Source organism: uncultured Aggregatibacter sp. (assembly GCF_901873365.1).
Lineage (GTDB): Bacteria > Pseudomonadota > Gammaproteobacteria > Enterobacterales > Pasteurellaceae > Aggregatibacter.
In genome coordinates this window covers 1-48039 of sequence record NZ_CABFLM010000044.1, presented here as the reverse complement: position 1 = coordinate 48039, position 48039 = coordinate 1, and the positions used below count along the sequence as shown (strand labels likewise).

41 protein-coding genes and 1 pseudogene are annotated in these 48039 nt (G+C 43.4%); 17 read left to right on the top strand and 25 right to left on the bottom strand.

Annotated features, from left to right (window positions below):
- Positions 1-33: 33 nt before the first annotated feature.
- The 17 genes and pseudogenes from QZ106_RS01960 to mraZ all read right to left on the bottom strand — a co-directional run.
- Positions 34-213: pseudogene (locus QZ106_RS01960) on the bottom strand (IS200/IS605 family transposase); the annotation flags it as partial.
- A gap of 421 nt (positions 214-634) precedes the next feature.
- Positions 635-1552, bottom strand: coding sequence for a UDP-3-O-acyl-N-acetylglucosamine deacetylase (gene lpxC, locus QZ106_RS01955; protein ID WP_295973564.1), 918 nt, complete (start codon positions 1550-1552; stop codon positions 635-637).
- 8 nt (positions 1553-1560) lie between these two features.
- The gene (gene ftsZ / locus QZ106_RS01950) at positions 1561-2832 is read right to left on the bottom strand and encodes a cell division protein FtsZ (protein ID WP_021617059.1); all 1272 of its coding nucleotides are present in this window, start codon (positions 2830-2832) and stop codon (positions 1561-1563) included.
- Positions 2833-2916: 84 nt separating this feature from the next.
- Positions 2917-4197, bottom strand: coding sequence for a cell division protein FtsA (ftsA, locus tag QZ106_RS01945; RefSeq protein ID WP_021617060.1), 1281 nt, complete (start codon positions 4195-4197; stop codon positions 2917-2919).
- A gap of 22 nt (positions 4198-4219) precedes the next feature.
- Complete coding sequence (locus QZ106_RS01940) at positions 4220-4987, bottom strand: cell division protein FtsQ/DivIB (protein WP_209362858.1); 768 nt, start codon at positions 4985-4987, stop codon at positions 4220-4222.
- A complete protein-coding gene (locus QZ106_RS01935) occupies positions 4984-5913 on the bottom strand; it encodes a D-alanine--D-alanine ligase (protein WP_295973557.1) in 930 nt (309 codons plus the stop codon). The genes QZ106_RS01940 and QZ106_RS01935 overlap by 4 nt, the downstream gene beginning before the upstream one ends.
- 12 nt (positions 5914-5925) lie before the next feature.
- Complete coding sequence (murC, locus tag QZ106_RS01930) at positions 5926-7356, bottom strand: UDP-N-acetylmuramate--L-alanine ligase (RefSeq protein ID WP_295973554.1); 1431 nt, start codon at positions 7354-7356, stop codon at positions 5926-5928.
- 59 nt (positions 7357-7415) lie between these two features.
- On the bottom strand, positions 7416-8480 hold the full coding sequence (murG, locus tag QZ106_RS01925; protein ID WP_295973552.1) for an undecaprenyldiphospho-muramoylpentapeptide beta-N-acetylglucosaminyltransferase: 1065 nt from the start codon (positions 8478-8480) through the stop codon (positions 7416-7418).
- Between the two features lie 45 nt (positions 8481-8525).
- On the bottom strand, positions 8526-9716 hold the full coding sequence (gene ftsW / locus QZ106_RS01920) for a putative lipid II flippase FtsW (RefSeq protein WP_295973548.1): 1191 nt from the start codon (positions 9714-9716) through the stop codon (positions 8526-8528).
- 18 nt (positions 9717-9734) lie between these two features.
- Positions 9735-11051 carry a UDP-N-acetylmuramoyl-L-alanine--D-glutamate ligase gene (murD, locus tag QZ106_RS01915; protein ID WP_295973543.1) on the bottom strand — a complete coding sequence of 439 codons (1317 nt, stop codon included), beginning with the start codon at positions 11049-11051 and terminating at the stop codon, positions 9735-9737.
- 39 nt (positions 11052-11090) lie between these two features.
- Positions 11091-12176, bottom strand: a complete 1086-nt coding sequence (gene mraY / locus QZ106_RS01910; RefSeq protein WP_295973541.1) for a phospho-N-acetylmuramoyl-pentapeptide-transferase — start codon at positions 12174-12176, stop codon at positions 11091-11093.
- Complete coding sequence (murF, locus tag QZ106_RS01905; protein ID WP_295973539.1) at positions 12170-13549, bottom strand: UDP-N-acetylmuramoyl-tripeptide--D-alanyl-D-alanine ligase; 1380 nt, start codon at positions 13547-13549, stop codon at positions 12170-12172. Before murF ends, mraY begins: the two co-directional genes overlap by 7 nt.
- Before the next feature lie 8 nt (positions 13550-13557).
- On the bottom strand, positions 13558-15024 hold the full coding sequence (gene murE / locus QZ106_RS01900) for a UDP-N-acetylmuramoyl-L-alanyl-D-glutamate--2,6-diaminopimelate ligase (protein WP_295973536.1): 1467 nt from the start codon (positions 15022-15024) through the stop codon (positions 13558-13560).
- A 61-nt stretch (positions 15025-15085) separates the two neighbouring features.
- Positions 15086-16909, bottom strand: a complete 1824-nt coding sequence (gene ftsI / locus QZ106_RS01895; protein ID WP_295973533.1) for a peptidoglycan glycosyltransferase FtsI — start codon at positions 16907-16909, stop codon at positions 15086-15088.
- A 17-nt stretch (positions 16910-16926) separates the two neighbouring features.
- Positions 16927-17244: a cell division protein FtsL gene (gene ftsL / locus QZ106_RS01890; RefSeq protein ID WP_295973531.1), complete on the bottom strand. Its 318-nt coding sequence runs from the start codon at positions 17242-17244 to the stop codon at positions 16927-16929.
- The gene (gene rsmH, locus QZ106_RS01885; protein ID WP_295973528.1) at positions 17244-18212 is read right to left on the bottom strand and encodes a 16S rRNA (cytosine(1402)-N(4))-methyltransferase RsmH; all 969 of its coding nucleotides are present in this window, start codon (positions 18210-18212) and stop codon (positions 17244-17246) included. The genes ftsL and rsmH overlap by 1 nt, the downstream gene beginning before the upstream one ends.
- Before the next feature lie 102 nt (positions 18213-18314).
- Complete coding sequence (gene mraZ / locus QZ106_RS01880; RefSeq protein WP_295973526.1) at positions 18315-18773, bottom strand: division/cell wall cluster transcriptional repressor MraZ; 459 nt, start codon at positions 18771-18773, stop codon at positions 18315-18317.
- Positions 18774-19114: 341 nt separating this feature from the next.
- Between mraZ and QZ106_RS01875 the strand changes: the two genes are divergently transcribed.
- Together QZ106_RS01875 and QZ106_RS01870 are read left to right on the top strand one after the other, a co-directional pair.
- Entirely contained in the window at positions 19115-19618 is a 504-nt protein-coding gene (locus QZ106_RS01875; protein WP_295973523.1) for a SprT family zinc-dependent metalloprotease, read from the top strand.
- 172 nt (positions 19619-19790) lie between these two features.
- Positions 19791-21155, top strand: coding sequence for an L-serine ammonia-lyase (locus tag QZ106_RS01870; protein WP_295973521.1), 1365 nt, complete (start codon positions 19791-19793; stop codon positions 21153-21155).
- Positions 21156-21252: 97 nt separating this feature from the next.
- Here the strand turns inward: QZ106_RS01870 and folA are convergent, their stop codons facing one another.
- Positions 21253-21735 (bottom strand): type 3 dihydrofolate reductase, encoded by a 483-nt coding sequence (gene folA / locus QZ106_RS01865; protein ID WP_295973516.1) that lies wholly within the window; start codon positions 21733-21735, stop codon positions 21253-21255.
- A gap of 190 nt (positions 21736-21925) precedes the next feature.
- On the opposite strand from folA, the gene artP reads away from it, so the two are divergent.
- The 4 genes from artP to artM are packed head-to-tail and all read left to right on the top strand — an operon-like array spanning position 21926 to position 24750.
- Positions 21926-22660, top strand: coding sequence for an arginine ABC transporter ATP-binding protein ArtP (gene artP, locus QZ106_RS01860; protein WP_295973513.1), 735 nt, complete (start codon positions 21926-21928; stop codon positions 22658-22660).
- Positions 22661-22678: 18 nt separating this feature from the next.
- Entirely contained in the window at positions 22679-23398 is a 720-nt protein-coding gene (locus tag QZ106_RS01855) for a lysine/arginine/ornithine ABC transporter substrate-binding protein (protein ID WP_295973509.1), read from the top strand.
- Between the two features lie 3 nt (positions 23399-23401).
- Entirely contained in the window at positions 23402-24073 is a 672-nt protein-coding gene (gene artQ, locus QZ106_RS01850) for an arginine ABC transporter permease ArtQ (RefSeq protein WP_295973508.1), read from the top strand.
- Entirely contained in the window at positions 24073-24750 is a 678-nt protein-coding gene (gene artM / locus QZ106_RS01845) for an arginine ABC transporter permease ArtM (RefSeq protein ID WP_295973506.1), read from the top strand. Before artQ ends, artM begins: the two co-directional genes overlap by 1 nt.
- A gap of 121 nt (positions 24751-24871) precedes the next feature.
- Here the strand turns inward: artM and secF are convergent, their stop codons facing one another.
- The 7 genes from secF to prfC form a co-directional block, all read right to left on the bottom strand.
- The gene (gene secF / locus QZ106_RS01840; RefSeq protein WP_295973504.1) at positions 24872-25837 is read right to left on the bottom strand and encodes a protein translocase subunit SecF; all 966 of its coding nucleotides are present in this window, start codon (positions 25835-25837) and stop codon (positions 24872-24874) included.
- A gap of 17 nt (positions 25838-25854) precedes the next feature.
- Positions 25855-27705, bottom strand: a complete 1851-nt coding sequence (gene secD / locus QZ106_RS01835) for a protein translocase subunit SecD (protein ID WP_295973502.1) — start codon at positions 27703-27705, stop codon at positions 25855-25857.
- Between the two features lie 27 nt (positions 27706-27732).
- Complete coding sequence (gene yajC, locus QZ106_RS01830) at positions 27733-28032, bottom strand: preprotein translocase subunit YajC (RefSeq protein WP_005701087.1); 300 nt, start codon at positions 28030-28032, stop codon at positions 27733-27735.
- A gap of 180 nt (positions 28033-28212) precedes the next feature.
- A complete protein-coding gene (locus QZ106_RS01825) occupies positions 28213-31380 on the bottom strand; it encodes an efflux RND transporter permease subunit (protein WP_295973497.1) in 3168 nt (1055 codons plus the stop codon).
- Positions 31381-31393: 13 nt separating this feature from the next.
- Positions 31394-32590, bottom strand: a complete 1197-nt coding sequence (locus tag QZ106_RS01820) for an efflux RND transporter periplasmic adaptor subunit (RefSeq protein ID WP_295973495.1) — start codon at positions 32588-32590, stop codon at positions 31394-31396.
- A gap of 32 nt (positions 32591-32622) precedes the next feature.
- Positions 32623-33189, bottom strand: coding sequence for a TetR/AcrR family transcriptional regulator (locus QZ106_RS01815; protein ID WP_295973493.1), 567 nt, complete (start codon positions 33187-33189; stop codon positions 32623-32625).
- Between the two features lie 272 nt (positions 33190-33461).
- Entirely contained in the window at positions 33462-35045 is a 1584-nt protein-coding gene (gene prfC / locus QZ106_RS01810) for a peptide chain release factor 3 (RefSeq protein ID WP_295973491.1), read from the bottom strand.
- Positions 35046-35364: 319 nt separating this feature from the next.
- On the opposite strand from prfC, the gene QZ106_RS01805 reads away from it, so the two are divergent.
- The 11 genes from QZ106_RS01805 to QZ106_RS01755 all read left to right on the top strand — a co-directional run bounded on the left by QZ106_RS01805 (position 35365) and on the right by QZ106_RS01755 (position 47765).
- Positions 35365-36225, top strand: coding sequence for a phosphoribosylaminoimidazolesuccinocarboxamide synthase (locus QZ106_RS01805; RefSeq protein WP_295973489.1), 861 nt, complete (start codon positions 35365-35367; stop codon positions 36223-36225).
- A gap of 65 nt (positions 36226-36290) precedes the next feature.
- Positions 36291-37121, top strand: coding sequence for an SDR family oxidoreductase (locus QZ106_RS01800; RefSeq protein ID WP_295973488.1), 831 nt, complete (start codon positions 36291-36293; stop codon positions 37119-37121).
- 85 nt (positions 37122-37206) lie between these two features.
- Positions 37207-38544, top strand: a complete 1338-nt coding sequence (gene argG, locus QZ106_RS01795; protein WP_006718777.1) for an argininosuccinate synthase — start codon at positions 37207-37209, stop codon at positions 38542-38544.
- 190 nt (positions 38545-38734) lie between these two features.
- Positions 38735-39679 (top strand): LysR family transcriptional regulator, encoded by a 945-nt coding sequence (locus QZ106_RS01790; protein WP_295973481.1) that lies wholly within the window; start codon positions 38735-38737, stop codon positions 39677-39679.
- Positions 39672-40403: an AzlC family ABC transporter permease gene (locus QZ106_RS01785; protein ID WP_295973478.1), complete on the top strand. Its 732-nt coding sequence runs from the start codon at positions 39672-39674 to the stop codon at positions 40401-40403. Before QZ106_RS01790 ends, QZ106_RS01785 begins: the two co-directional genes overlap by 8 nt.
- Entirely contained in the window at positions 40400-40729 is a 330-nt protein-coding gene (locus tag QZ106_RS01780) for a branched-chain amino acid transporter permease (protein ID WP_295973476.1), read from the top strand. The genes QZ106_RS01785 and QZ106_RS01780 overlap by 4 nt, the downstream gene beginning before the upstream one ends.
- Before the next feature lie 114 nt (positions 40730-40843).
- Entirely contained in the window at positions 40844-41296 is a 453-nt protein-coding gene (locus QZ106_RS01775; RefSeq protein ID WP_295973471.1) for a DUF441 domain-containing protein, read from the top strand.
- The gene (locus QZ106_RS01770; RefSeq protein ID WP_295973469.1) at positions 41296-41676 is read left to right on the top strand and encodes a DUF423 domain-containing protein; all 381 of its coding nucleotides are present in this window, start codon (positions 41296-41298) and stop codon (positions 41674-41676) included. Before QZ106_RS01775 ends, QZ106_RS01770 begins: the two co-directional genes overlap by 1 nt.
- 6 nt (positions 41677-41682) lie before the next feature.
- Entirely contained in the window at positions 41683-45693 is a 4011-nt protein-coding gene (hrpA, locus tag QZ106_RS01765; RefSeq protein ID WP_295973466.1) for an ATP-dependent RNA helicase HrpA, read from the top strand.
- 255 nt (positions 45694-45948) lie between these two features.
- The gene (locus tag QZ106_RS01760) at positions 45949-47322 is read left to right on the top strand and encodes an AAA family ATPase (protein WP_295973463.1); all 1374 of its coding nucleotides are present in this window, start codon (positions 45949-45951) and stop codon (positions 47320-47322) included.
- Positions 47322-47765, top strand: coding sequence for a PIN domain-containing protein (locus tag QZ106_RS01755; RefSeq protein WP_295973461.1), 444 nt, complete (start codon positions 47322-47324; stop codon positions 47763-47765). The genes QZ106_RS01760 and QZ106_RS01755 overlap by 1 nt, the downstream gene beginning before the upstream one ends.
- The last annotated feature ends 274 nt before the right edge of the window (positions 47766-48039 follow it).

Sequence of the window (48039 nt, the reverse complement as noted above, 5' to 3'; positions counted from 1 at the left end):
TATTTGGTCGTGCATCAAGATGCACGCTACGAACTACCCCTTAAAGGGGTCAATATGTTCTTTCATTGATAAATTATCTTGAACCATGTCTTCTTTTTCTTGATTCCTTATATAGTCCTCCACAACTTTTGTATTAAAGCCCACTGTGCTGACAAAAAATCCTTTCACTCAGAAATGTCTATTTTCATATCTCTATTTTAGTGAATTGTAGCGTGCAACTTGTTGCACGAAATCATGAATGCCCGAAAGAGTTAAATAACGTTCCGTGCGTTATTTGTTCGTGCATCAAGATGCACGCTACGCATAAAATCGTGAATTACGTGTCTAGGTTAATCATTCGTGCAACAAGTTGCACGCTACGAGGGGTCAATAATCCTCCTATAATGTTGAATTTAGGTTGTCAGCCTTATTCATTATATCGCGAGGATCTTTCTGTTCATCGCTTAAAGCTATTTGGCTCCATACTCCATATATGTTGCGTACGGTTTTTATAGCCAGACTTTGGCTGGATATAATAAACAAGGCTACTTCATGAAAAGTAGCCTTTTTTATGCCGATTAACTGATAAAACGTGATACAAAAAAAGCTATATTTCTAATGAAATATAGCTTTTTATAACCGACTATTTTAGATATTAAATTAAGATTTGAGCCGGTGCAGCATAACCTTCCGGAACTTGTTGTTTGTCTTCAAAGGTAACAAACTCCCACGCTTCTTGATTATCCAATACCGCTCTTAATAATTTATTATTCAAACCATGACCTGATTTGTAGGCTTTGAAATCACCGATGATGTTATAACCACACATATACAAATCACCGATCGCATCTAACATTTTGTGACGTACCAATTCATCTTTAAAACGTAAACCGTCTTCATTCAAAATGCGGTAATCATCAAGCACAATGGCATTATCCAAGCTACCGCCTAAAGCTAAGCCTTGGGATTGAAGGTATTCAATATCCTTCATAAAACCAAAGGTTCTGGCACGACTAATTTGTTGTACAAAAGCCTGTGCAGAAAAATCTAACACATAATTACGTACATTTTTGCTAATTGCCGGGTGATTAAAATCAATCGTAAAATCTAAACGGAAACCGTTATAAGGGGAGAACTCAGCCCATTTATCACCATCTTCTACGCGTACTTTTTGTTTAATACGAATAAACTTCTTCGGTGCATTTTGTTCTTCAATGCCTGCATCAAGTAATAAATAAATAAATGGACTTGCACTACCATCCATAATTGGAATTTCCGGTGCATCTACTTCAACAATCACATTATCAATACCTAATCCAGCCAATGCGGCATTAAGATGTTCAACCGTTGAAATACGCACACCTTGTTCATTCACTAAGCAAGTACAAAGCATTGTATCACGCACTGAATTTGCGTTAGCCGGGAATGTCACCGGCGGATTCAAATCAGTACGGCAATAGACCACCCCAGTATTCGGCATTGCCGGGCGCAAAATCAGAGTAACTTTGTTACCGCTATGCAAGCCAACACCGGTGACTTTAATGCTTTGTTTTAAGGTTCTTTGCTTAATCATAATACTCTCTATTTGTCATTATTACGCATAAAATCACGTACATTAAACAGTGAATCGACATTAGCAGGAATAGGTTTATCTTCCGGCTTTTGTTGACCACGTTCAGATACGTTATCTTGTGTTATCTGACCATAATTTGGCGCCCGAGTTCCCAAACTACCAAAGGCTGTACTAATCGGTTGAAGACCCGGTTGAGTATTTCCCTGTACTGTCTGAGGACGAGCAGGAATTTGAATTTCCGGCGTTTCAGGCTCGCCGATACCGGTCGCAACAATAGTTACACGAATTTCATCAACCATATCCGGCACTAATGTCGTACCGATAACCACGGTTGCCTCTTCCGAAGCAAATCCTCTCACGGTCTCACCTACAGCGTTGAATTCAGATAATCCCAAATCCATACCACAAGTAATATTAACTAAAACACCTTTCGCACCGGATAAATCCACACGTTCTAATAGATCGCTTTTCACGGCAATTTTTGCGGCCTCTTCAGCTCTCCCCTCTCCTTGTGGACCTTGTGCTGCACCAAAGCCAATCATTGCTTGTCCCATTTCTGACATCACGGTACGCACGTCAGCGAAGTCCACGTTAATCAACCCTGGAGAGGTGATCATATCGGAAATACCGGTCACAGAATTATTCAACACATCATTTGCAGCGGAAAATGCTTGTATCAATGTGGCATTTTTTGGCATAGCCTTCGTTAATTGCTCATTAGGGATGATAATAAGAGAATCCACATATTTTGATAACTCTTTAATTCCCATTTCAGCAAACATCATCCGTTTCTTACCTTCGAATACAAACGGCTTTGTCACCACAGCGACGGTAAGAACACCTAATTCTTTTGCAATTTGAGCCACGATCGGTGCTGCACCGGTACCTGTACCACCACCCATACCGGCAGCGATAAATACCATATCCGCACCTTCTAACATTTTACGAATGGCATCTTGATCATCTTCCGCTGCTTTACGACCGACATTTGGGTTTGCACCGGCACCTAATCCTTTCGTTGTATTCGCGCCGATTTGAACGGTTTGTTGGGCTTGACTCTTACGAAGCGCTTGAGCATCTGTATTCACAGAATAGAATTCAATCTTACCATGCTCATCGGTGTTAAATAGAGCATCGTCAGTAATCATATTACCGGCATTTTTTTGCTGCATATTTGCAACCATATGATTAATCGCGTTACCGCCGCCACCACCAACACCGACGACTTTAATCAACGCACCACTCATTTCACCAAGATCGTAATCTACCGGCTCAAACATAATTACCTATTCTCCGTTAGTGCCGACAAATTATCGGCGTATTAAACCCAAATCGTTCATATTGTAGATGAAAAATCAAAATTCTCAAAATTCCGACCGCACTTTATTAAAAATTTTTTTCATGATATTGCCACAAGCACTTAAAAATCCGCTATCGGTATGTTCCTCATTGATTGGACCTTCATCTTCATTACTATGTCCATATTGCAATAATCCAATGACTGTTGCATATTGTGGTTTATTGACGTAATCCGTAAGACCGGTAATATTTAACGGGCTACCAATACGCACTTGAGCGTGAGTACCGAATACCTCGGCGGCACATTCTTTTAAGTCTTCAATTTGTGCGCCACCACCGGTGATGACAATGCCGGCAATAAGCTCACATTTCATATTTTTAGAATCTAAGTCCGCTTTTAAATAAAGAAGTTCATTTTTAACTAAACCTAATAATTCTTTATAGCGGGCAGATGTCACCATCGAAAGTTGTTCGCGAGTCAATGTGCGCGGACCACGCCCACCAATGCTAGAGACCTCAATTTTTTTATCCGCATGATGTTTCGGTGGACAGAATGCACTACCATGATTCACTTTAATGCTTTCAGCCTCCATTCTTGAGGTCGCACAAGCATAAGCAATATCATCGGTCACACGATTACCGGCGTAAGGAATCACCTTACTAAAGCGCAATGCCCCGTTAATATACACCATAATATCCATGGTGCCGGCGCCGAAATCAATTAAGCAGACGCCCAAATCTTTTTCATCTTCAGTCAATACAGAATAACTTGAAGCCAAACCGGAAAAGACAATTTTCTCCACTTTTAATTTGCAACGTTCTACCGCTTTTTTCAGATTGTTTAGCCAATCCTGATGACAAGCAATTAAATGGGTCTGTGCTTTTAAGCGCACACCTTGCAAACCCAATGGATTTTTAATATTCATTTGCTTATCAACGGCAAATTCTTGTGGAATAATGTGCAACAAAGACAACCCTTCCGGCATTTTCACCGAACTGGCTGTGTGAATCGCAGAATCAATTTCATCTTGTGTGACTTCGCCTTCGGCAATCGGCACAAAGCCATTTTCATTTAGACTTTGAATATGTTCACCGGTAATGGCTAGCGTTACGCTCATAATACGGCAGTCAGCCACCGATTCAGCCGCTTCAATGGCGCGTTGAATTGAAGTCACTACTGCATTGAGATCCGTAATGCTTCCTTTATCAATTCCTTTAGAAGGGCAACTGCCGACACCAAGCACGTTTACCACGCCATCAGGCAATACCTCACCCACCACGGCAACCACTTTTGATGTACCGACTTCCAATCCTACAATAGTCTTTGATTCCACAATTTTAGACATTTTTTAACTTCACTATTAATATTTAATTAGCATCCACCATGCCTACCGAAGCACCGGAGGCGTAACGTAAATCAACGTAAGATAATCGCTTATTTTCAGGAATTTCAATCTGTGGATAAATCGTAACGAAACGCTCGAGTTTATTTTTCCAGTCGCCTCGCCCAAGTTTCAGTACCACATCATTATCTAATACGACTTTCCATGCACCACGCGCATCAATGGCAACCGCTTTTAAATTTAAGCCTTTTTGTTTCAAATCAGCATAAATTCTATTCCAGGCATCAAGCACTTTTTCACTTTGGAAATCCGGACCGGCTAGACGCGGGAGATGCGTATCTTTGAGTTTATTCATGGGCAGCTGGAAAACGACGCCATCATCAGAGAGAAAATCGCTTTCGTTCCAAATCGCAACAGGCTTATACTCTGTAACCCAAATGCTTAACTTATTCGGCCACATTTTTCGCACAACCGCCCCTTTTACCCAAGGCATTGTTTCAATTTGCTCACGAATAATGTCGGCATCCTGACCGAAAAAGCCTTTTAACCCACCCATTTTCAATAAAACATCACGCACATCCGCATCCGTCGTAAAGGTTGGTGTACCGACTAATGCAAATGCACTGATAGGCTTACTATCTAATTTTTCTAGAAAACTTTGCCAATTTGAATAAGAATAGAACGCGATGCCAACGCATAATAGCACAAGTAATAATTTAATTTGCACAAAAACTTTTGATTTTGGCTCACCATATCTTATATTTTGTGTGGTTTTGCGTTTTAGTAAATTCATTCCGCACTCAACTCTAAAATTTTCTCAACCAACTGTTCAAAAGAATACCCGACCGTTGCAGCTGATTTTGGGAACAAACTGTGACTCGTCATACCTGGATTCGTGTTCACCTCTACCAGACGGAACTTTCCTTCCGCATCTGCCATCACATCAATACGGCTCCAACCACGACATCCCACCACATCATAGGCCTGTTTTACTAAATGGCGAAGCTCCTGCTCACGTTCATCGCTTAACCCTGCCGGACAAAAATATTGCGTATTATCAGAAATGTATTTCGCATCATAATCATAGAACTCCCCCTCCGGCACGATTTTAATGGAAGGTAACACTTCGTTATTCAGTACCGGCACAGTAAATTCATCACCGGCAAGCCATTCTTCAATCAGTACAGTGCGATCAAATTTAAGCGCAAAATCCACCGCACTTTCCAATTCTTCCATCGTTTTCACTTTGGTTAACCCCACACTAGACCCTTCTAAAGAGGGTTTCACCATCAACGGCAAGCCGAGTTTTTTGACCACTGACTCAGGGTTTAAGGTTGCTCGATTTTCCATAGTAACGATTTCCATCTCAGCGACAGGCAGACCAAAGGCTTTCCATAACATTTTCGTGCGCATTTTATCCATGGTCAGTGCAGACGCCATCACACCGCAACCGGTGTAAGGAATACCGATTTGCTCCAACAACCCTTGCATCGTGCCGTCCTCACCACCGCGACCATGTAAAATATTAAACACACGATCAAAGCCTTGTTCTTTTAGTGTTGCCACCGGAAAAGTTTTCGGATCAATCGGGTGAGCATCATACCCCTGTTTACGCAACGCGTTTAATACGGCAGTTCCTGAATTTAAAGACACCTCACGTTCGGCTGAGGTGCCGCCCAATAATACGGCGATTTTTTCTTGTTTTAATGTTTTACTCATCTTGCTATCCACTTATTCTTTTGTCCAACGTTCGACTAACTGGCGTGAAAGCTTACTCACGCTGCCGGCGCCTTGCGCCAAAATTAAATCGCCATCTTGAATAATTTGATCAAGCACATCTCCTAATTGTGTCGTATCAGACACCAAAATCGGATCCACTTTGCCAAGATTGCGAATAGAACGACATAATGCTTTACTATCAGCGCCCACAATCGGTGCCTCGCCGGCGGGATACACATCCAACATAATCAAGGCATCGACCTGAGATAAGACTTGCACAAAGTCATCAAATAAATCGCGGGTGCGGGAATAACGGTGCGGTTGGAAAATCATCACAATCCGTTTATTTTCCCAACCTTGACGCGCCGCTTGAATGGTGACCCCAACTTCCGTCGGATGGTGTCCATAATCATCCACCAGCATCACTTTACCGTTCGGACGAATAAATTGGCCCAACTGATCGAAACGACGACCAGCCCCTTGGAAATCAGCTAATGCGGCTAAAATCGCTTCGTTTTTGATGCCTTCCTCTTTAGCTACCGCCAACGCAGCCGTCGCATTTAAGGCATTATGACGCCCCGGCACATTCAGCAAGACATCAATCCGTTCACCGCTCGGACAAATCACGGTGTAATGTCCTTGGAAACCGGTTTGTTGATAATCTTCAATACGATAATCCGCATTCTCACTGAAACCGTAAGTGATCACCTGACGCCCAACTTGTGGCACCAAGCTCATTAAATCGGTATCATCGGCACATAACACAGCTAACCCATAAAACGGCAAATTATGTAAGAAATTCACATAGGTTTGCTTCATTTCATCAAAATCACCGTGGTAGGTATCCATATGATCCGGCTCAATATTGGTCACGATAGAAATCATCGGCTGCAAATGCAAGAAAGAGGCATCACTTTCATCGGCCTCGGCAATCAAATAACGGCTACGCCCTAAATGCGCATTCGTCCCGGCAGATTTCACCAAACCGCCATTCACAAAAGTCGGATCCAAACCTGCTTCTGCATAAATCATAGAAACCATCGCGGTGGTCGTCGTTTTACCGTGCGTACCTGCAACCGCAATACCATGACGAAAACGCATTAATTCCGCCAACATTTGCGCACGTTGAATCACCGGAATGCGTGCTTCTTTTGCCGCCACCACTTCAGGGTTATCATCACGAATCGCAGAAGAAATCACCACCACACTGGCACAGGTAATATTTTCTGCTTTATGCCCAATAAACACTTTGGCGCCGGCACAAGCTAAACGCTGAGTCACCGCACTTTCCGCAATATCCGAACCGGAAATATGATATCCCTCATTCAATAAAATTTCGGCAATACCACACATCCCCGCGCCACCGATACCGATAAAATGAATTTGCTTCACTCGGCGCATTTCCGGAATGATGTCTCTAATCTGTTGATGATAGTTATCCATGAATCTGTCCTTCTTACTCGGTCGCGCAAAATAATTGAAACAACGACCGCACTTTTAATTTAATTTGCCACGTCTTCAATCACCTCAGCGACCCGCTTAGCCGCTAATGGTGTTGCCTTGCTTTTTGCCTTTAACGCCATGGCTAATAATGTTTCACGATCTGCCAACAATGGGGTTAACGCATTCAACAGACGCACTTCGGTAAATTCCGGTTGCTCAATGATCAGTGCAGCCCCTGCATCCGCTAAATATTTGGCATTCAAAAATTGCTGACGGTCTTTATGTTGGAAAGGCACGAAAATAGCCGGCACGCCTACCGCCGCCAATTCGCATACAGTCAGCGCGCCCGAACGGCAAATCACAATGTCCGCCCAGGCATAAGCTTCTGCCATATCATCGATAAATTCAGTCGCCACGCCATTTTGATTTGCCTGATAGATTTCCTCAATGCCTGCTAAATTGCCCTTGCCTACTTGGTGACGCACATAAATCTCCAAACCTTGGGCGCTGAGTTTCTCTGCGACTTTTGGCACAGTTTGATTTAACACGCGCGCCCCTTGGCTACCACCGACGACTAAAATACGCAAGATTTTATCACGCGCAGCAAAACGTGTTTCTGGGGCTTCGGTTTGGAATAAATCACGACGTACCGGATTTCCCACCACTTCAGCATGAGGAAAGGCATTTGGGAAGGCTTGCAACACTCGCGCAGCAATTTTGGATAACCAATTATTGGTTAATCCCACAATGGCATTTTGTTCATGCAATACCACCGGTACGCCGCAAAGTTTTGCCGCGATACCGCCCGGGCCAGAAACATAGCCACCCATGCCTAATACCGCATTGGGTTGGTATTGTTGAATAATTTTACGCGCCTGACACACCGCGCGCAAAATAGCAAAAGGCGCCAATAATAAACTCTTGATGCCCTTGCCGCGTAAACCTGAAATTTGGATAAATTCAATGGGAATGCCATGTTTTGGTACGAGTTGGGCTTCCATACGATCTTTGGTGCCCAGCCAGCGAATTTCCCAACCTTGCTGTTGTAATTCTTGTGCAACGGCAATGGCAGGAAAAACATGTCCGCCTGTTCCACCTGCCATCACTAATAATTTCTTACCCATCTCTTTTCTCTAAAAATATTTAAAAAACCGACCGCACTTAGGTTCTTAGTCATCCCGCAATCTTGCTTGACCACCACGCATGAGGCGATTTTCGTGATCAATGCGCAGGAGCATACCAATAGTCACCGACATAATGATAATACTGGAGCCCCCGTAACTGACGAGTGGAAAGGTAAGCCCTTTGGTCGGTAACATCCCCAGCGCCATCCCTAAATTCACAAAGCCTTGGAAGAAAATCCAAAAACTGATCCCGAAAGCCAAAAAGCCTTTAAAACGCTGTTCCAGAATTAAGGACTCACGCCCAATTTTCATGGCGCGAAAAACCAATAAGCCAAGTAGCGCAATAATAATAAAAATCCCAAAAAAGCCGAACTCTTCGCCCACAATCGCCATGACGAAGTCAGTGTGTGCTTCCGGCAAATATTCCAATTTCAATACGGAATTGCCTAACCCTTCGCCAAAAAAGCCACCACGACCGAATGCCATTAACGAGTTAGATAATTGAAAACCGGTACCGTAAGGGTCTTTGAAAGGATCCATAAAGCCGGTAATCCGTTTTAGACGGTATGCGGATGTCAGCACCAACCACACAAACAGCAACAAGCCCACGCCAATTAACCCGATAAACTGCCAAAAGTTGGCACCTACGATAAATAATAGGCCAAAGGTGATAATAAATAAGACAACGGCACTGCCCAAGTCTGGTTGTACTAAAAGGAAACAGCCCATCACGCCCATCACGATAAAAGGCTTGAACGCACTTAATTTGCGACTCCGCACTTCATCATAACGTCGGGTAAAATAACTGGCGAGGAAACAGGTTAAGGCTAACTTAGCAAATTCCGCCGGTTGGAAATTAAATAAAACCATCGGGATCCAACGGCGTGCGCCATTCACTTCCCGTCCGATCCCAGGAATCATCACAAGAAAAAGCAACACCAAAGCCACGCCAAAGAGTTTAACATGCCATTTTTCCCACTTTTCCATGGGAATTTGTAGCGCAAAATAACAGGTCACACAGGAAAGGATAATGTAAAGCACATCGCGCTTGGCAAAATAGAACGCATCACTATACAAACGCGTCCCCACCGGAATAGAGGCTGAGGATACTGCTAATAACCCAATTAATAGCAAGATTAAATACAACCAAAGCAACGTGCGGTCGTACAACGAACTGCTTGGCGTTACGGTGGTTGCTTGCACGCTACGCGCTTTAAACTGATCCCAAAATCCCATGTATTTTCCTCATCTGTCCTAACTTAGTGATGAGCTTAACTGTGCCAATCGCGTGAACTCTTCACCGCGTGCTTCAAAACACGGAAATTGATCCAAACTGGCACACGCCGGTGATAACAACACCATGTCGCCTGCTTGTAATTGCGGACGGATTGCCGCGATGGCTTGTTCCATGGTGTCGAATAAGCGACTTTGTGAGGTAAGATCCGCTAACGCTTTGCCATCACGGCCAAAGCAATAACAAAAAATATGCGGTTGATTAATTAATGTCGCCAATTCAGAAAAATCTGCGCCTTTGCCATCACCACCGAGTAATAAATAGAGTTTCCCGGCGACCTGTAAACCGGTTAATGCAGCAACCGTACTACCGACATTGGTTGCTTTGGAATCATTGATCCAACGCACGCCGTTCGCCATATGCGCCACTTGGAAACGATGTTCCAAGCCACCGAACTCGCGAAGTGCGGTCTGAATTCCCAGCAAATTAATACCGGCTGCTTGTGCCAAGGCAATCGCGGCCAAGGCATTCATGTAATTATGGCGACCGGTTAATTTCATTTCATCACAAGCTAAAATTACCTCACCACGCGCCATTAAATAGGTTTTCTGATTTTCGTTTTTTAACCAATAATCCGCATGATGTTCCGCAAAACTCACTTGTTTTTCCGGGTGTTGAGTAGTTGGCAGGGTAAGCGGGTCTTCTCCGTTAACCACTGCCGTTTGGCAATTATCGTAGATTTTTAATTTCGCCTGGCGATAATCCTGTAAATCCACGTAACGATTCATATGATCTTCGGTGACGTTCAACACTGTTGCCGCCACGGTTTTTAGCGAATAGGTGGTTTCTAACTGGAAGCTGGAAAGCTCCAAAACGTAAATATCATGCGATTGATTTAAGAGAGAAAGCGCAGGAATGCCAATATTTCCGCCCATGCCAACGCTTAATCCGGCGGCTTTTGCCATTTCTGCAACCAATGTGGTCACGGTGCTTTTGCCGTTGGAACCGGTAATCGCCACAATCGGTTTATCCGCTTCTCGACAGAACAGCTCAATATCGCCGACGACTTCGACACCCGCTTGAAGTGCGGCCTGAATTTCTGGCGTTTTTACCGCAAGCCCCGGGCTAATCACGATCAAATCGCTTTCTAAGAGCCATTGCTGGTTTAAACTGCCGGTATGCAGAGGAATGGCTTTATCAAGTTGATCTGCCCCTGCCGGTGCATTACGCGTATCAATGACACGCACATCAGCATGTTTAGCGCGCAGAAAATCAACACAGGATAACCCTGTTTTGCCCAGTCCGATAACAGTGACTTTTTTATCTTGATATTGCATGAAATTCTCTCTCAAAAATGACCGCTCTTTTGGGGGTGATTAACGTAGTTTTAAGGTCACTAAACCAATTAATACCAGCATTAAGGAAATGATCCAGAAGCGTACAATAACACGTGGCTCCGGCCAGCCTTTTTTCTCGAAATGATGATGAATCGGTGCCATCAGGAAAATGCGTTGTTTATTACGCAATTTGTAGGAACCCACTTGTAAAATCACGGACAGCGTTTCCATGACGAACACGCCGCCCATGATCAGTAATAGAAATTCTTGGCGAACTAAGACGGCAATCACACCTAACGCGCCGCCCAACGCTAATGAGCCGACATCGCCCATAAACACTTGCGCAGGGTAAGTGTTAAACCATAAGAAACCAAGACCCGCGCCCACAATGGCAGTACAGAATACCACTAACTCAGCACTAAATTTAATGTACGGAATGTGTAAATATTCAGCGAAGTTAATGTTCCCGGTTGCCCATGCCACCAATGCAAATGCACCGGCGACCATGATGGTCGGCACAATCGCCAAACCATCTAACCCATCCGTTAAGTTCACGGCATTACTGGAACCGACAATCACAAAATAAGCTAATACAATATAGAAAATGCCTAGCTGAGGCATCACCGTTTTAAAGAACGGCACGACAAGGCGCGTCGCATCGGTATCTTGCCCCATGGCATACATACCAAACACAGCCACCAATGCCACCACAGACAGCCAAAAATATTTCCAACGCGCCACTAAGCCGTCTGTGCTTTTACGGGTAATTTTACGGTAATCGTCCACAAAACCGACAGCACCGTAGCCGAATAAAACAAACAAGCTAAACCAAACATAGGGGTTTCTTAAATCCGCCCATAATAATGTACTCACACCGATGGCGAAAAGAATCATGACACCGCCCATGGTCGGCGTACCTTTTTTGGCGAAGTGACTTTCAGGGCCGTCATTGCGTACGACCTGGCCAAACTTCAATAGTTGTAAACGACGAATGACTTTCGGTCCAATCCATAAGGACAATAAAAGTGCCGTAAGCAACGCTAAGATAGCACGCACGGTAATATAGGAAATCACATGGAAATCAGAATTGTATTTGGTGAGAAACTCAGCAATCCAAACTAACATAAAAAATTACCCTTTAATAAATCGATCACGTCTTCCATTTTCATACTGCGTGACCCCTTCACCAAAACAACGACTTTTTGTTGTGTTAATTGTTGTTTAATAATTGGCGTTAAATAAGCGACAAGTTCTGTTTTATCAGTAAAATGGCGTCCAAAATTGACCGCACTTATCACGGAGCTGGAACGTCCAAAAGAAATCACCAAATCCAATTTTGCCGCCTGAGCAAACTCGCCCACTTCTTGATGACAAAGCGGTGTATTATCGCCTAATTCGCCCATATCACCAACAACAAAGACGCGAAAAGCCGGATATTTTTGCAACACGGAAATCGCCGATTTCATGGAGCCTACATTGGCGTTATAAGTGTCGTCTAATAATAAAAGATTGTCGCAAGGGTGAATCGGGAATAAACGCCCTTTCACCAAGGATGGCGTTTCCAACCCTTTTTTTACCTGCGCTAACGTTGCGCCCACATTCATTACCAACGCTGTCGCGGCTAAGGCATTTGATACGTTATGCTCACCTAAATAGGGTGAATCAATCTGCACATTGCCTTGTGGCGTGTGTAAGACGAAAGCCGCCCCTTGTTCGGAAAATACGATGTTTTCGGCATGATAATCAGCTTTCGGATCATCGTAAGCAAAATATTGCACCGAATGATCACCAATCTCTGCCTGCCATTTTTGTGAATAGTTATGTGCCTTATTAATAATAGCAACGCCATGATGAGTTAATCCGCGGAAAATTTCGCCTTTCGCTGTTGCAACGCCGTCAAGAGAACCAAAACCTTCTAAATGTGCTGCCATGACATTATTGACTAACGCCACATCAGGCTGCGCCAAGGCGGTGGTATAGGCAATTTCACCAATATGATTGGCGCCAAGTTCAATCACTGCAAATTTATGTTTTTCAGTTAAACGTAATAATGTTAGCGGAACACCGATGTCGTTATTAAAATTGCCTTGGGTAAATAAAACTTCGTCAAAATCCACCGCACTTTGTTGCAAGATAGAGGCCGTCATTTCTTTTACCGTGGTTTTGCCCGAAGACCCTGTCATTGCCACCACTTTCGGATTGATTTTTTCACGCAACCATTTGGCAAGCTGCCCTAGGGCAAGACGGCTGTCTTTCACAATTAATTGGGCAATATCGCCCTCTGTTGGATGTTCAACCACGGCGGCGACACAACCTTGCTCAGCCGCTTTAACAACGTAGTCATGTGCATCAAAATTTTCGCCTTTCAACGCAAAAAACAACCCATTGTTGACGGCTTTACGGCTGTCCGTACTCACGTTTTCGACAGTCACGTTGCCATCACCGATAAGCTGTGCCTCTAAAATGGAGGCGATTTGAGAGAGAGATAATCTAATCATATTTTTTGTTACTGAGATAAATAATGACGGGCAACTTCCTGATCGGAAAAATGATGCTTCGTTTTACCAATAATTTGATAGTCTTCATGTCCTTTGCCGGCAATTAAAATAACGTCATTTTCCACCGCACTTTGAATCACAGTGGCAATGGCCTCTTCACGTTGGTGTATCACTTGCACGGCTTGCGGATGAATAAACCCTTTTAAAATATCCGCCATAATTTGCGTATGATCTTCTGTACGAGGATTATCATCCGTAGCAATGACCTTATCCGCCAACTGTTCGGCAATTTTCGCCATAAGTGGACGTTTGCCACTATCGCGATCACCACCGCAGCCGAAAATACACCAAAGATTACCCTGACAATGTAACCGTGCTGCCTGTAACGCTTTTTCTAACGCGTCTGGTGTATGGGCGTAATCCACAATAACGGTCGGTTTATGCGGAGCATGCAGCACTTCCATCCGACCACAGACACCGGTTAATTTATGTGCGCTACGAACAAGTTCGGCTAAGTCATAACCAAGCGCCAACAAGGTTGCCATGACCAACAATAAATTACTGACGTTAAATGCGCCAATAAGCGCGCTTTGTAACTCGCCATTGCCCCAAGAAGATTCAAATTGAATGCTAGCACCTTTGTGGTTAAAGGAGACGTTTACCGCTTTCAACCATTTGGCTTGTCGTGGAGCAAAATCTGCGTTGGTACTTACTGCAACTGCTTCCGGCATCTCGGCTAACCATGCGGCTCCAACAGGATCATCCGCATCAATGATGTGATGGCGGCTATCCAATTCGCTGAATAAACGTTTTTTTGCTGCAGCATAATTTTCCATCGTGTGATGGTAATCCAGATGATCGCGGCTTAAATTTGTGAACACCGCAGCACTGAAATGCACGGCCTCGACACGATGTTGAACCAAACCGTGAGAAGACACTTCAATCGCCGCAAAATCTGCGCCTTGTGCGACAAACTCTGCCAATGATGCTTGGATTTCCACAGCAGAGCCCGTGGTATTTGTCGCTTCTTTGACTCGGCCGAATAAGCCGTTACCAATGGTGCCCATTACGGCGCTGGTATGCCCTAAAATCTGTGTCCACTGTGCCAATAATTGCGCGGTTGTCGTTTTTCCGTTAGTACCGGTAACCCCAACCAAAGTTAAACGCTTGGAAGGCTGCCCATAAAACACATCCGCAAGATGGGATAAATGTTCGCTTAAACGGTAAAAAGCAATGAGCGGAACCTGTTGTTCGTAGCGCACCTGAAGATGTTGCGCCTCAGAATCAGCCTCAAAAATGACCGCACTTGCGCCATTTTGCAACGCTTGCGGAATATATTGACGACCGTCGGTTTGATGTCCTTTAATTGCAACAAAAAGACAGCCGGCCTTTGCAGTTCGACTGTCTAATGTCATTTCGGTGAAATTCACATTTTCTGCTATGTGAATCCCGAGAAGATGAGTTAATCGATACATAATGTTTTCTCAATGAATGAGTGAAAAACGCTTTATTTACGCACCGCACTTTATGTCTAATTTAGTTGACTTCACTTGACTTTTTGCTACTCAAACGAACAGTGCGTTTTGTTGTTTTATCCGTTTCAACGCCATCCGGCGGTACATTGTTGCTACGCAACGCATAGCTCATGATGCTGGAAAATACCGGTGCGGAAATTGCACCACCATAGTACTGCCCTGCTTTCGGATCATTAATTAGTACCACCAAAGCATAACGTGGGTCGGTAATTGGTGCGATACCTGCGGTATAAGCCACGTATTTATCTACATAGCGGCCATTTTCCAATTTCTTCGCCGTACCGGTTTTAATCCCGACACGATAGCCTTCGACCATCGCACGGCCATTTTTAATCGCGACTTTTTCCATCATGTTGACAACTTCACGTGTAATTTTTTCAGAGAACACACGTTGTCCCACGACAGGTGGATCCACTTTAGTAATAGAAAGCGGGCGATAAATACCAAAGCTACCTAAAGTGACATAAGCACGAGCAATTTGTAATGGCGTTGCATTCAAACCATAACCATAGGCTACGTTAGCACGCTCAATATCAGACCAACGAGCCCGATTGGCATTCAATAAACCGGATTGTTCGCCAATCAATCCTAAATCTGTCGGTTTGCCCAAACCGGCATTTTGATAGGTTTCCATCAAAGCACTCGGCGGCATACGTAACGCTAAACGGCTCACACCGCGGTTACTGGAGTTTTCTAAAATGCCATCTAAACTTAATTGATCACGTGGTGCTACGTCTTTGACTTCATGGCCGTTCAAGATTAACGGGCCGGTATTAATAATTTCATCACGACGTACTACGCCACGTTGAAGTGCGGTTAAAACCACGAACGGTTTTACAGTAGAACCCGGCTCAAAGGTATCGGTAATCGCGCGATTACGCATTAACTCGGATTTTACTCCCACACGATTATTCGGGTTATAAGAAGGAGCATTTGCCATTGCTAAAACTTCACCGGTGCGCACGTCCACCAACACCGCCGTACCGGATTCCGCTTTATTCTCGGCAACCGCTTTCTTAATTTCACGGTAAACCATGGATTGTAATTTTTCATCAATGCTCAAGGTCACGTCTTGCGCATCATATTTCTTCACATCGGAAATATTTTCAACAATGTTACCGAATCTATCTTTACGATATGTCATGGAACCGGATTTACCCACCAACATGGAATCGAAGCTTTTTTCAATGCCTTCAATACCTGTGCCATCAATATTGGTATAACCAATCAAATGGGCAGTTTCTTCCACACGAGGATAAAAACGTCGCGCTTCCGATTTCAAAACGATGCCGGTAATTTTTAACTCTTTTACATATTGTGCAAGGGTCGGTGAAATTTGACGAGATAAATACACAAAGCGAGATTTCGGATCTTTTTCTATCCGTTTAACCAAATTGCTATAAGAAATCCCCAAGGCTTCTGCCAATTTTTGCCAGCGTTCTTTATCTTTCAGCGCATTTTCATCAAAGATAAATTTCGGATCGGCAACGACAGAATACATCGGCACGCTAACAGACAACAGTTGACCGTTACGATCTAAAATAGAACCACGTACAAACTGAATTTCTTGTTTGCGCAAAGAACGTTTATCCGCTTCATCGATTAATGAATCGGCATTGACGATTTGAACATAGGCAGCTTGGCTAACCAGTGCGATTAATCCCAAAAGAATTAGGCTTAACACCGAAATATAACGGGCTTGTAAAAAGCTTTTTTCATAAACAACCTTCGGTTTATTCGGCTTAACCGCAGAACTGCTATGAGATGTCCCTTTTGTGGCTTTTTTGGGCTTAGGTAACTTAGAGGATTTATTAAACTTCACCATATCTCTCACATTCCATACTATTCAAGAATAACGACTTCTTGCTCTGATGTGGCACGTTGCATACCTAATTGTTTGGCAATGGCTTCTATTCTCGTGTTATCGCTGAGTGTCGCTTCTTCTAATTTTAAATTTAAAAACTCATTTTCAAGCGCTTGATGCTGCAAAACCAATTCCCCTTTTTCCGCCACCAAACCACGGGTTTGATGTGTAATCCAAACCGTTCCAAGGGCGCTGGCGGTAATGGCGAATAACAAGATCAGCACGAGTTTATTAGACGTAAACAAGTCTTCGATGATGATCTCTTGCAACGGGTATCTGTCATTATTTTCTAACATCAGCTCAATCTCTCTGCAACACGTAACACCGCACTTCTCGCGCGTGGATTTTGGGCAATCTCGTCATCGCTAGGCATAATCGCTTTGCCAATCACTTTTAAGGTTTGATTACGTTGAATTTGGTCTTCGCGCAGTGGCAAACCTTTCGGAATATCTTCGCCTTGGCTTTGTTTACGCATAAAATGCTTCACCATGCGATCTTCCAATGAATGAAAACTGATAATCGATAAACGCCCCCCCGGCGCCAACACGGCTAATGCGGAGGCTAACACTTTTTCCAATTCATCTAACTCGGCATTGATAAAAATACGGATCGCTTGAAAACTGCGGGTTGCCGGATGTTTATGTTTATCTTTAAATGGCACGGTTTGCGCAATTAATTCAGCAAGCTGCAAGGTACGCGTTAAACATTCACCGCCATTTTGCACCGCACTTTTATTGTAATCGACAATGGCTTTGGCGATTTTCTTTGCAAAACGCTCTTCACCAAAGGTTTTTAACACCCATGCCAAATCCTGTTCTGAAACCTGCTGTAACCACTCAGCCGCAGACAATCCTTGACTGTTATCCATACGCATATCTAACGGCCCGTCTTTCATAAAACTGAAGCCACGCTCGGCATCGTCTAATTGCGGAGAAGACACGCCAAGATCAAGCAAAATCCCGTCAATTTTGCCAACTAAACCTAATTTTTCACAAATCGGTAAAATTTCAGAAAAGGTATTGTGTTCAATGTGAAAACGTGGATCTTGAATTTTTTTGGCTTCTGCGACAGCTTTAGGATCGCGATCAATGGCAATTAATTTGCCATTGTCAGCTAACTTGGAGAGGATTAAGCGGGAATGTCCGCCTCGACCGAATGTCCCATCAATGTAAATGCCATTTTCTTTCAATGCCAATCCTTCAACGGTTTCATATAACAAAACGGTTGAATGTTCAGCTGACGAAAATGTATTTAAAAGGGCCATACATGACTACCAAGGGTACATAAAGTTACAATCTAAAAAGAAGATAGAGCGGCATAATCGCCGCTTATCTTTGCTAGTGCCGCTGTTCCTTGAGTTTGACTCTTATAATGACAGCGTTTTTAATTTTTCCGATAGCGCAAAGGTTTCTGTTGCACCCAGCGCCATATCTTGTTCCACTTGGGCTTGCCATTCAGCTTCGCTCCAAATTTCAAATTTATTCAACTGCCCGACCAACATAATGGACTTTTCCAATTTAGCGTGTTGGCGCAACGGACCGCTGATCAAAATTCGACCGGCACTGTCTAATTCACACTCCGTTGCGTATCCCAACATCACTCGCTGTAGGCTGCGTTGTACGGGGTCAAAGTTGGAAAGTTCAAGCAGTTTTTGTTCAATTATCTCCCATTCTTGGAGAGGATAAAGTAATAAACAAGGTTGACGAATATCCACGGTGCAAACCATTTGCCCTTGATTTTGTTCCAAAAGCTCGGCGCGATAGCGGGTCGGGATAGCAAGCCTACCCTTCGCATCTAAATTGACTGCCGACGCTCCACGAAACATGAAATTCACCTTTTATTTTCTTTATCGGTGTTCGGTTTATTTGCTTAGAATTTGGGATTTTGATCCAAAATTCACCACAAAAAAACACTTTTCACCACTTTGAGCTAAGTTTATTATTTGTTTAATTAAGTTGCAAGCGGTTTCATGGCTTCTGTGACCTCTCTCTTCAAATTTTTATACGCTCGTTCGTCTATCTCCGTTCTTACCCGATTTTATCCATCGGAACGCATGACAGCATGGCGTTAAAGGTATATTGTTATGAGGTATTCAACGTAGCCACAAACGCCCTTTTGCGTTTAACACAGATCAGCGGATAAAAACCACCATCAACACTTTATGTTATGCAAACAGAACATCATTTTCGCATGATAAAAATGCAAATTCTCCGCCGCCTGCATTATGGTATGCAGTTGGCGGAAGACTACTTCAAACACCCTTTTCATTTTCCGCAAATTCATTATGAGTTAAGAGGAATAAAAGCCGGTGTCGCTTATTTACAAAAAAACGCCATCAGTTTTAACCGCACTTTGATGTTAGAAAATCCGAAAGAATTCATTCAGCAGGTCTCCTTACATGAACTCGCTCATCTCGTTGTTTATCAATATTTCGGTCATGTTCAGCCGCACGGCAAAGAATGGCGATTTGTCATGAATGAGATTTTTCATTTACCGGCCGATACCTGCCATCAGTTTGATCTCTCTTCCGTCCAAGGCAAAACCTTCACTTACCGCTGCGCCTGTCAAACGCACCAATTAACCATTCGACGACACAATAAGATCCAACGTGAAAGTGCGGTCTATTTTTGCCGCAAATGTAAAACACAGCTGAATTTTGTCGATGATTAACATAAAACCTGAGCGCACATTGTTCATTTTAGGTTGCGATACGCACCGTTGTGATCCCTCGTGTTGCGCTATGGATTATTTTAAAAATAAGCGTAGAATGCGCATCCTTTAACCTGATTCAAACAAACACGCCCGACGATTTCACCTCGTCAGCGAGGGTAATAAGTAAAAGATGATTAGCGTTTTTGACATGTTTAAAATCGGTATCGGCCCCTCCAGTTCGCACACGGTTGGCCCGATGAAAGCCGGTAAACAATTTATTGATGATTTGATTGAGCGCCACTTGCTGGAAAAGGTCACACACATTCAAGTGGATGTTTACGGTTCGTTATCCATGACCGGCTTCGGCCACAGCACCGATATTGCGATTATCATGGGATTAGCCGGCTACTTACCTCATAACGTAGATATTGAAGCGATTCCCGGTTTTATTACCAAGGTAAATAAAACCGCTAAATTGCCTTTAGCTGAGGGCAAACAAGTAGCTAACTTCGATCCGGCAACGGACATGATTTTTCATAAAACCTTTTTGCCCTTACACGAAAACGGCATGACCATTACGGCATTAGCCGACACCGCGGTGTTGTATAAACAAACGTATTACTCCATTGGTGGCGGTTTTATTGTGGATGAAGCGCATTTTAACCAACAAGAAGAACATCAAATCGACGTGCCTTACCCTTATACAAATGCAGCGGATATTTTACGCCATTGCCAAGAAAGCGGTCTTTCTCTGTCCAGTTTAGTGATGAAAAATGAACTGGCGTTACACAGTAAAGCGGAACTGGAGAATCATTTACACCAAGTGTGGCAAACCATGAAAGCCTGTATTCATCGTGGTTTGCATACGGAAGGCGTCTTGCCGGGGCCATTAAAAGTTGCTCGACGCGCAGCGACCTTATATCGAATGCTAAAAGCGAACAACGAATTATCTAACGATCCGATGCGGGTAATTGACTGGATCAATATGTTTGCGTTAGCCGTCAATGAAGAAAATGCCGCAGGCGGACGCGTCGTTACCGCACCGACAAACGGCGCTTGCGGCATCGTGCCGGCGGTGCTGGCTTATTACGAAAAATTTGTCGGCGCATTGACCGATGAAATTGTTGAACGTTATTTATTAACCTGTAGCGTGATCGGATCGTTATATAAAATGAACGCCTCTATTTCCGGCGCAGAAGTCGGCTGTCAGGGCGAAGTGGGTGTCGCTTGCTCCATGGCAGCCGCCGGTTTATCGGAAATCCTTGGCGGCAGCCCGGAACAAGTGTGTATCGCCGCAGAAATCGCCATGGAACACAATCTGGGACTCACCTGTGATCCGGTTGGCGGACAAGTTCAAGTGCCTTGCATTGAGCGCAACGCTATCGCTTCGGTGAAAGCCATTAACGCCAGTCGCATGGCTTTACGTCGTACCACCAGCCCACGCGTGAGTTTGGATAAAGTGATTGAAACCATGTATGAAACCGGGAAAGACATGAATGCGAAATACCGCGAAACCGCCACAGGCGGCTTGGCCATTAAAGTCATCTGTTCATAACAAAAAAACGATCGCATAAAAGTGCGGTCGTTTTTTCTGGTGTTTTCCCTTTCGCGATTAAGGAGATTTAAATCGTCTCGTTTAAACCCGTTTTTCGTTATTTCCGCCGTAAAATTAAAGAACGGCAATCATAGGGGTTCTGCTCATCGGCAGGTCGCCATTGTTCAAACTCAATCTCCCATTCGTCATATGCAATCTGTGGGAAAAACGTGTCACCCGCCAATTCCGTTTGAATTTCCGTTAAATATAAACGGTTTGCCAAAGGTAGCGCTTGTTTAAAAAGCTGCCCGCCGCCAATGATCATCAGTTCTTGAGAATCACCTGCAAAATCGACCGCACTTTCCATACTGTCTTTCCACAGCACGCCTTCATGAATAAAGGGTTGGCGAGACAACACGATATTAGTTCGCTTGGGTAACGGGCGGCCAATGCTTTCAAAGGTTTTTCGTCCCATAATCACAGGTTTTCCTAAGGTATTTTGACGAAACCACGCCAAATCTGCCGGCAAATGCCACGGCATTTTGTTCTCTTGCCCGATCACATGATTTTTTGTCATGGCCACAATGAGACTTAATGTCATAGTGATTTATTCCTCAATTTAATAAGGCGGATACTATAGCATAATTTTATCATTGCCTTTGCGGTTATTGTCAACAAAAAAAGAGAATCATCACCGAATAAAATTATGCATAAACCCATTGCATAATTATGCACAAAATAATAATATATTTTCATTCCAACAATGATTTGATACAAGAGCAGAAGTCACAATGACAATTAGTGTTAAAAACCTGAATTTTTTCTATGGCGCCAATCAAGCCTTATTCGATATTAATTTAACCGCCGATGACGGCGATGTGGTGGTGCTATTAGGCCCAAGCGGTGCCGGCAAAAGCACCTTAATTCGCACGCTAAATTTGCTGGAAGTGCCACAATCGGGCGAATTGAGCATTGCCAATAATCAATTTGATTTGTCCGCCAATAATGATCCGAAACAAATTCGCCAACTACGTCGTGATGTCGGCATGGTCTTTCAACAGTATCACTTATGGCCGCACATGACCGTGTTGCAAAACCTCATTGAAGCGCCGATGAAAATTCTTGGCACAAGTGAAACGGAAGCCAAACAACAGGCGATGGAATTATTACAACGTTTACGTTTGGCAGAACACGCAGCGCGTTTTCCGCTCCATTTATCCGGCGGTCAACAACAGCGTGTGGCTATTGCGCGCGCATTAATGATGAAACCGCAAGTGTTGTTATTTGATGAGCCGACAGCCGCGCTGGATCCGGAAATTACCGCGCAAATCGTCTCTATTATTGAGGAATTGCAACAAACAGGCATTACCCAAGTGATTGTCACCCACGAAGTGAATGTTGCGAAAAAAGTGGCGACCAAAGTCGTGTACATGGAACGAGGCCATATTATCGAAATGGGCGACAACAGTTGCTTTGAACAACCTAAAACCGAACAGTTTAAACACTATTTATCACACAACATTTAATCTAGAAGGAGAAACATCATGAAAAAATTACTTTTAACCGCCCTACTCGTCGGCACCGCACTTGCCGCCAACGCACAAGAAATCACTTTTGCAATGGAACCAAGCTATCCGCCATTTGAAACCACCAACGAAAAAGGCGAAATCATTGGCTTTGACGTGGATATCGCCAATGCCGTTTGTCAACAAATTCAAGCGACCTGCCACTTTAAAAGCCAAGCATTCGATGCGTTGATTCCAAGTTTAAAAGCAAAACGTTTTGACGCGTCCATTTCCGCCATTGATATTACGGATGCACGTGCGAAACAAGTTGCCTTTTCTCAACCTTACTACGACAGCTCGGCAAGCTACGTTGCATTAACAGGCAAAGGCGATTTAACCAAAGCGAAAAATGTAGGGGTACAAAACGGTACCACCTTCCAACAATACACAGCGGCAGAAACAAAACAATATGACATCAAAGCCTATGCCAGCTTACAAGATGCGGTTTTGGATTTAAAAAATGGACGTATTGACGTGATTTTTGGCGATACAGCCGTGCTTGCCGATATGATCACAAAAGAACCGGAAATCCAATTTGTCGGTGAGAAAGTGACCAACAAAAAATATTTTGGTAATGGCTTAGGTATTGCCGTCAATAAATCCTCTAAAGAATTATTAGATAACTTAAACAAAGGGTTAGATGCCATCAAAGCCAGTGGTGAATACCAAAAAATCTATGATAAATGGATGACAAAATAATTTATGTTTTATGATTATCTCGCGTTAATTTTTCATGCAGCCCTAACGACCTTAGGGCTTGCTGTTTGTTCGCTCATCGTCGGTTTAATTTTAAGTATTTTATTCACCGCACTTGAGTCCAATAAATACCCGATCATTGCCAGAACAACCTCTGTTTTGGTGATGTTATTGCGTGGTTTACCTGAAATTTTGGTCGTTTTATTGATTTATTTCGGCTCAACGGAAATCGTAGAATTATTAACCGGTGAATATATTGAATTTGGTGCCTTCGGTTGTGGTGTATTTGCTTTATCCCTGATTTTTGCCGCTTACGCTTCCCAAACCTTACGAGGCGCTATTCAAGCCATTCCCAAAGGGCAATGGGAATCGGGTATGGCGCTGGGGTTAAGTCGTCCTTATACCTTTATTCACCTCATCATGCCACAGGTATGGCGTCATGCTTTGCCGGGGCTAAGCAATCAATGGCTTGTGTTGTTAAAAGACACCGCACTTGTTTCGCTAATTGGCGTCGATGATTTAATGCGCCAAGCGGGATTGATTAACACCAATACACATCAGCCTTTTACTTGGTACGGCATTGCGGCGCTAGTTTATTTAGCGGTAACCCTTGTCAGCCAAGTTGCGATTCGTAAATTAGAAAGACGATTTACTCGATTTGAGCGAGGGAATGCATAATGTTTGAAGACTATTTATCGGTGATTGCTCAGGGCATTCCAACGAGTTTATTGCTCACTTTCGCCTCTTTATTAATCGCCTTTTTATTGGCGTTACTCTTCACGTTTATCCTTGCCATGGGGAATCGTTGGATAAAAAGTGCGGTGAATTTTTATCTTGTTTTATTTACCGGCACGCCTCTACTTATTCAGATATTTTTAATTTATAGTGGCCCGGGGCAATTTGAATTTATTACGCAAAGTCCACTTTGGTCCTTGCTTTCCAATGCCTGGTTTTGCGCTATGCTAGCCTTAGCATTAAATAGTGCGGCTTACTCTACTCAGCTTTTTTATGGGGCCGTCAAAGCCATTCCAAAAGGTCAATGGGAAAGTTGTGCTGCATTAGGATTGTCACGCGTGCAAACACTCAAAATTTTGATTCCATACGCCCTTAAACGTGCATTACCCTCTTATACCAATGAAATTATTTTGGTATTTAAAGGTACATCGTTGGCATCAACCATTACCATTATGGACATCATGGGATATGCCCGCCAACTTTACGGCACAGAATATGATGCGTTGACCATCTATGGTATCGCCGGCGGTATCTATTTACTGATTACCGGTATCGCCACATTAGTGTTACGCAAAGTCGAAAATAAAGTGCTGGCATTCGAGCGTTTTGAATCTCAATAGCGTCAACCGTTTCAATGAAATCTATTAACGTAATTCCTAAACTCAAAACTGCTTAATACGCAAGAAGCCCCTCAACTAACCGTCGAGGGGCTTCTTTTTAGCGCCTTTTCTTAATGCTCAATTACGGCATTTCATCAATATCATCTTTATTCACTTTCGGTTGAACCATGTGTTCACGGGTTAAACCTAAGTCATAGGCGATAGCAATCGCAATGAAGATGGAAGAATAGGTACCGAATCCGATCCCGATGAGCAAGGCTAGCGAGAAGCTATGAATTGTCGGACCGCCGAAGATGAAGAGGGCGATAACGACAATCAACGTGGTGACCGATGTCATAATAGTACGGGATAGGGTTTGAGTTAAGGAAATATCGATAATGTCGATGGCAGAAACCCGTCTGATTTTACGGAAGTTTTCACGCACACGGTCGAACACCACGATACTGTCGTTTAACGAATAACCTACCACGGAAAGGATCGCCGCAATAAAGGTTAAATCCATTTCGATTTGTAAGTAAGAAAATGCCCCTAGGGTAACAATTACGTCGTGCGCTAAAGAAAGCACACCGCCGGTGGCTAAACGCCATTCAAAACGCATGCCCACATAAAGCAAGAGCATAATGAGGGTGGCTAAGGTGGCGTAAATGGCCCCTTGGGTTAATTCTTCCCCAACGTTCGGCCCAACAAACTCAATGGAACGAATTTGAATATCACTATCCAAGGTATTAAGCATTTTTTTGACGTGATCGCCGATTTGCGCATCATCGGTTGCCGGTAGGCGAATCATCACATCACGCACACCGCCGGTGGTTTGCACCAGTGGACTCTCAATGCCGTTTTGCACCAACGTAGAACGGATTTTTTCCAAATCCGCCGGTTGGGAGAAGTGGGTATCTACCACCACGCCACCGGTAAAATCTAAGCCCCAGTTGAAACCTTTAGTAAACACAAAGAATAATGAAACCGCGATAATGATGACGGAAGCAAGGTAGCCCCACATACGGAATTTCATGAATTCCACTAAACGGAAAGGGAGTTTAATGCCTTGAATTTCTTTAATTGGCTGACTTCTATTTTCTAAATTCACAATATATTTCCTCACCGTTAAATTGATAATTTATCAATTCGTTTGCCGCCGTATAAGAAATTCACGATTGCGCGTGTTCCGGTGATTGCGGTAAACATTGAGATAGCAATCCCTAAAGATAAGGTGATTGCGAAGCCTTTAATTGGACCTGTCCCCACGGCGTAGAGTGCCACCGCAGTCAAAATGGTGGTTAAGTTCGCATCAAAGATAGAACTGAATGCACCGTTATAACCTTCGTTAATGGCTTGTTGAATCGGACGACCATTGCGAATCTCTTCTTTAATCCGCTCAAAGATCAACACGTTCGCATCCACAGACATCCCAACCGCCAGCACGATACCGGCAATCCCCGGCATGGTAAGCGTAGCGCCCGGTAATAAGGACATTAACCCAACCAATAAAACAATGTTAGCAATTAAAGCGATGTCCGCAATGATACCGAATTTACGATAGTAAATGATCATAAAGACCACAACCACCATCAATCCCCAGAAACTTGCTTGCAAACCTTGTTCGACGTTTTGTGCACCAAGAGACGGACCGATGGTACGTTCTTCCACAATTTGAATCGGCGCAATTAACGCACCAGAACGAAGCAACACAGCAAGATTTTGTGCTTCTGCCGGAGAGTCAATGCCGGTAATTTGGAATTGACTACCGAAACGCCCTTGAATGGTGGCGACGTTAATCACTTCCTCGTGTTTTTGCAAAATGGTTTTGCCATTTTCATCTTTTTTGCCGCTGTCTTTATATTCTACATACAACGTTGCCATCGGTTTTTGGATATTGGCACGCGTCGTTTGCGACATGATTTCACCACCTTCGCTGTCCAAGGTGACGCTGACTTGCGGTCTGGAGGTATTTTGATCCACACCTGAACTGGCGTTGGTAATGTGTTCACCACCTAATACAGCGCGTTTATACAGCACGATAGGGCGATTGTTTCTGTCATATTTCACTTCAGAATCAGAAGTCACCATGCCACGAGCTGCCGCATCTAAGTTGGCGTTGCCATTGACTAAGCGGAATTCAAGGGTCGCCGTTGCACCCAGAATTTCTTTTGCGCGGGCAGTGTCTTGCACACCCGGCAATTCAACCACGATACGTTCTGCGCCTTGGCGTTGAATCACGGCTTCAGCTACGCCCAGTTCGGTGACACGTTTACGCAAAATACTTAAGTTTTGTTCAATCGCGCTTTCACGGGCTTCGTTTAATGCCGCATCAGATAACGCCAAAGACAGCGTATTATCAGAAATCGCACGAATGTCTAGGGTTGGATGCTGTTTGCGTAAATAACGCTGTGCATCAGATAACTGATCCGGATTCGCCAATGTGACTATTGTGGAAAAATTCTCTGCTGACTTAATGGCGCTATATTGATACTTCTCTTTGCGCAATTCGGTACGTAAGGAATCCTGTAGTTGTTCCTGACGTTTGCTTAGCGCGGAGTTCATATCCACTTCCATCAGAAAACGTACACCACCACGCAAATCCAAGCCCCATTTCATCGGGTTGCCACCAATGCTACTTAGCCATTTTGGTGTTGCCGGTGCAAGGTTTAACGCAACAGAATAATTTGTCCCTAATTTTTCGGTGATTTTATCTTTGGCGAGTAATTGCGCATCGGTATTGTCGAAACGCACTAAAATAGAGCCGTTTTCCAACACGACAGATTTGGTTGTCAGATGATTGTCTTTTAGGACGGTTTGAACTTCGCTTAAGACACCGGAATCGGCTTCCTGACCACGAGTTCCTGAGATTTGTACGGCAGGATCTTCACCGTAAAGATTTGGAAGAGCGTATAAAACACCAATGGCGACCAAAAAGATCACCATTAGATTCTTCCATAAAGGGTAACGATTTAACATAGCTTTCTTGTTCCCTTGAGGAATAGATTAAAGAGTTTCGATTGTGCCTTTTGGTAACACGGCGGCAATGTAATTGCGGTTGATGGTAATTTCAGTTTTATCGTTTAACGCAATCACAATAACATCCCCTTTTTCAGGCACTTTGGTGATTTTACCAATGATACCGCCGGCGGTTAACACTTCGGTGCCTTTGGTTAATTCGGACATTAATTTTTTATGTTCTTTATTTCTTTTCGCTTGCGGACGATAAATCATGAAATAGAAAATCAATCCGAAGATGATGAAAATAAATAACATTGACATTGGGCTGCCTTGTTGAGCTTCCATTCAAATTTCCTTTTAGTTAATGAAAAGAGAAGACGCAATGGAGCGTCCATAAACTGATTAAAATCGGCGGTTAAAATATCATAAATCCGCTGAAATGTGAAAAAATAAAACAAAAAAGAACCGCACTTAGAACAGCTCAATACGGCTCAAAAGTGCGGTTTGTTTTACGGATGATTTGAATTAGTGATTTATCTCACCTTCAATCGGTTTAACGTTTTCATCAAATTCCGGAAGCGGTTTATGTTCACTTGCTACGTAAGAATAAATCACCGGCAACACGAACAGGGTAAACAACGTACCAACCGCCAAGCCTGAAACAATCACGATTCCCATACTGAAACGGGAAACTGCCCCAGCACCAGTGGCATAAAGTAACGGAACCAAGCCGGCAATCATCGCTGCAGTGGTCATCAGAATCGGACGCAAACGCACTTTGGCGGCTTCAGTAATGGCTTCAATACGATTTTTACCATGATTTAGCTGCTCTTCTTTTGCGACTTCACACATTAAAATACCGTGTTTGGTGATTAATCCGACCAACGTAATTAAGCCGACTTGGGAATAAATATTTAGAGTGGAACCTTCTCCAGAAATTTTTCCTGATAACTCATTAAAATAAGATATCCCTGTAACATGACCTAGCATACCTAACAGCCCTTGAATAGCTCCTGGAGTATTTAAAGCTAATAATGCACCACTGATCGCCAACGGCACGGAAATCATGATCACCATCGGGTCACGAATAGACTCAAACTGAATTGCTAACACCAAGAAAATGATCACTACCGCCAACACGAACGTCACGGCTAACGCATTACCCTCTTGTACCAACTGACGGGCTTCACCTTTGAAGTCGTAGTTATAACCTTGCGGTAATAATTCTTTTGAGCTGTCTTTCAGCCATTGAATCGCATCCCCAATGGAAGAACCCGGCATCGGTACCGCACTGATCACCGCCGAGTTCAGCTGGCTGAAACGTGGCAAAGAGCTTGGTTGTGGTTCTAACGTCATGCTCACCAAACTGCTTAGCGGAACAGAGGTGCCATTCGCTGCCGAAACATAATAATTATCCCAACTTTGTGGAGATAAGCGATCTTCGCGTTTTACCTGTGAAATAATTTTATACGCACGGCCGTCAATATCCACACGTTCAACTGTGGCCGCAGATAAGAAGCTGCCCAACGTTGCACTGATTTGTTTCATCGTAATGCCGTAAGTACCGGCTTTTTCACGGTCAATTTTGATGTGCATTTGCGCCGTGTCGAATTTCAAATCTAAGCTCGAGTAAACGAACTTGCCGGATTTCTGCATTGCTTCCAAGAATTTACCGGCAACATTCGCTAAATCTTCATAGCCTTTTGACGTACTAATCACAAAACCAATCGGTGGCCCTTGTTCCCCGGTTTCAATTTCGGGGAAAGCAAAACCACTGACAGACACTTCCGGAATCGCCTTGGCTTTGTTGTTTAACTCTTCCAACACTTTTGCCTGACTTCTGGAACGATCTTTCCAGTCTTTCAAGGTTACAACATTCAAAGATTGGTTGGTGCTTGGCACACCGGAAATACTCATGGCAAATTGCACTTCGTCTGTATCCGTTAACATTTTTTGATACGGTGCCATCGCCGCTTGTACATAATCGACGTTCACGTTAGACGGTGCAGAACCGATGGCTAAGAATGCACCTTTGTCTTCTGTCGGTGTAAGTTCACTGGAAAGTGAATTAAACAATACCGGCAATGTGGCAAAAATAACGCCCGCAAATGTCAACATACATTTACGATTTGCCATCACCAAATCCAAGACATAAGCGTAAGCATTGTTCACTTTGGTTAAAGTGCGGTTAACACGCTCTTCCAACTTGCTTGGTGCCGAATGATCTTTAAGTAATTTACTGGTCATCATCGGAGAAAGGGTTAACGCCACAATACCGGAAATAAATACCGCACCGGCAAGGGTTAAGGCGAACTCTTTAAACAATGTTCCGGTAATGCCGCCCATTAACGCCATCGGGGAATATACTGCAATCAACGCAATCGTCATGGAAATGACCGGCACCGCAATTTCACGCGTACCGATAATCGCTGCACGGAATGGCGTTTCACCGAGCTTAATATGGCGGTCAACGTTTTCCAACACCACAATGGCATCATCCACCACCAAACCGATTGCTAAAATTAAAGCCAGCAATGTCATCAGGTTGATGGAGAAATCCAACGTTTGCAACATCATGATCACCCCGATAAGGGAAATCGGAATGGTAATGACCGGAATTAAAATCGCACGGAAGGACCCGATAAACATGGTAATCACCACCAATACGATAATTGTCGCTTCAATGATAGTTTTTACCACTTCTTCAATGGAGTTATTAATGGCAACAGTACGGTCATATAAAATGTCTGTTTGAATCGCATCCGGCAAATTATTTTTAATGCTTTCATACAGCGGCAGGATTTTTTCCGCCACCGTTAACGGGTTTGCCGAAGACGTCGGATTCACTGCTAACACCACGGAATCAGAACCGTTTGCCACTGCACGGGCGTTATCGCTGGATTTATTCAATTCAATATCTGCAATATCGCGTAAACGGACAAGTTTATCACCGCTGGAATACACAATCAGTTTGCTTAATTCATCAACGGATTTTGTGGTGGTATCCACTTTATTTTTGTACACCACGTAAAAACCGTTGTCGTTACCCGCAGCCGTTTGCACGTTATTTGAGGATAAGGCAGACATCACTTGCGTGGCAGAAAGGTTTTGTGCCGCCATTTTTTGCGGATCCAACCAAATGCGCAGAGCATATTCGGATGCACCGAAAATATCGACGCTTGCCACCCCTTCAACGGTAAAGAACTGCGGTTTTACCACACGTTGAATATAGTCCGTCACTTGGCTTGCATCTAACTTATTGGAACGGAAACTAATATACATAATGCCCGAACCACCGGTCGAAGAAGTCACCGTCGGATCTTCAATTCCGCTTGGCAACTCTGAACGTACGGAATTCACCTTCGCCAACACATCGGCAAGCGCGGCATTCGGGTCGGTATTTAATTTCATTTTCACCGTGATCGAAGAACTGCTCGGTCTACTGGAAGAAGACATATAGTCCACGTTATCCGCCTGCGCGACCGCTTCTTCAATTTTCGAGGTCACAAACGCCTGAATCAAGTTCGCATCTGCGCCGGGATATGCCGTTGTCACGGTGATTACCGTGGTTGTCATTTTAGGATATTCACGCACCGCCAGTTTGGAAATCGCCTGTAATCCTAAAATAATGATCAACAGGCTAATCGAAACTGCGAGAACAGGACGTCGAATAAATATATCGGTAAATTTCATTCGTATTTCCTAATTAAAGATTGGTTTTCGTTGCCGGTTGTGTGGTGCCGACACCTTCTTTATCTGCGACAAGTACTAATGCGCCATTACTTAAATTTTGCTGACCACCGGTCACGATTTTATCGCCGATTTTCACTTCATCGCCTTTTAACTGAGCATAGATACCTTGGCGATCTTTGGTAAACACCGTGATTTGCTTCGCACGATACATTTTGTTCATATCGCCTTGGCTAGCAAATTTCTCTTTTTCCTCATCAGAAAGTGCGGTCAAAATATAAAGCGATTCGCCATACATGTTGTAGCTCACGGCGACTTGTGGCACGACAATTTGGTCATACTCCGTTACCAATGCCACGTTTAAACGGGTGAACATACCGGATAACAGTTTTTCGCCATCTTCCGGATCAAACGTGGCTTGCACGTCAATTAACCCGGTGGAAGAATTAATCGCCGGTTCAATCGCAGAGATCGTTGCCGAGAAGGTTTCGCCTAAACGGGCATCTGCTGTCGCGGTGACTTTTTGACCGATATGCAATTTTTCCAATAAATTCTGTGCAATCGCAAAATCTACTTTCATAGAACTGCGATCTTCCACACGCACGATTTCTGTGCCGTTCGATACATACTGTCCCACATTAACTTTCACGATACCCGCTTTGCCATCAAAAGGTGCAACAATCTGACGGCGCGCAATTGTGGCTTTTAAGGATTCCACGTTCGCCACTTGCGCATCATACGCCGCTTTGGCATTGTCTAATTCTTGCTGAGAAATACCACCACTTTTCGCCAAATTCGCATAGCGTTGATACGTTTGACGTAATGAAATCACTTGTGCTTCAGCCGCTTGTAAGCTTGCTCGCTCCACGGAGCTGTCTAATTCCACCAACAAATCGCCTTTTTTCACGCTTTGTCCGTTGGTCACTAACACTTTTGAAATCGTCCCCGCACTTTGCGCACTCAGCATCGCCCCTTGATTCGGGCGAACCAACCCGGTGGTCTCAATCACCGGTGTCCATTGCTGAGCAGAAACGGTCATTGCCGTCACCGGAACAGCTCTTTCTCCTTGATTAGCCAAGAAATCCGCAATGCCTTTTGCTTTCATCTGATTCATCACAATCATTGCGATAAAAATTAAGATAAATATTCCCAGCGCCAGTTTTAACAAGAAAACGTGCAAGCGCTTTGGTTTGTTAATTTGAGTTTGACTCATAAAAAACTCCGTAAACGTGATAACTAAATAGCTTATTTTTGAATGGCATGCCAAGAGCGTTCGATAACCGACTCCAGCATCTCCATCGAACTCTCATGGGCAAAGTGTTTGCACTTAAAGGCGATATTAAGCGCACTTTCCAACGAAATAGCAAACAATAAATGCGTCGGGAGGTCACAGATTTCGTTGGCTTCTACTGTTTTTTTACAAAAACGATGCCAAATACCGCGCGTTTCCCATTCTTTGCAAATAGTATAAAACCCGGGTAGAAATTCATATTGTCCCATATTGGCAACAATCGTTGGATCTTGTTCCAAAGAATGCCAAATATTCCACCACATTTTCCGATAGCGTTGAAAAAACGACTGGTTTTCATCATAGTCTTTTTCCAAGGTTTCTTCGAAAGATTTAAAGATATATCGTGCAAATTGTTCCAGCAATTCATCTTTATTCTTAAAATAAAGGTAAATCGTCCCCGGGGAAATTTTGGCCTCTTTGGCAATTTTATGTATGGATAAATTTGGCAAACCCACTGTCGCCATCAAATCATTCGTGGCCGTAAAAATTCGCTCGATCATATCCGTTTCAGATTGATGCATATAAAGTCACTAATAAACTTGGGTTAATTGTGAGAAGTGCGGTTAAAATTTCTCTTTATTCGCACATTTGATAGGTTACAGACAGCAAATAATACACCACTGAATGAACGTTCGTTCATTTTATTGATTTTTTACTTTTTCGCAAGTTAAAAATTGAGCGCCATCCAAAACAGCCACTATTTTTCATCTAAGACGAAAAACCGCACAATGATCGATAGCAATCCATAGAAGAAGATCAAAGTGCGGTCTATTTTTTCATGTTTTTGAACGAATTAATGTTCTCGGGTTTTGAAGAATGTCACATCCGGATAACGCTCTTGCGCAAGATTGAGATTGACCATAGTCGGGGCGATGTAAGTGAGGTTATCGCCACCGTCTAACGCCAGGTTTTGCTCATTTTTACGTTTAAACTCTTCAAATTTTTTCGCATCGGCACATTCCACCCAACGCGCCGTTGCCACGTTGACAGTTTCATAAATGGCTTCTACGTTGTATTCGGATTTCAAGCGCGAAACGACCACATCAAACTGCAATACACCCACCGCCCCAACGATTAAATCGTTATTCAGTAACGGACGGAAAACCTGTACTGCGCCTTCCTCGGAAAGCTGTACCAAGCCTTTTAATAATTGCTTTTGCTTAAGTGGATCTTTTAAACGAATACGACGGAATAACTCCGGTGCAAAGTTTGGAATGCCCGTGAATTTTAAGTCTTCCCCTTGGGTAAAGGTATCGCCGATTTGAATCGTACCGTGATTGTGCAAACCGATAATATCGCCGGCATAGGCTTCTTCTGCATGCGAACGGTCGCCCGCCATAAAGGTTAACGCATCAGAAATCACCACCTCTTTGCCGATACGTACATGTTTGAGTTTCATGCCTTTTTCATATTTGCCTGACACGACACGTAAGAAGGCAACACGGTCACGGTGTTTTGGATCCATATTGGCTTGAATTTTAAATACGAAACCACTGAATTTTTCTTCGTCAGCCGACACTTTACGCGTATCTGCCTGGCGAGCTTGCGGCGCAGGCGCCCATTCGGTTAAGCCGTCAAGGAAATGATCTACACCAAAATTCCCTAACGCCGTACCGAAAAAGACCGGTGTCAGTTCGCCGTTTAGGAATAAATCTAAGTCAAACTCATTGCTTGCGCCTTTGACCAATTCTAATTCATCACGTAATTGTTGTGCCAAATCGTCACCTACGGCGTTATCCAATTCCGGATTATTCAAGCCTTTCACAATGCGCACTTCTTGAATCGTGTGCCCTTGCCCTGTTTGATAGAGATAGGTTTCGTCTTTATATAAGTGATACACGCCTTTAAACAATTTGCCGCAGCCGATAGGCCAAGTAATCGGTGCGCAGTGAATTTTCAACACGCTTTCAACTTCGTCCAACAATTCCATCGGATCACGAATATCACGGTCAAGTTTGTTCATAAACGTGATGATCGGCGTGTCGCGCAAACGGGTAACTTCCATTAATTTAATGGTACGTTCCTCAACCCCTTTGGCGGAGTCAATGACCATCAAGCAGCTGTCCACTGCCGTTAAAGTGCGGTAAGTATCTTCAGAGAAATCCTCATGCCCCGGAGTATCCAGCAGGTTGACCAAACAATCGTTGTATGGGAATTGCATCACGGAAGTGGTAATGGAAATCCCACGTTGTTTTTCCATTTCCATCCAGTCGGATTTCGCGTGTTGCGCGGAACCTTTGCCTTTCACCGAACCGGCTTTTTGAATGGCGTTACCATAAAGCAAAACCTTTTCGGTAATGGTGGTTTTCCCCGCATCAGGGTGAGAAATAATCGCAAAAGTGCGGCGTTTATTAACTTGTTCTTGTGGGTATGTCATCTGTGCTGTCTGTGTTATTTGATGAAAAAATAAAGAAACCGCCTTAAACGACGGTCCAAAAATGTGTGGCGCAACTATATGCTTTTTAGCCCATTTTTTCAAGTTTGAGCATCATGAATGCGAGCATGTTGCGACAAAGTGCGGTACATTTTGGGCGTATTTTGATACGTCATAAAACCTCCTTTTTTCTGACCGCACTTTTTTCTCTTACTACAACATGAAGTCAACATCAGTAAAAATCCCAAAAAATGCAAACGTTTGCGTGAAAAGTGCGGTACAATACGCGCCATTATTTTTACGCAGATAAAAAGGAAATGAAATGACACAACTTAGTCTAAAAAAAATCTATTCCGGCAAAGTACGGGATTTGTATGAAATTGATGACAAACGAATGTTGATGGTCGCCAGTGACAGATTGTCGGCGTTCGATGTAATTTTAGATGATCCGATTCCGCGTAAAGGCGAAATCCTGACACAAATTTCTAACTTTTGGTTTAACAAACTGGCGCATATTATGCCGAATCATTTTACCGGCGACAGCGTTTACGACGTGTTACCCAAAGCGGAAGCCGATTTAGTGAAAGATCGTGCGGTGGTGTGCAAACGCTTAACCCCGATTAAAATTGAATCTATCGTGCGCGGTTATTTAACCGGCAGCGGACTGAAAGATTACAAACAAACCGGTACAATTTGTGGCTTAGAATTACCAAAAGGCTTAGTGGAAGCCAGCAAATTGCCCGAGCCGATTTTCACACCGTCCAGCAAAGAAGAAATCGGCAATCACGACATTAATATTAGTTATGCCGAATGCGAAAACTTGATCGGCAAAGATTTGGCAGCGCAAGTGAAAGAAAAAGCCATCGCCCTTTATACCGAAGCGGCAAAATATGCCTTAACCAAAGGTATCATCATTTGTGACACCAAATTTGAATTCGGCTTGGATGAAAACGGCACGTTAACCTTGATGGATGAGGTATTAACACCGGATTCTAGCCGTTTCTGGTCAGTAGAGACTTATCAAGAAGGCACAAACCCACCGTCTTTTGATAAACAATTTATTCGTGACTGGTTGGAAAACAGCGGTTGGAATAAACAGCCACCGGCGCCAAAAGTGCCGTCGGATGTCATTCAGAAGACCGTAGATAAATACCAAGAAGCCTTGGATTTATTAACAAAATAACACTTAAAGGAATTCCCGCTATGCATTAGAATAGTGGGAATTTTTTGTAACCGGATAGGAGTAATATGAGGTCGGTCGCCATTGTCGGGTTAGGTTGGCTAGGTTTGCCACTGGCGCGACATTTAAAAAATCTAGGCTGGGAAGTTAAAGGCACGAAACGTACTCACGATGGTGTAGAACAAATGCGTTTAATGCGTTTGGAAGCCTATCATTTGGAACTTACCCCTGAAATTAATGCGGATCCTGATGATGTCAGTGCCTTGCTTGATGTGGATTCATTGATCATTAATATTCCACCAAGCCAATATTTTTTCGATCTCAATCAATATGTCGAAGGCGTGCAAAATCTGGTTAACGAAGCCTTATTACAAGGGGTGAGCCACATTATTTTTATTAGCTCCACTTCCGTTTTCCCTGATATTTCCGCCCATTTTGATGAATCCGTCACGCCACAGCCGGACAGTGACATTGGTCGCGCCTTAGTTGAAATTGAAAACGGCTTGGCGCAGATGCAAGACATCGATTGCGATATTATTCGTTTTGCCGGTTTAGTCGGCAACGATCGCCATCCCGTTTATTCTCTTGCCGGAAAACAAGCACTCAAGTGCGGTTATTCTCCGGTAAATTTAGTCCATTTAGACGATTGCGCACGCGCCATTCAATTATTGTTAGAAACCCCGGGCGGCTATCGTCTATATCATTTGGCCGCGCCAATGCACCCAACACGGGAAGCCTATTATCAATATGCGGCGGAAAAATACGGGCTAGAACCACCGCACTTTATTAACTCAGAACACGATCCGCAACGCATTATCATGGCGGAAAAAATTTGTAATGAATTAGAATTTGTTTACCAATATCCGGATCCGAATTTAATGCTGACAACAGAAGAATAAAAGTGCGGTTGTTTTTCAAAATGTTTTTACCACGTACTTTTATTAACCCCATTCACTCAAACAAACACAGATAAGGAAAGAAAATATGTCAAATACCATTTTGCAACACTTACCGAAAGGTGAAAAAGTCGGTATCGCCTTTTCCGGCGGCTTAGACACCAGCGCGGCACTGCTTTGGATGCGTCAACACGGCGCCATTCCTTGCGCTTACACCGCGAACCTTGGCCAACCGGATGAAGAGGATTACGAGGCTATTCCACGCAAAGCCAAAGAATATGGCGCAGAAATGGCCCGCTTAATCGACTGCCGCACACAATTAGCCCAAGAAGGCATTGCGGCGATCCAATGCGGCGCATTTCACGTGACGACAGGTGGTTTGACTTATTTCAACACCACCCCATTAGGCCGTGCGGTGACCGGCACCATGTTGGTCTCTGCCATGAAAGAAGATGATGTCAATATTTGGGGTGATGGCAGTACTTACAAAGGCAACGACATCGAACGTTTCTATCGTTACGGCTTAATGACCAACCCAAATTTAAAAATTTATAAACCTTGGTTAGATCAAAAATTTATCGATGAATTGGGCGGCCGTTTTGAGATGTCTAACTTCTTAATTGAAAACGGCTTTGATTACAAAATGTCTGTCGAAAAAGCCTATTCCACCGACTCCAACATGCTTGGCGCGACTCACGAAGCAAAAGACTTGGAATTCTTAAATTCCGGTATTCGTATCGTCAACCCAATCATGGGCGTACCATTCTGGCGTGAAGATGTACAAATCAAAGCGGAAGAAGTGACGGTGCGTTTTGAAGAAGGCATTCCGGTCGCATTAAACGGTAAAACGTTCGATAACATCGTAGAATTGTTCCTTGAAGCCAACCGCATTGGTGGTCGTCACGGCTTAGGGATGTCCGACCAAATCGAAAACCGTATCATCGAAGCGAAATCTCGCGGCATCTACGAAGCCCCGGGCATGGCACTATTACACATTGCTTACGAACGTTTAGTGACCGGTATCCACAACGAAGACACCATCGAACAATACCGCATCAACGGTATTCGTTTAGGTCGCTTGTTATACCAAGGTCGTTGGTTCGATCCGCAAGCCTTAATGTTGCGCGAAACCGCTCAACGTTGGGTGGCTCGCGCAGTCACCGGTGAAGTGACGTTAGAGCTACGTCGTGGTAACGACTATTCCTTACTCAACACGGAATCCCCGAACTTAACCTACCATCCGGAACGTTTGAGTATGGAAAAAGTGGAAAATGCACCGTTTGATCCGGTCGATCGTATCGGTCAATTAACCATGCGTAACCTTGATATCACCGACACCCGCGACAAACTCGGTATCTATTCCCGCACCGGTTTACTGGCGACAAACAAAGATTCTGCGTTACCGCAATTATACAAAAAAGCGTAAAACGCTCTCTTTTCCGACCGCACTTTGAGACATCTCTGTGCGGTCTTCTTTTGCGATTTAATCTCAACAAAAAGGATGAACGGATTTGTTCAATCTATGCCTTAATTTTCTTTTCTGGAACATTAAAGCACAGCCTATTTTGGTGTATGATACGGTTTCATTATTTTCCTCATGAATATGAATCTTTCTCATGAAACCAATCTTTCTTGAACTTCGACACCTTAAAACTTTACTTGCCTTAAAAGAAACGGGCAGTGTTTCTTTGGCAGCAAAACGGGTTTATCTCACTCAATCCGCTCTTTCCCACCAAATTAAACTGTTGGAAGATCAATACGGTTTGCCGTTATTTGAACGTAAAACCCAGCCGTTGCACTTTACACCGGCAGGTGAGCGTTTGATTCAGCTTGCCAATGATATTTTGCCTAAAGTGATTGAGGCGGAGCGTGATTTAGCGCGGGTGAAACAAGGGGAGGCCGGCGAGTTGCGTATTGCGGTGGAATGCCACACTTGCTTCGATTGGCTTATGCCCGCCATGGATTTATTCCGTCAACATTGGCCGTTGGTGGAGCTGGATATTGTGTCCGGTTTCCACACCGATGCCGTTGGGTTGCTGTTAAGCCATCGTGCCGATTGGGCTGTTGTGCAAGAAGTGGAAGAGACCCCGGACATTGTGTATAAGCCGTTGTTTTCCTATGAAATGGTGGGATTATGTGCGAAAGATCATCCGCTGGCAGCGAAAGAGGTTTGGCAGGCGGAAGATTTTATTGATCAAACGTTAATTACTTATCCCGTACCGGATGATATGTTGGATTTGTTGCGTAAGGTATTACACCCGAAAGGCATCAATCCGACCCGACGAACCAGTGAACTTACCATCGCCATCATTCAGTTGGTGGCAAGTAAACGTGGAGTGGCGGCATTGCCGTTTTGGGCGGCGAAGCCTTATTTGGATCGTGGTTACATCGTGGCGCGAAAAATTACCGAACAGGGGTTACACAGTAATCTTTATGCCGCAACGCGAGAGTTGGATTCACAAATGGCGTTCGTGGATGATTTCTATGAAACCGTGAAAGCCCAAAGTTTTTCTACCTTGCCCGAATTGTCTATATTAGAAGAGATCTCGTTGTATGTCTGACGTAAAGACAAATTCTCATCCCATTTGGGCGGCGGCGAAAGCCGCCTTGCCCTATAGTGCGCCGATGCTCGCCGGCTTTTTGTTCCTTGGCGTGGCTTACGGCATTTACATGAAAGCACTTGGTTTTGGTGTTTGGTATCCCGTGTTGATGGCGTTATTCATCTACGCCGGTTCCGTGGAATTCATCATTGCCGGCGCATTAAGTTTGGCATTTGCGCCGTTAAATGCGTTATTGATTACCTTGATGGTGAGTGGCAGACAGCTTTTTTATAGCATTGCGATGTTGGAAAAATACGGAAAATCCTTGGGCAAAAAACGCCTATACCTTATTGCCACGTTGGTAGATGAGTCTTTTTCCTTGAATTACATGGCAAACGTCCCACCGCATATTGATCGTGGTTGGTATCTCTTTTTTGTTTCGTTTTATTTGCATATGTATTGGGCAATCGGTGCTGGCATTGGCAACGTATTCGGGAACATTATTCCCTTTGATTTAAAGGGCATTGAATTTGCTATGACGGCATTATTTTTAGTGATTTTTGCCGAAAACTGGGCGCAGGAAAAATCTCATGAGAGCTCTTTGTTAGGTTTAGCAATTGCCGCAATTTCCCTCATCGTTTTCGGACATGACTATTTCTTATTGCCTACCTTGATTGGTATCTGGACGGTGTTGACTTTCCGCCGACCAAAATTGTCCTCAACTTTAAAGAGGATTGAAGAATGACATTAACCGAACAAATCATCACCATCGGGATTGCTGTGCTGGCCGTGCAATTTACCCGATGGCTGCCCTTTTGGATTTTCCCGGCGAACCGCCCGATTCCCGAATATATCCGTTATTTAGGTAAAGTCTTACCTGCAGCGATGTTTGGTATGCTCGTGGTGTATTGTTACAAAAACGTGGATATGTTTAGCGGCTTTCATGGCGTTCCCGAATTTCTTTCCGGTGCGATCGTTATTGCGTTGCATTTGTGGAAGCGCAATATGTTCTTGTCCATCGCTGCCGGCACCATATTATATATGTTCTTAGTACAACAGGTATTTGTATAAAAAGACGCTAAAAAATGACCGCACTTTTTCTTCATGAATTTTCTATGCCGGCAAAGAAAAGACATGGCTTATGCTATAATTCTCCGCAAATTTTTACCGCACGTTAGGATCAATATGTCGCTTCAATTCAATATGATTGCGTTACTTTTAGTGGTGTTAATTTTGCTTGGCATTCTTAGCCACAATAGCGCCATCACCATCTCCGCTGCCGTGCTACTGATCATGCAACAAACCCTACTCGCGAAATATATTCCCTATTTGGAAAAATACGGCTTGAGCGTTGGTATTGTGATTTTAACCATTGGCGTTTTGAGCCCATTGGTTTCCGGTAAAATTCAACTTCCGGGCTTGTCGGCCTTTATCAGTTGGAAAATGTTCGTTGCTATTGCGGTAGGTGTATTGGTCGCGTGGCTTGCGGGCAAAGGCGTTCCGCTGATGGGCGAACAACCTGTCTTAGTGACAGGCTTGGTGATTGGCACCATCATTGGTGTTTCTTTTCTGGGCGGTATCCCTGTCGGACCACTTATCGCCGCAGGTATTTTGGCATTACTCATAGGAAAATTCTAATGAAAAACAAATGGTTATTTATTGCCGCGTTGAGCGGTTTTTTATGTGTGACGATTGGCGCTTTTGCTGCACATGGATTAAGCAAGGTTTTAGAGCCTAAAGAATTAGCGTGGATTGAAACCGGTGTGAAATATCAAATGTTCCACACCCTTGCCATTCTTGGAATTGGCATTGCGCAATTGTGTCGTGAATCATTGCTTGCCAGCAAAATAGTCAATTTCGCCGCGGGTGCATGGGCATTCGGCATTCTTCTCTTTAGCGGCAGCCTTTATGCACTCGCACTTGGTGCAGGACAATTCCTGGTTTGGGTGACACCGATTGGGGGTACCTTATTTTTAATTGGCTGGCTTTGCTTGGCTTACGGCAGTTTGAAAAAGTAAATCAGTATGAAGAATAGAACGGTAAAGCACGAACTAACACCTTTACAACAATCCCTTTTTTCCCAATTAATTGACATTATGTTGGTGGATAAACGCCGTTTATCCGCCCGCATTCATGGCATCGGCAAAATTAAAAACCAAGAAGCGCAGCAAGCCGTTGCGGCTGAAATCCAACAACAAATTGAACAAGCAAGATTACGTGTAGAAAGCCGTAAAAGTGCGGTTAAAAATCCGATTGTTTTTCCGGAAAGCCTGCCGGTTAGCCAACGTAAAGCAGAAATTGAAAAACTGCTTTCCGAGCATCAAGTGATCGTGGTGGCGGGGGAAACCGGTTCAGGGAAAACCACGCAGTTGCCGAAAATGTGTTTAGAGCTAGGATTCGGCAATCTTGGCACAATCGGGCACACTCAACCACGCCGTATTGCGGCACGTTCTGTGGCGGCTAGAATTGCGGAAGAATTGCAAACAGAGCTTGGCGATTTAGTGGGGTATAAAGTCCGTTTTAACGATCAAATCAGTGACAACACCCAAATTAAGTTGATGACGGACGGGATTTTGCTGGCTGAAATTCAAACGGATCGTTTCCTTAATCAATATTCCTGCCTGATTATCGATGAAGCCCACGAACGCAGCTTGAACAACGATTTTATTCTCGGTTATCTAAAACAGCTTCTACCACGCCGTCCAGACTTAAAAGTTATTATCACCTCCGCCACCATTGATGTGGAACGTTTTTCTAAACATTTTAATAACGCGCCGATTATCGAAGTCTCGGGCAGAACTTATCCCGTGGAAGTGCGTTATCGCCCTGTTGCGGAAGAAGACGATCAAGATCAGCTACAAGGCATTCTTAATGCTGTGGATGAGCTGCAAGCGGAAGGGCGCGGCGATATTTTGATCTTTATGAACGGTGAAAGAGAAATTCGCGACACCGCTGAAGCCTTGCAAAAGCAAAATTTAAAACACACGGAAATCCTACCGCTCTTTGCCCGCTTGTCTGCGCAAGAACAAAATAAAATTTTCCATCCGAGTGGGCTAAATCGCATAGTATTAGCGACCAACGTCGCGGAAACTTCATTAACCGTGCCGGGCATTAAATATGTGATTGATCCCGGCACAGCGCGCATTTCTCGTTATAGCTACCGCACCAAAGTGCAACGCTTGCCTATTGAGCCGATTTCACAGGCCTCCGCTAATCAGCGGAAAGGGCGTTGCGGACGGGTGAGCGAAGGCATTTGTATTCGCCTTTATTCGGAAGAGGATTTTAATAATCGCCCGGAATTTACCGATCCGGAAATTCTGCGTACCAATTTGGCTTCCGTCATTTTGCAAATGACGGCATTGGGTTTGGATGACATTGAAGCGTTTCCTTTTGTGGATGCGCCGGATAAACGGCATATCCAAGATGGCGTGAAGTTATTGGAAGAGCTGGGCGCGATTCAACCTAAGAAAATTAAATCATATAAAAATGATGGCGCGCGTTTTCCAACGCGTGCCCAAAATTTAACAGCTGAAAGCACGCGTCAGGAGACGCGCGCTAGCGAATCGACAGAGAAAAAACAAGGTTGGGAACTTACCTCAATCGGTCGCCAACTTGCCCAACTCCCGGTCGATCCACGCCTTGCTAAAATGCTTCTAAGTGCGGTCGATTTTGGCAGCGTTTATGAAGTGATGATTATTGTCTCGGCGTTATCCATCCAAGATCCGCGTGAACGTCCGACAGAAAAACAACAGGCTTCCGATGAAAAACATCGTCGCTTTGCCGATAAAAAATCGGATTTCTTGGCGTTCTTGAATCTTTGGAATTATGTGCAAGAACAGCAAAAAGAATTAACGAAAAACCAATTCCGCCGTCAGTGCCAAAAGGATTTTTTAAATTATTTGCGCATTCGCGAATGGCAGGATATTTATCAACAAATTCGTCTTGCCGTGCGTGAAATGGGCTTGCCGATTAATTCGGAAAAAGCCGAATATCAGCAAATTCACACTGCACTTTTAAGCGGTTTGCTGTCGCATATCGGCTTAAAAGAAGCAGAAAAACAACAATATCTCGGCGCGCGCAATGCCCATTTTGCAATTTTCCCCAATTCCGTGCTTTTCAAAAAACAACCGAAATGGGTGATGGCGGCAGAGTTGGTGGAAACCTCCAAACTTTGGGGTCGCATGGTGGCGGAAATTGAGCCGGAATGGATTGAGCCACTCGCCGAGCATTTAACCAAAAAATCTTATTCTGAACCGCGCTGGTCGAAATCCCGCGGGGCGGTGATCGCCGATGAAAAAGTCAGTTTGTATGGCGTGCCGATTGTGGCGGCGCGACCGGTGAATTACGGCGCCATTGACCCAAGGGTGAGCCGTGAGATCTTTATTCAATCTGCCTTGGTGGAAGGGGATTGGAACACCAAGCACAAATTCTTCAAGCAAAATCAGCAGCTGATTCGTGAAGTTGAGGAATTGGAACACAAAAGCCGTCGCCGCGATATTTTGGTGGATGAGCGCACTTTATTTGAGTTTTACGATCAGCGTATCGGCACTGACGTGGTGTCGCAAAAACATTTTGATACATGGTGGAAAAAGGCAGAAAAACAAGATCCTGAATTGCTTAATTTTGAACGCTCATTTTTGATTAATGATGATGCAGAACAAGTGAGCAAGCTGGATTTCCCGAATTTCTGGCATCAAGGCAATCTGAAACTCAAACTGACCTATCAATTCGAACCGGGCACGGATGCGGACGGCGTGACCGTGCATATTCCGTTGCCGTTGCTCAACCAAGTGGAAATGACGGGCTTTGATTGGCAAATCCCGGGCTTACGGGAAGAGCTGGTCATCGCGCTGATTAAGTCTCTGCCGAAATCCTATCGTCGTAATTTCGTGCCTGCACCGAATTATGCCCAAGCTTTTTTAGGGCGCGCCGTGCCGTTGGAAAAACCATTGTTGGATACGCTGATTTATGAATTGCGCCGCATGACGGGCGTCACCGTAGAAGCGGAACATTGGAATTGGGAACAAATTCCAAGCTATTTGAAAATGACGTTCCGCGTGGTGGATGAAAACGGCAAGAAAATCGCCGAATCCATGAATTTAGATGAGCTGAAATTTAGTTTAAAAGATCGTGTACAGGAAAGCATTTCTGCGGTGGCAGACGATGGCATTGAACAAAGCGGACTGCATATTTGGAGTTTCGCCGAGTTGCCACAATGTTACGAACAAAAACAGCGCGGTTTCAGCGTGAAAGCCTTTCCTGCCATTGTGGACGAAAAAGACGCGGTGGGCATTAAACTGTTTGAAACGGAATTTGAACAAGCGGTGGCAATGCAACAAGGTTTACGCCGATTGTTATTGCTCAACGTGCCGTCACCGATTAAATATCTGCATGAAAAATTGCCAAATAAAGCCAAATTGGGGCTCTATTTCACGCCATTTGGTCGTGTGTTGGATTTGATTGATGACTGTATTGCTTGTGCTGTGGATAAACTCATTGCCGATTTCGGCGGCTTTGTGTGGAACGAAGAAGGTTTTAATAAGCTACGGGATTTCGTGCGTGAAAACGTTAATGAAGTCACCGTGGATATTGCGCAGAAAGTGGAGCAGATCCTCACACTCACTCACCAGCTCAACCAACGTCTCAAAGGCAAGATGGATTTCACCATGGCGTTCGCCTTATCCGACATGAAAAGCCAAATTGCCGGTTTGATTTATCAAGGCTTCGTACAAAAAAGCGGCTACACCCGCCTGCCGGATTTACTTCGCTATCTGCAAGCCATCGATAAACGCATGGATAAACTCGCTCAGGATGTCAATCGCGATCGCGCCGCTATGTTACGCGTGGAACAAGTGCAACAAGCCTATCAACAGCTTCTTGCCAAACTCCCGAAATCCAAACCGATTTCTGATGAGGTGGCGGAGATTCGCTATATGATCGAAGAATTGCGTGTGAGTTTATTTGCGCAGCAGTTAGGGACGAAGTATCAGGTGTCGGAGAAGCGGGTTTTAGGGGCTATTCAAAATATAGAGTAAGATATCACCAAGGTATTGTAGTGATCAACCACAGTATTTTTCCCCTAATCAAGCCTTAGTTTATCGTGGGAGAACTGCGGTGAATGTGGTGTTGCAGGGAGAGGCTTTATTAATATTGTTTAGTTAACTAAGGAAAAGTTAGCAGATGAGCTATAATGAAAGATAGTATTTTATGTTGATCAGCCTAAAAATGGTTGTATTTGGTAAAGTAAAAAAATTGCCTAAGAAATATTTGCTTTGAAGAGGACATTGCATATGAATAATACATTGCATTTAAAGAAATTTCATTTTGAACAAGTCAAAGGTGTCGGCACGATTGAAGCGGAATTATCTCCTAATCAACGGGTTTATACTTTTATTGGGGAAAATGGGATTGGAAAGACAAAGTTTTTAGAAAGTCTGTTTGCTATATTGCTATTTACGAACAAACAAGCAATGAAAACAGATTCTTATATACAGCATTCATTAATTCCTTTTAAATCTGCGACCATCAATGATATTTCTTTCAGTTTTAATGAGAATGATGGTTTTTCTTTAGGTAATCATAATTATGCATTTATTTTGGCTATGCATTCTTATCCGGTCGTTTATTTATCTGCACAACACCGCGGTGCGATAAATGAGAAAATCTATGAGCATGAAAGAGGAAACGTTTCTAAATTAGGTAATAAATCTAAACGACAAAAAGGGTATTTAGAGTATTTATTGACAAGTTTTAATGGAAATCCACAACATCTAAAAAATTTGAATATGGATTCTAATATTGAAGAATGGATTGTTCAGCGCGCTTTATCTTCAAATCCTTATCAGTCTAAAGAAGATAATCGAGAGATTGAAATTAAAACGTTATTGTCTTTATTAAATAAAGTAGATCATAGAATTGATAAAGATTTCCTCGAAATATCAGGCGATAATCGAGTTTTTCTAAAAATAGAAAATCAAAAACGAGAAATTTCAGAGCTTTCCAGTGGTTTTACTTCTATTTTAAAAATTATCCAATCAATTATTGCTGGATACAGTTATTTCACTAATGAGCTACAGATTGCAAATGTTCCCGGTATAATCTTAATTGATGAAATAGAAAGCCATTTACATAATAAGTGGCAAGTGAATATTATTCCTTTATTAAAAGAATTATTTCCTAAAACAATCTTTTTTATTACCACTCATTCACCTATTGTAATTAGTCAATTAAAGACCGGTGAAGCCTACCGCTTGAAACGTTGTGAAAATGATGGTGTTGTGTATGCTAAGCTTATTGATTACCCAAGTAAAGTTTCTTTCATTGATTTATTAAATGATGCTTTTGATGTAAATTTAAACCGATTAAAAGTTCAAAGAGCTCAAGAAGAAGGGCAACAGGAGGCGAAACAAACCTTGTTAAAATTGGTTCAACAGGAATTAGCTAATGATGTAAATTTAAATCGATTAAAAGTTCAAAGAGCTCAAGAAGAAGGGCAACAGGAGGCGAAACAAACCTTGTTAAAATTGGTTCAACAGGAATTAGCTAATGATGTAAATTTAAATCGATTAAAAGTTCAAAGAGCTCAAGAAGAAGGGCAACAGGAGGCGAAACAAACCTTGTTAAAATTGGGTCAACAGAAATTAGCTAATTTGGAGACTAAATAATGAAAGGTTATTTATTAGATACAAATTATTTAATTTATTTAGTGGATCCAAATACAAACTCAAGTAAAAAAGCGGAAGTATTACAAGATTTAGCATTAAAACTTGAAGATCCTGAAACTTTATTGTTTTTGACACCATTAATTCGTTATGAGGTTTTACGTGGTGTAGAATGGGATAATATTGAAAAATTAAATATATTAAAAAATGCTTTAAAAAAATTTCAGGTAATTGATATTAATGATGATATTTCTGATTTAGCTCGAAATTTATTTCGTTTGGATAAAGCAAATCAAAAAACGGGGAGTACAAAGGTTATTGAAAAGTATCAATTTGATATGTTTCACTTTGCAGCAGCAAAAGAAAATAATTTAGAAATTTTATCAAAAGATCGTGATATGAGTGCAATCGAAAATCTATTTGAGAAAATTCAGGCGATAAGATGATTTCTGTAATCCCACCCCACGATAGCGCAAGCCACGCTTGTGCTTATTTGGTCCAAGCGAGGACGCTTGAACCATCGTTCTGCTTTTAGAAAGTGCGGTTATTTTTCCAATTATTTTTAAGTGTTATCACGCAAAACGGAGTTATAAATATATAAAAATCAAAAACCCCCGATGCTCTCACATCAGGGGTTCATACGAATAAACTTGGCGGTGACCTACTCTCACATGGGAATCTCCCACACTACCATCGGCATAACAGCGTTTCACTTCTGAG

What these genes read in the sequence shown, in the direction of transcription:
- QZ106_RS01935 (WP_295973557.1), bottom strand. Translation starts at nt 5,913, where the DNA reads ATGAGTAAAACATTAAAACAAGAAAAAATCGCCGTATTATTGGGCGGC.
- QZ106_RS01855 (WP_295973509.1), top strand. Translation starts at nt 22,679, where the DNA reads ATGAAAAAATTACTTTTAACCGCCCTACTCGTCGGCACCGCACTTGCC.
- murG (WP_295973552.1), bottom strand. Translation starts at nt 8,480, where the DNA reads ATGGGTAAGAAATTATTAGTGATGGCAGGTGGAACAGGCGGACATGTT.
- ftsW (WP_295973548.1), bottom strand. Translation starts at nt 9,716, where the DNA reads ATGGGATTTTGGGATCAGTTTAAAGCGCGTAGCGTGCAAGCAACCACC.
- murF (WP_295973539.1), bottom strand. Translation starts at nt 13,549, where the DNA reads ATGATTAGATTATCTCTCTCTCAAATCGCCTCCATTTTAGAGGCACAG.
- QZ106_RS01825 (WP_295973497.1), bottom strand. Translation starts at nt 31,380, where the DNA reads ATGAAATTTACCGATATATTTATTCGACGTCCTGTTCTCGCAGTTTCG.
- ftsA (WP_021617060.1), bottom strand. Translation starts at nt 4,197, where the DNA reads ATGTCTAAAATTGTGGAATCAAAGACTATTGTAGGATTGGAAGTCGGT.
- artQ (WP_295973508.1), top strand. Translation starts at nt 23,402, where the DNA reads ATGTTTTATGATTATCTCGCGTTAATTTTTCATGCAGCCCTAACGACC.
- ftsZ (WP_021617059.1), bottom strand. Translation starts at nt 2,832, where the DNA reads ATGTTTGAGCCGGTAGATTACGATCTTGGTGAAATGAGTGGTGCGTTG.
- artP (WP_295973513.1), top strand. Translation starts at nt 21,926, where the DNA reads ATGACAATTAGTGTTAAAAACCTGAATTTTTTCTATGGCGCCAATCAA.
- ftsI (WP_295973533.1), bottom strand. Translation starts at nt 16,909, where the DNA reads ATGGTGAAGTTTAATAAATCCTCTAAGTTACCTAAGCCCAAAAAAGCC.
- QZ106_RS01780 (WP_295973476.1), top strand. Translation starts at nt 40,400, where the DNA reads ATGACATTAACCGAACAAATCATCACCATCGGGATTGCTGTGCTGGCC.
- QZ106_RS01820 (WP_295973495.1), bottom strand. Translation starts at nt 32,590, where the DNA reads ATGAGTCAAACTCAAATTAACAAACCAAAGCGCTTGCACGTTTTCTTG.
- ftsL (WP_295973531.1), bottom strand. Translation starts at nt 17,244, where the DNA reads ATGTTAGAAAATAATGACAGATACCCGTTGCAAGAGATCATCATCGAA.
- yajC (WP_005701087.1), bottom strand. Translation starts at nt 28,032, where the DNA reads ATGGAAGCTCAACAAGGCAGCCCAATGTCAATGTTATTTATTTTCATC.
- hrpA (WP_295973466.1), top strand. Translation starts at nt 41,683, where the DNA reads ATGAAGAATAGAACGGTAAAGCACGAACTAACACCTTTACAACAATCC.
- QZ106_RS01785 (WP_295973478.1), top strand. Translation starts at nt 39,672, where the DNA reads ATGTCTGACGTAAAGACAAATTCTCATCCCATTTGGGCGGCGGCGAAA.
- QZ106_RS01805 (WP_295973489.1), top strand. Translation starts at nt 35,365, where the DNA reads ATGACACAACTTAGTCTAAAAAAAATCTATTCCGGCAAAGTACGGGAT.
- QZ106_RS01760 (WP_295973463.1), top strand. Translation starts at nt 45,949, where the DNA reads ATGAATAATACATTGCATTTAAAGAAATTTCATTTTGAACAAGTCAAA.
- QZ106_RS01790 (WP_295973481.1), top strand. Translation starts at nt 38,735, where the DNA reads ATGAAACCAATCTTTCTTGAACTTCGACACCTTAAAACTTTACTTGCC.
- argG (WP_006718777.1), top strand. Translation starts at nt 37,207, where the DNA reads ATGTCAAATACCATTTTGCAACACTTACCGAAAGGTGAAAAAGTCGGT.
- murE (WP_295973536.1), bottom strand. Translation starts at nt 15,024, where the DNA reads ATGTATCGATTAACTCATCTTCTCGGGATTCACATAGCAGAAAATGTG.
- artM (WP_295973506.1), top strand. Translation starts at nt 24,073, where the DNA reads ATGTTTGAAGACTATTTATCGGTGATTGCTCAGGGCATTCCAACGAGT.
- prfC (WP_295973491.1), bottom strand. Translation starts at nt 35,045, where the DNA reads ATGACATACCCACAAGAACAAGTTAATAAACGCCGCACTTTTGCGATT.
- secD (WP_295973502.1), bottom strand. Translation starts at nt 27,705, where the DNA reads ATGTTAAATCGTTACCCTTTATGGAAGAATCTAATGGTGATCTTTTTG.
- QZ106_RS01870 (WP_295973521.1), top strand. Translation starts at nt 19,791, where the DNA reads ATGATTAGCGTTTTTGACATGTTTAAAATCGGTATCGGCCCCTCCAGT.
- folA (WP_295973516.1), bottom strand. Translation starts at nt 21,735, where the DNA reads ATGACATTAAGTCTCATTGTGGCCATGACAAAAAATCATGTGATCGGG.
- murD (WP_295973543.1), bottom strand. Translation starts at nt 11,051, where the DNA reads ATGCAATATCAAGATAAAAAAGTCACTGTTATCGGACTGGGCAAAACA.
- murC (WP_295973554.1), bottom strand. Translation starts at nt 7,356, where the DNA reads ATGGATAACTATCATCAACAGATTAGAGACATCATTCCGGAAATGCGC.
- QZ106_RS01800 (WP_295973488.1), top strand. Translation starts at nt 36,291, where the DNA reads ATGAGGTCGGTCGCCATTGTCGGGTTAGGTTGGCTAGGTTTGCCACTG.
- QZ106_RS01755 (WP_295973461.1), top strand. Translation starts at nt 47,322, where the DNA reads ATGAAAGGTTATTTATTAGATACAAATTATTTAATTTATTTAGTGGAT.
- mraY (WP_295973541.1), bottom strand. Translation starts at nt 12,176, where the DNA reads ATGTTAGTTTGGATTGCTGAGTTTCTCACCAAATACAATTCTGATTTC.
- mraZ (WP_295973526.1), bottom strand. Translation starts at nt 18,773, where the DNA reads ATGTTTCGTGGAGCGTCGGCAGTCAATTTAGATGCGAAGGGTAGGCTT.
- lpxC (WP_295973564.1), bottom strand. Translation starts at nt 1,552, where the DNA reads ATGATTAAGCAAAGAACCTTAAAACAAAGCATTAAAGTCACCGGTGTT.
- QZ106_RS01815 (WP_295973493.1), bottom strand. Translation starts at nt 33,189, where the DNA reads ATGCATCAATCTGAAACGGATATGATCGAGCGAATTTTTACGGCCACG.
- rsmH (WP_295973528.1), bottom strand. Translation starts at nt 18,212, where the DNA reads ATGGCCCTTTTAAATACATTTTCGTCAGCTGAACATTCAACCGTTTTG.
- QZ106_RS01775 (WP_295973471.1), top strand. Translation starts at nt 40,844, where the DNA reads ATGTCGCTTCAATTCAATATGATTGCGTTACTTTTAGTGGTGTTAATT.
- QZ106_RS01875 (WP_295973523.1), top strand. Translation starts at nt 19,115, where the DNA reads ATGCAAACAGAACATCATTTTCGCATGATAAAAATGCAAATTCTCCGC.
- QZ106_RS01770 (WP_295973469.1), top strand. Translation starts at nt 41,296, where the DNA reads ATGAAAAACAAATGGTTATTTATTGCCGCGTTGAGCGGTTTTTTATGT.
- QZ106_RS01940 (WP_209362858.1), bottom strand. Translation starts at nt 4,987, where the DNA reads ATGAATTTACTAAAACGCAAAACCACACAAAATATAAGATATGGTGAG.